Annotated in this window: 40 protein-coding genes, 1 pseudogene and 1 riboswitch; of the genes and pseudogenes, 23 read left to right on the top strand and 18 right to left on the bottom strand. The window is 77.1% G+C overall.

Going from position 1 to position 47835, the window contains the following annotated elements; translation table 11 throughout:
- Positions 1-229 precede the first annotated feature (229 nt).
- The 10 genes and pseudogenes from rpsO (at position 230) to WDZ17_RS11295 (ending at position 10232) form a co-directional block, all read left to right on the top strand.
- Positions 230-499: a 30S ribosomal protein S15 gene (rpsO, locus tag WDZ17_RS11340; protein ID WP_339575269.1), complete on the top strand. Its 270-nt coding sequence runs from the start codon at positions 230-232 to the stop codon at positions 497-499.
- 7 nt (positions 500-506) lie between these two features.
- Positions 507-638 (top strand): annotated as a pseudogene (locus WDZ17_RS11335) (30S ribosomal protein S15); the annotation flags it as partial.
- 368 nt (positions 639-1006) lie between these two features.
- A complete protein-coding gene (locus WDZ17_RS11330; protein ID WP_339575268.1) occupies positions 1007-3268 on the top strand; it encodes a polyribonucleotide nucleotidyltransferase in 2262 nt (753 codons plus the stop codon).
- A gap of 61 nt (positions 3269-3329) precedes the next feature.
- Positions 3330-4691 (top strand): M16 family metallopeptidase, encoded by a 1362-nt coding sequence (locus WDZ17_RS11325; RefSeq protein ID WP_339575267.1) that lies wholly within the window; start codon positions 3330-3332, stop codon positions 4689-4691.
- A gap of 355 nt (positions 4692-5046) precedes the next feature.
- Positions 5047-5196, top strand: a riboswitch (FMN riboswitch).
- Positions 5197-5373: 177 nt separating this feature from the next.
- Complete coding sequence (locus tag WDZ17_RS11320) at positions 5374-6048, top strand: riboflavin synthase (RefSeq protein ID WP_339575266.1); 675 nt, start codon at positions 5374-5376, stop codon at positions 6046-6048.
- The gene (gene ribB, locus WDZ17_RS11315) at positions 6045-7385 is read left to right on the top strand and encodes a 3,4-dihydroxy-2-butanone-4-phosphate synthase (RefSeq protein WP_339575265.1); all 1341 of its coding nucleotides are present in this window, start codon (positions 6045-6047) and stop codon (positions 7383-7385) included. The genes WDZ17_RS11320 and ribB overlap by 4 nt, the downstream gene beginning before the upstream one ends.
- Complete coding sequence (ribH, locus tag WDZ17_RS11310) at positions 7382-7921, top strand: 6,7-dimethyl-8-ribityllumazine synthase (RefSeq protein ID WP_339575264.1); 540 nt, start codon at positions 7382-7384, stop codon at positions 7919-7921. Before ribB ends, ribH begins: the two co-directional genes overlap by 4 nt.
- On the top strand, positions 7918-8691 hold the full coding sequence (dapB, locus tag WDZ17_RS11305; RefSeq protein ID WP_339575263.1) for a 4-hydroxy-tetrahydrodipicolinate reductase: 774 nt from the start codon (positions 7918-7920) through the stop codon (positions 8689-8691). Before ribH ends, dapB begins: the two co-directional genes overlap by 4 nt.
- 86 nt (positions 8692-8777) lie before the next feature.
- Entirely contained in the window at positions 8778-9197 is a 420-nt protein-coding gene (locus tag WDZ17_RS11300; protein WP_339575262.1) for a hypothetical protein, read from the top strand.
- Between the two features lie 114 nt (positions 9198-9311).
- Entirely contained in the window at positions 9312-10232 is a 921-nt protein-coding gene (locus tag WDZ17_RS11295) for a putative endonuclease domain-containing protein (RefSeq protein WP_339575261.1), read from the top strand.
- Positions 10233-10284: 52 nt separating this feature from the next.
- Here WDZ17_RS11295 and WDZ17_RS11290 read toward each other — a convergent pair whose 3' ends face one another.
- Positions 10285-11514 carry a heparan-alpha-glucosaminide N-acetyltransferase domain-containing protein gene (locus WDZ17_RS11290; RefSeq protein ID WP_339575260.1) on the bottom strand — a complete coding sequence of 410 codons (1230 nt, stop codon included), beginning with the start codon at positions 11512-11514 and terminating at the stop codon, positions 10285-10287.
- Positions 11515-11725: 211 nt separating this feature from the next.
- Between WDZ17_RS11290 and WDZ17_RS11285 the strand changes: the two genes are divergently transcribed.
- The 5 genes from WDZ17_RS11285 (at position 11726) to WDZ17_RS11265 (ending at position 16734) form a co-directional block, all read left to right on the top strand.
- Positions 11726-12493 (top strand): HAD-IA family hydrolase, encoded by a 768-nt coding sequence (locus tag WDZ17_RS11285; protein ID WP_339575259.1) that lies wholly within the window; start codon positions 11726-11728, stop codon positions 12491-12493.
- Positions 12490-13347: an FAD-dependent thymidylate synthase gene (gene thyX / locus WDZ17_RS11280; protein ID WP_339575258.1), complete on the top strand. Its 858-nt coding sequence runs from the start codon at positions 12490-12492 to the stop codon at positions 13345-13347. The genes WDZ17_RS11285 and thyX overlap by 4 nt, the downstream gene beginning before the upstream one ends.
- A 174-nt stretch (positions 13348-13521) precedes the next feature.
- Entirely contained in the window at positions 13522-14847 is a 1326-nt protein-coding gene (locus WDZ17_RS11275) for a class II 3-deoxy-7-phosphoheptulonate synthase (RefSeq protein WP_422631963.1), read from the top strand.
- A 103-nt stretch (positions 14848-14950) separates the two neighbouring features.
- A complete protein-coding gene (locus WDZ17_RS11270; protein WP_422631962.1) occupies positions 14951-16021 on the top strand; it encodes a threonine aldolase family protein in 1071 nt (356 codons plus the stop codon).
- 80 nt (positions 16022-16101) lie between these two features.
- On the top strand, positions 16102-16734 hold the full coding sequence (locus tag WDZ17_RS11265) for a molybdopterin-dependent oxidoreductase (RefSeq protein ID WP_422631961.1): 633 nt from the start codon (positions 16102-16104) through the stop codon (positions 16732-16734).
- A gap of 56 nt (positions 16735-16790) precedes the next feature.
- Here the strand turns inward: WDZ17_RS11265 and pknB are convergent, their stop codons facing one another.
- Both pknB and WDZ17_RS11255 read right to left on the bottom strand, forming a co-directional pair.
- Positions 16791-18914, bottom strand: a complete 2124-nt coding sequence (gene pknB / locus WDZ17_RS11260) for a Stk1 family PASTA domain-containing Ser/Thr kinase (RefSeq protein ID WP_339575254.1) — start codon at positions 18912-18914, stop codon at positions 16791-16793.
- 77 nt (positions 18915-18991) lie between these two features.
- Complete coding sequence (locus WDZ17_RS11255; RefSeq protein ID WP_339575253.1) at positions 18992-20881, bottom strand: LysM peptidoglycan-binding domain-containing protein; 1890 nt, start codon at positions 20879-20881, stop codon at positions 18992-18994.
- 341 nt (positions 20882-21222) lie between these two features.
- Between WDZ17_RS11255 and WDZ17_RS11250 the strand changes: the two genes are divergently transcribed.
- Positions 21223-21648: an Rv2175c family DNA-binding protein gene (locus tag WDZ17_RS11250; protein WP_339575252.1), complete on the top strand. Its 426-nt coding sequence runs from the start codon at positions 21223-21225 to the stop codon at positions 21646-21648.
- Positions 21649-21831: 183 nt separating this feature from the next.
- Here WDZ17_RS11250 and WDZ17_RS11245 read toward each other — a convergent pair whose 3' ends face one another.
- From WDZ17_RS11245 to WDZ17_RS11235, 3 genes are all read right to left on the bottom strand, one after another.
- Complete coding sequence (locus tag WDZ17_RS11245; protein ID WP_339575251.1) at positions 21832-22848, bottom strand: phytoene/squalene synthase family protein; 1017 nt, start codon at positions 22846-22848, stop codon at positions 21832-21834.
- Positions 22845-24482, bottom strand: coding sequence for a phytoene desaturase family protein (gene crtI, locus WDZ17_RS11240; RefSeq protein WP_339575250.1), 1638 nt, complete (start codon positions 24480-24482; stop codon positions 22845-22847). The genes WDZ17_RS11245 and crtI overlap by 4 nt, the downstream gene beginning before the upstream one ends.
- Before the next feature lie 140 nt (positions 24483-24622).
- Positions 24623-25762: a polyprenyl synthetase family protein gene (locus WDZ17_RS11235; protein WP_339575249.1), complete on the bottom strand. Its 1140-nt coding sequence runs from the start codon at positions 25760-25762 to the stop codon at positions 24623-24625.
- Between the two features lie 233 nt (positions 25763-25995).
- Between WDZ17_RS11235 and WDZ17_RS11230 the strand changes: the two genes are divergently transcribed.
- The 3 genes from WDZ17_RS11230 to WDZ17_RS11220 all read left to right on the top strand — a co-directional run bounded on the left by WDZ17_RS11230 (position 25996) and on the right by WDZ17_RS11220 (position 29651).
- Entirely contained in the window at positions 25996-26955 is a 960-nt protein-coding gene (locus WDZ17_RS11230; protein ID WP_339575248.1) for a methylenetetrahydrofolate reductase, read from the top strand.
- A gap of 8 nt (positions 26956-26963) precedes the next feature.
- On the top strand, positions 26964-27683 hold the full coding sequence (locus tag WDZ17_RS11225) for a CDP-alcohol phosphatidyltransferase family protein (protein WP_339575247.1): 720 nt from the start codon (positions 26964-26966) through the stop codon (positions 27681-27683).
- 420 nt (positions 27684-28103) lie between these two features.
- Positions 28104-29651 carry a DEAD/DEAH box helicase gene (locus WDZ17_RS11220; RefSeq protein WP_422631960.1) on the top strand — a complete coding sequence of 516 codons (1548 nt, stop codon included), beginning with the start codon at positions 28104-28106 and terminating at the stop codon, positions 29649-29651.
- Positions 29652-29733: 82 nt separating this feature from the next.
- Here the strand turns inward: WDZ17_RS11220 and WDZ17_RS11215 are convergent, their stop codons facing one another.
- The 5 genes from WDZ17_RS11215 to WDZ17_RS11195 are packed head-to-tail and all read right to left on the bottom strand — an operon-like array spanning position 29734 to position 34858.
- Positions 29734-31284 (bottom strand): phytoene desaturase family protein, encoded by a 1551-nt coding sequence (locus tag WDZ17_RS11215; RefSeq protein ID WP_339575245.1) that lies wholly within the window; start codon positions 31282-31284, stop codon positions 29734-29736.
- 25 nt (positions 31285-31309) lie between these two features.
- Positions 31310-31891 (bottom strand): hypothetical protein, encoded by a 582-nt coding sequence (locus WDZ17_RS11210; RefSeq protein WP_339575244.1) that lies wholly within the window; start codon positions 31889-31891, stop codon positions 31310-31312.
- Between the two features lie 14 nt (positions 31892-31905).
- Positions 31906-33060, bottom strand: coding sequence for a glycosyltransferase family 2 protein (locus tag WDZ17_RS11205; protein WP_494516971.1), 1155 nt, complete (start codon positions 33058-33060; stop codon positions 31906-31908).
- Between the two features lie 44 nt (positions 33061-33104).
- Positions 33105-34085, bottom strand: coding sequence for a carotenoid biosynthesis protein (locus WDZ17_RS11200; RefSeq protein WP_339575242.1), 981 nt, complete (start codon positions 34083-34085; stop codon positions 33105-33107).
- A 44-nt stretch (positions 34086-34129) separates the two neighbouring features.
- The gene (locus WDZ17_RS11195) at positions 34130-34858 is read right to left on the bottom strand and encodes a monooxygenase (RefSeq protein ID WP_339575241.1); all 729 of its coding nucleotides are present in this window, start codon (positions 34856-34858) and stop codon (positions 34130-34132) included.
- Between the two features lie 98 nt (positions 34859-34956).
- Between WDZ17_RS11195 and deoC the strand changes: the two genes are divergently transcribed.
- From deoC to WDZ17_RS11180, 3 genes are read left to right on the top strand one after another with little or no spacing between them, the layout of a single operon-like run.
- Positions 34957-35631, top strand: a complete 675-nt coding sequence (deoC, locus tag WDZ17_RS11190; protein ID WP_339575240.1) for a deoxyribose-phosphate aldolase — start codon at positions 34957-34959, stop codon at positions 35629-35631.
- On the top strand, positions 35628-36752 hold the full coding sequence (locus WDZ17_RS11185; protein ID WP_339575239.1) for an adenosine deaminase: 1125 nt from the start codon (positions 35628-35630) through the stop codon (positions 36750-36752). The genes deoC and WDZ17_RS11185 overlap by 4 nt, the downstream gene beginning before the upstream one ends.
- Before the next feature lie 58 nt (positions 36753-36810).
- On the top strand, positions 36811-37275 hold the full coding sequence (locus WDZ17_RS11180; protein ID WP_339575238.1) for a hypothetical protein: 465 nt from the start codon (positions 36811-36813) through the stop codon (positions 37273-37275).
- Positions 37276-37341: 66 nt separating this feature from the next.
- Here WDZ17_RS11180 and WDZ17_RS11175 read toward each other — a convergent pair whose 3' ends face one another.
- From WDZ17_RS11175 to WDZ17_RS11160, 4 genes are all read right to left on the bottom strand, one after another.
- Positions 37342-37989 (bottom strand): uridine kinase family protein, encoded by a 648-nt coding sequence (locus WDZ17_RS11175; protein WP_339575237.1) that lies wholly within the window; start codon positions 37987-37989, stop codon positions 37342-37344.
- Positions 37986-39782, bottom strand: a complete 1797-nt coding sequence (locus tag WDZ17_RS11170) for a phospho-sugar mutase (RefSeq protein WP_339575236.1) — start codon at positions 39780-39782, stop codon at positions 37986-37988. The genes WDZ17_RS11175 and WDZ17_RS11170 overlap by 4 nt, the downstream gene beginning before the upstream one ends.
- On the bottom strand, positions 39779-40645 hold the full coding sequence (locus WDZ17_RS11165; protein WP_339575235.1) for a purine-nucleoside phosphorylase: 867 nt from the start codon (positions 40643-40645) through the stop codon (positions 39779-39781). The genes WDZ17_RS11170 and WDZ17_RS11165 overlap by 4 nt, the downstream gene beginning before the upstream one ends.
- Positions 40646-40767: 122 nt before the next feature.
- The gene (locus WDZ17_RS11160) at positions 40768-41259 is read right to left on the bottom strand and encodes a gamma-glutamylcyclotransferase family protein (protein WP_339575234.1); all 492 of its coding nucleotides are present in this window, start codon (positions 41257-41259) and stop codon (positions 40768-40770) included.
- A gap of 161 nt (positions 41260-41420) precedes the next feature.
- Here WDZ17_RS11160 and WDZ17_RS11155 point away from each other — a divergent pair, with 161 nt between their 5' ends.
- The gene (locus tag WDZ17_RS11155) at positions 41421-42956 is read left to right on the top strand and encodes an NAD(P)H-quinone dehydrogenase (protein ID WP_422631959.1); all 1536 of its coding nucleotides are present in this window, start codon (positions 41421-41423) and stop codon (positions 42954-42956) included.
- A gap of 443 nt (positions 42957-43399) precedes the next feature.
- On the opposite strand, the gene WDZ17_RS11150 is transcribed toward WDZ17_RS11155, so the two are convergent.
- The 3 genes from WDZ17_RS11150 to WDZ17_RS11140 form a co-directional block, all read right to left on the bottom strand.
- A complete protein-coding gene (locus WDZ17_RS11150; protein WP_339575232.1) occupies positions 43400-44290 on the bottom strand; it encodes an endonuclease domain-containing protein in 891 nt (296 codons plus the stop codon).
- 583 nt (positions 44291-44873) lie between these two features.
- Positions 44874-46640 carry an acetyl/propionyl/methylcrotonyl-CoA carboxylase subunit alpha gene (locus tag WDZ17_RS11145; protein WP_422631958.1) on the bottom strand — a complete coding sequence of 589 codons (1767 nt, stop codon included), beginning with the start codon at positions 46638-46640 and terminating at the stop codon, positions 44874-44876.
- Between the two features lie 437 nt (positions 46641-47077).
- Complete coding sequence (locus tag WDZ17_RS11140) at positions 47078-47725, bottom strand: Maf family protein (RefSeq protein ID WP_339575230.1); 648 nt, start codon at positions 47723-47725, stop codon at positions 47078-47080.
- Positions 47726-47835: the final 110 nt, after the last annotated feature.

The following is a 47835-nucleotide window of genomic DNA, read 5'->3' as shown; positions in this document are numbered from 1 at the left end:
CGCGGCCGCCGCTTGACATCCCCAGCCCCTGGGATGTCTGACCTGCCGGCTGCGCCGCAGCCGTGGGCGTGGACATGGGACGCCGCCACCCCGACGGGAGCCGGGCCGGCCGGTCGAGGAGGGGTGGGCCCGGCGCTGCTAACGTAAGAGAGCCGTCCGATCGGCCGCGGAGCCAGAGTGCCCGGGTGGACCAGCCCCGGAGCGCCGCGCAACGACCCCAAGGAGAGCAGTGCCCCTCGACGCCGCCACGAAGCAGAAGATCATGACCGAGTACGCGACGCACGAGGGCGACACCGGCTCGCCCGAGGTCCAGGTCGCCATGCTCAGCCGTCGCATCAGCGACCTGACCGAGCACCTGCGCGAGCACAAGCACGACCACCACAGCCGCCGCGGGCTGCTGCTGCTGGTCGGCCAGCGCCGCCGGCTCCTCAAGTACGTGGCCAAGACCGACGTCAACCGCTACCGCGAGCTGATCGGTCGCCTCGGCCTCCGACGCTGACCCCNACAAGCACGACCACCACAGCCGCCGCGGGCTGCTGCTGCTGGTCGGCCAGCGCCGCCGGCTCCTCAAGTACGTGGCCAAGACCGACGTCAACCGCTACCGCGAGCTGATCGGTCGCCTCGGCCTCCGACGCTGACCCCCCGACGCCGCCCCCTCGCCCGAGGGGGCGGCGTCGGTGCGTCCGGGGGCGGCGCCGTCAGGCCGCCGCCCGCGGGCGCCTCCCGCAGCCGCCCGTGGGACGTCGCCGTCCCGTGCGGAACACGCCGCCCCCCGTGGCTGCTGCACCACCAGAACCACCCCGCCCCCCCGCCCCGGCTCGCGCCGCACGGCGGGCGAAGGCGCCGACGAGCCGTCAGCCGGTCCTCGGTGGTGGCCCCCGGGCGGCGCGCGACCAGCGCGCCTCCCCGTGGGCCTCGATCGGGAACTGGCCGAGGACGGCCGTCGTCGCGGGGCGCGGCGGGCTCCCGACCGGGACCCCGCCCCCCGACGAACGGAGACCTCCTCGTGGAGACCCAGACCGACGAGCCCACTGCTGTCGAGACCGTCATCGACAACGGCGCGCACGGCTCGCGCACCATCCGCTTCGAGACCGGCCGCCTCGCCAAGCAGGCCGCCGGCTCGGTGGCCGCCTACCTCGACGGCGAGTCGATGCTCCTGTCGGCCACGACGGCCGGCAAGAACCCCAAGGACCACTTCGACTTCTTCCCGCTGACGGTGGACGTCGAGGAGCGCATGTACGCCGCCGGGCGCATCCCCGGCTCCTTCTTCCGTCGCGAGGGCCGACCGGGCACCGACGCGATCCTCACCTGCCGCCTCATCGACCGGCCCCTGCGCCCGTCCTTCGTCTCGGGGCTGCGCAACGAGGTCCAGGTCGTCATCACGGTGCTGGCCCTGCACCCGGACGACGCCTACGACGTCCTGGCCATCAACGCCGCGTCGCTGTCCACGCAGCTCTCGGGACTGCCGTTCTCAGGCCCGATCGGCGGCGTCCGCGTGGCGCTCGTCGACGGCCAGTGGGTGGCCTTCCCCAAGCACAGCCAGATGGAGCGCGCGGTCTTCGACATGGTCGTGGCCGGCCGCGTCGTCGGTTCCGGCGACGACGCCGACGTCGCGATCATGATGGTCGAGGCCGAGGCGACCGAGGGCTCCTGGACGCTGGTCTCCGAGGGCGCGCAGAAGCCGACCGAGGAGGTCGTGGCCGCCGGCCTCGACGCCGCCAAGCCGGTCATCGCCCAGCTCTGCGCCGCGCAGCAGCAGGTCGCCGACGCCGCCGCCAAGGAGGTGCGCGAGTACCCGCGCTTCCTGGACTACTCCGACGACGCGTACGCGGCGGTCGAGCAGGCCGGCTCCGAGCGCCTCGCGCAGGCCCTGACCATCGCGGGCAAGCAGGAGCGGGAGTCCGCGGTCGACGAGGTCAAGGACTTCGTGCGCGGAGAGCTCGCCGACTCCTTCGCGGGCCGCGAGAAGGAGGTCTCCGGGGCCTTCCGGTCGCTGACGAAGGCGCTCGTGCGCCAGCGGGTGCTGCGCGACGGCGTCCGCATCGACGGGCGCGGCCTCGCCGACATCCGCACGCTGGGCGCCGAGGTCGAGGTGCTGCCGCGCGTGCACGGCTCGGCGCTGTTCGAGCGCGGCGAGACGCAGATCCTCGGCGTCACCACGCTGAACATGCTGCGCATGGAGCAGCAGATCGACTCGCTCGGCCCGGTGACGCGCAAGCGCTACATGCACAACTACAACTTCCCGCCGTTCTCCACCGGGGAGACCGGGCGCGTGGGCTCGCCCAAGCGTCGCGAGATCGGCCACGGCGCGCTCGCCGAGCGGGCGCTCATGCCGGTGCTGCCGAGCCGTGAGGAGTTCCCCTACGCGATCCGCCAGGTCTCCGAGGCGCTGGGCTCCAACGGGTCCACCTCGATGGGCTCGGTCTGCGCCTCGACGCTGTCGCTGCTGAACGCCGGTGTGCCGCTGCGCGCGCCGGTCGCGGGCATCGCCATGGGCCTCATCACCGACACCGTGGACGGCGAGACGCGCTACGCGGCGCTCACCGACATCCTCGGTGCGGAGGACGCCTTCGGGGACATGGACTTCAAGGTCGCCGGCACCCGGGAGTTCGTCACCGCGATCCAGCTCGACACCAAGCTCGACGGCATCCCCGCCTCGGTGCTGGCGTCCGCGCTGACGCAGGCCCGGGACGCGCGGCTGCACATCCTCGACGTCATGGCCGAGGCCATCGACGCCCCCGACGAGATGAGCCCGCACGCGCCGCGCGTCATCACCGTCCAGGTCCCGGTCGACAAGATCGGCGAGGTCATCGGCCCGAAGGGCAAGATGATCAACCAGATCCAGGACGAGACCGGCGCGGACATCTCCATCGAGGACGACGGCACGGTCTACATCGGTGCGACGGACGGCCCGTCCGCCGAGGCGGCGCGGTCGATGGTCAACGCCATCGCCAACCCGCAGATGCCGGAGGTCGGCGAGCGCTTCGTCGGCACCGTCGTCAAGACGACGACGTTCGGCGCCTTCATCTCGCTGACGCCGGGCAAGGACGGGCTGCTGCACATCTCCCAGATCCGGAAGATGGTCGGCGGCAAGCGGATCGACTCGGTCGACGACGTCATGGGCGTCGGCAGCAAGGTCCAGGTCCAGATCGCCGAGATCGACTCGCGCGGCAAGCTGTCGCTGGAGCCGGTCCTCGCCGAGGGCGCCGACGGGTCCGACGACTCGGGCGACGCCCAGGGCCGGCAGGCGGAGGCCGCCAACATCTGATGGCGGCTCCCACCTCCCGCACGACCAGCACGACAGGAGCCCGAGGGGAGGCCGGGGCCTGATGGCCCCGGTCGACCTCGGCTCCCTCGAGGGCCCGCAGGGCTGGCTCGAGACCGACGCCGCCGGGCAGGCGGGTGCGCGCGTGCGCCGCACCGTCCTGCCCGGCGGCGTCCGGGTCCTCACCGAGGCGGTGCCGGGCATGCGCTCGGCCACCCTCGGCGCCTGGGTGGGCGTCGGCAGCCGGGACGAGGGCGACCACGAGCGCGGCGCGACGCACTTCCTCGAGCACCTGCTCTTCAAGGGCACGCGCCGGCGCTCGGCCATGGACATCGCGGCGGCGCTCGACGAGGTCGGCGGCGACGCCAACGCGGCGACGGGCAAGGAGTCGACCTCCTACTACGCCCGCGTCCTGGACGCCGACCTGCCCGTCGCCGTCGACGTCGTCGCGGACATGGTCACGTCCGCGACTCTGCGCGGCGAGGACGTCGACGCCGAGCGCTCGGTGATCCTCGAGGAGCTCGCGGCGGCGGAGGACGACGACGACGACGTCGCGCACGAGCGCTTCTCGACGCTGGTCCACGGCGACACGCCGCTCGGGCGACCCATCGGCGGCACGCCCGCGGACATCGAGGCGACCACCCGTGACGCCATCACGGCGCACTACGGCGAGCACTACGTGCCCGAGGGCCTCGTCGTGACCGCCGCCGGCGGGCTCGAGCACGACGCCGTCTGCGCGCTCGTGGAGCGCTCCCTGACGACCGCGGGCTGGCCCTCGGCCGGGGCGACGGAGCCGTTGCCGCGCCGGAGCACCACCGCGGGGGTGCCCGTGCCGAGCGCGACGCTGCCCGGCGGCGTCCTCACGGTGGAGCGGGACACCGAGCAGGCGCACGTGCTGCTCGGCGGGCCGGCGCTCACCGCCACCGACGAGCGTCGGTGGGCCCTCGGCGTCATGGTCGCCGTCCTGGGCGGCGGCATGAGCTCGCGGCTGTTCCAGGAGGTCCGGGAGAAGCGCGGCCTCGCCTACTCCACCTACGCCTTCGACACCGGCTACGCCGACGACGGCCTGTTCGGCGTCTACGCCGGCTGCACGCCGTCACGGGTCCCGCAGGTCGTGGAGCTCATGGCCCAGCAGTGGGCGCTGCTGGCGCGGGACGGCCTCGGGGACGACGAGCTGCGCCGCGGCCGAGGCCAGCTGTCCGGCGCGCTGGCCCTCGGCATGGAGGACTCCGGCGCCCGGATGACGCGCCTCGGGCGCGCCGAGCTCGTCCACGGCCGCTTCACCGGCCTGGACGAGGCGCTCGCGAGGATCGCCGCGGTGACGGCGGACGACGTCGTCGCCATGGCCCAGCACCTGCTCGACCAGCCGCGCTCCCTCGTCGTCGTCGGCCCCTTCGACGCCGACCCGGTGCCCGTCGCCCCCTGACGACGGCCCCGCCCCTTCCCTCCCTCCGCCCCTCCTCACACGTCGACGACTTCTCGCGGGCAGGAGGCGTCGTTCTTCGCACTTCGACGACTTCTCGCGAGTAGGAGGCGTCGTTCTTCGCACTTCGACGACTTCCCGCGGGTAGGAGGTGTCGTTCTTCGCACTTCGACGACTTCTCGCGGGTAGGAGGTGTCGTTCTTCGCACGTCGACGACTTCGTGCGGTTGGGGGGCGTCGTGCCTCGCACGTCGCCGACGTCGTGCGGTGCGCACGGCCACCCGGGTGGGCACGTCGACGGGGTCTCGTCCGGGGGTGGCACGATGGGGCCTGCTCGACGTGGCCATCGCCCGTCCAGCGCGTGCTCCCGGGGTCGGTGGGATTCCGAACCGGCGGTGACAGTCCGCGAACCGCGGCGACGCGCGCACCTGCCAGGTGCGCCGCGCGCCCCGGCCGACCCGGTGGAACTCCGGGACCGACGGTGACAGTCCGGAGGGGAGGCAGCACGCGGTGGTGCGGGGGCGTGCTCCGTCGTCGACCGCCGGGCGCCCGCCCGCCGCGGGCCGACGTCGTCGCCGTCCCCCGCCCGCCGACCGCCGCAGGCCGCGGCGGGCTGCCCCCGCACGTCCTCGTGGCACCGCGCCGGTGCGGCGTCCGGCCCGTCGGCCGAGGCGAGGAGGAGCCAGATGTTCACGGGGATCGTGGAGGAGCGCGGCGAGGTCGTCGCGCTCGAGGGGAGCGGTGAGGACGCGCGCCTGCACGTGCGCGGCCCGCTGGTCGTCGCGGACGCGCGCGAGGGGGACTCGATCGCCGTGGACGGCGTGTGCCTGACCGTCACCGGTGAGGTCGTCGACGGCGTCTTCGCCGTGGACGTCATGGGGGAGACGTTGCGCCGCACCGGTCTCGGGGCCCGTCGTCCCGGTGACCCGGTGAACCTGGAACGCGCGCTGCGCGCCGACGCGCGGCTCGGCGGGCACGTCGTCCAGGGCCACGTCGACGGCGTGGGGCACGTCGTGGCGCGCACGTCGTCGCAGCGCTGGGAGCGCGTCCGCTTCTCCGTGCCGGACGCCCTGGCCCGCTACGTCGCCGAGAAGGGCTCCATCACCGTCGACGGCGTGTCGCTCACCGTCACGGGCGTCGGCGACGACGGCCCCGACGGGCTCGACGTCGACGGTCGCACCCTCGACCTGTCGGCCGAGCGCTCCTGGCTGGAGGTCGGGCTCATCCCGACGACGCTGTCCGCGACCACCCTCGGCGAGCGCGCCGTCGGCGACGCCGTGAACCTCGAGGTCGACGTCCTCGCCAAGCACGTCGAGCGCCTGCTCGGCGCGGCCGGCGTCCTCCCGGGCTCCACCCGGTGAGCACCGCCCCTGACCGTCCGGGCATCCGCGTCGACCCGGTCGAGGAGGCCGTCGCCGCGCTCGCCGCGGGTCGGCACGTCGTCGTCCTCGACGGCCCGGACCGCGAGGACGAGGGCGACCTCGTGCTCGCCGCCGAGCTCGCGACGCCGGCCGCCGTCGCCCTCGTCGTCCGGCGGACGAGCGGGCTGCTGTGCGCCCCGCTCGCGCCGGAGGTCGCCGACCGCCTCGAGCTGCCCCTCATGGGGGCCGGGACCCGGCGCGCCGCCGGCGACGCCCAGGGCACGGCGTACACGGTGACCGTCGACGCCGTCGCGGGGACCACGACCGGCATCAGCGCCGCCGACCGGGCGCGGACCCTGCGGGTGCTCTCCGACCCCGCCGCGACCCCGGACGACCTGCGCCGACCCGGTCACGTCCTGCCGCTGCGGGCCCGCGCGGGCGGCGTCCGCGAGCGCCCCGGGCACACCGAGGCGGCCGTCGACCTCTGCCGCCTCGCCGGCCTCGCCCCCGCGGCGCTCATCGCCGAGCTCGTCGACGACGACGACCCCGACGGCGGCATGCTCCGCGGGCAGGGCTGCCGCGACTTCGCGGACGCCCACGGCCTCCCGCTCGTGACGATCGCGCAGCTCGCGGAGCACCTCGCCGCCGTCGGTGCCCCGCAGGCGGTCCCCACGGAGCGGGGCGCCGTCGTCGCCGGAGCGGTGGCGAGCCTGCCGACGGCGTCGGGGCGCTTCACGGCGCGCGTCTTCGTCGAGCCGGCGACCGGCCTCGAGCACCTCGCCCTCGTCCCGGAGGGCCCGGACGGCGAGGTGCGGGAGCTGCCCGCCGAGGACGTCCTCGTCCGGGTGCACTCCGAGTGCCTGACCGGTGACGCGCTCGGCTCGCGGCGCTGCGACTGCGGGCCGCAGCTGCGAGCGTCGCTCGCCGCCGTGGCCGCCGAGGGCGCCGGTGTGGTCGTCTACGTCCGCGGCCACGAGGGCCGCGGCATCGGGCTCGCCGCGAAGGTGGCGGCCTACGCCGAGCAGGACGCGGGCGCCGACACCGTGGAGGCCAACCTGCGCCTCGGGCTGCCGGTGGACGCACGCCGCTACGGCGCGCCCGCCGCGGTCCTGCGGGCCCTGGGCGTCCGCAGCGCACGGCTGCTCACCAACAACCCGGAGAAGGAGGAGGGCGTGGCCGAGCACGGCGTCGTCGTCAGCGGCAGGGTGCCCCTCGTGGTGCCCGCGGGCCCGGAGGCCCGCCGCTACCTGGAGGTCAAGCGCGACCGGATGGGGCACCTGCTGCCCCTCGGAGCCGGGAAGGGCACGGCGGAGGGCACGTCGGGGGACGCCGCGTGAGCGGCGAGGGCGCGCCCCGGGCCGGCGCGCTCGAGGGCGCCGCGCGCCTGCGCGTCGCCGTCGTCGCCGCGAGCTGGCACGTCGAGGTGATGGACGGGCTCGTCGAGGGCGCCCGGGCCGCGCTGGCCGACGCCGGCGTCCGCGACGTCACCGAGGTCCGCGTCCCCGGCACCGTCGAGCTCGGCGTCGCCGCGGCGCGCCTCGCGCCGCGCGTCGACGCCGTCGTGGCGCTCGGCGTCGTCGTCCGGGGCGGGACGCCGCACTTCGAGTACGTCTGCCAGTCGGCGACGCAGGCCCTGACCGAGGTCGCGGTGCGGACGGGCACGCCCGTCGGCTTCGGCGTCCTCACCGTCGACACGGTCGAGCAGGCGCTGGACCGCGCCGGCCTCCCCGGCAGCCGCGAGGACAAGGGCCGCGAGGCCGTCGAGGCGGCGCTCGCCACCGCGCTCGTGCTCGACGACGTCGCGCCGTCCTCGGGCGCGGGGGCCGCGCACCGCAGCACCCCGTCGGCCACCGTCGCCGGGGCGCACGCGTGAGCGGCGGCGCCGAGCCCGGGCGGGCGCCCCTGCGCGTCGCCGTCGTTGGCGCGGGAGGGCGGATGGGGACGGCGGCGTGCCGCGCGGTCGAGGCCGCGGACGACCTCGAGCTCGTCGCCCGCGTGCACCGCGACGACCCGGTGGACGCCGTCGCGGGCGCGGACGTCGCCGTCGTGCTGTCGGTGCCGGACGCCGCCCCGGCGCAGGTGGACTGGTGCGTGCGCCACGGGGTGCACGCCGTCGTCGGGACGACGGGCTGGACCGACGAACGGCTCGACGTCGTGCGCGAGGCCCTGGGGGCGCAGCCGCGGGTGGGCGTGCTCGTCGCGCCGAACTTCGCCGTGGGCGCCGTCCTGGCGATGCGGTTCGCCGCCCAGGCGGCGCGGTTCTACGAGTCCGTCGAGGTCGTCGAGCTGCACCACCCCGACAAGGTCGACGCGCCGTCGGGGACGGCCGTGCGCACGGCGCGCGGGATCGCCGAGGCGCGCCGGGCCGCCGGTCTGGGTGCGGCGCCGGACGCGACGTCCACCGGTCTCGACGGCGCACGGGGCGCCGACGTCGACGGCGTCCGGGTGCACAGCGTCCGGCTGCGCGGGCTCGTCGCGCACGAGGAGGTCCTGCTCGGCGGGCCGGGGGAGCAGCTCACCATCCGGCACGACTCCTTCGACCGGGAGTCCTTCATGCCCGGCGTCCTGCTCGCCGTGCGGCGCGTCGCCGAGCGCCCGGGCCTGCTCGTGGGCCTGGAGCACCTGCTGGACCTGGACGGCTGATGGCGCCGTCAGGTGACGGAGCGGGTGAGGACGGTCGCGCGCCCGAGCGCGGGGCGCGTCGCCGCGGGAGCGGGCGGACGAGGGCCGTGCTCGCCGTGCTGCTGCTGCTCTCGGCGCTCTACCTCGGACTTCTCGTCCAGCAGGGCGTCCGCCTGCTCGCCACCGGTGAGGTCGTCGGCGTCCTGCTCGGCGTCGCCGTCCTCCTCGTCCCGCTGCTCGTCGGCTGGGCCGTCGTGCGGGAGATCCTCTTCGGCGCCGCGACGCAGCGCCTGGCCGACGAGCTCGCCGCGAGCGGCGGCCTGCCCGTCGACGACCTGCAGCGGCACCCGTCCGGCCGGGTGGTCCGCGAGGACGCCGAGCGCCTGTTCACCCGCTACCGGGCCGAGGTCGAGCAGGACGACGGCGACTGGGCCCGATGGTTCCGGCTCTCCCTCGCCTACGACGCCGCCGGCGACCGCCGCCGCGCCCGCGCCGCCGCGCGCCACGCGATCTCCCTGCACCCCTGACGTACGAGCCGGCGACCTGTTCGCAGGAGATGACCGTCTGCGGTCACCTCCTGCGAACAGGTCGTCGTCCACAGGGCTCCGGCGCTCCTCGGACGTCCGCGCCACCCTCGACCCGTGCGGCGGACGGAGATTTCGACGGAGCTGGCGTGCCTCGCGGAGGACCAGGCCGGCGTGGTCTCCCGTGCGCAGCTGAGGGCCGCGGGGCTCGGGCCCGACGTCGTCCGGCGCCGTGTCGGGTCCGGGCGGTGGCGGACGGTGGGGCCGACTGCGGTGGTGCTCCACGGCGGTCCCGTGGACGCGGCGGCACGACGGTGGGTCGCCCTCGTGGACGGAGGCCCGGCGGCTGCCCTCGCCGCGTGGTCGGCACTCGCCGTGCAGGGGCTCGAGGGCTGGGAGCGCCCCCGCGTCCACGTCGTCCTCCCGGCCGGCCGCAGTCGTCCCTCCCCGGACGGCGTCGTCCACCACGTCTCACGGCGGTGCCGGGAGGAGGACGTCGTCCTGCGGTCGTCGATGCGGGTCCACCGCGTGGAGCGAGCGGCCGTCGACGCCGCGAGCTGGACGACCGCGCCACGGGCGGCCGGGGGTCTGCTGGCGGCGGTCGTGCAGCAGCGGCTCAGCACGCCGGCGCGTCTGCAGACCGCGCTCGACGGGGCCGGAGCGGTCCGGCACCGCCGCGAGCTGGCCTCCGTGCTGGCGGAGCTGGCCGGCGGGTCGCAGGCGATGTCCGAGGTCGACCTCGTGCGTCTCTGCCGCCGGAACGGTCTTCCCGTGCCGGTGCGGCAGGCGGTCCGGGAGGACGGGACGGGGAGGCGGCGGTACCTGGACGCCGAGTGGGCCCTGGAGGGCGGGCGCCGGCTCGTGCTGGAGGTGGACGGCACCGGGCACCTCGACCCCTCCCGCTGGTACGACGACCTGCTGCGGGCCGCCGAGACCGGCGACCGGGGCGACCTCCTCCTCCGCATCCCGGCCCGCGCCCTGCGCCTCGATGAGGCGAGGGTGGTGGCGGTGCTGCGCCGTCACCTGAGCACGAGGTGAAGACCTGTTCGCAGGAGACGACCGTCTGCGGTCACCTCCTGCGAACAGCTTCTCAGCGGTCGGGGCCGCGGGCGGCGCGGGAGGCCGCGGCGGCGAGGCCCTCGAGCGGGCCGCGGCGGCCGGTGAGCTGCCAGAGGCCGCCGACGAGGAGCAGTCCGACGACCTGCACCGTGTAGAGCACGGAGGGGTCCGGGCCGGGGGAGGCGGTGGCCACCTCGTAGCCGACGAGGACGCCCAGGGACAGGACGTGGAGGGAGTACAGCGTCAGCGTCATCGAGCCCATGGCCGCGAACGGCCACACCACCGGGCGGGCGACACGGGCCAGCAGCAGGACGGCGCCGAGCACGGCGAGGGCGCTGCCCGCGACGCCGACCATGTCCGGCGGGGTCCCCGAGTGCGGGGCGTCGACCACCAGCCACCACCACGACGTCGTGGGGGTCGTGCCGTAGAAGCCGGTCTGCAGCGCGGTCCCGAGCGTCTCCGCGGGGGTGGGGAAGCCGGCGGGGACCTCGAGCGAGGGAGCGGCGAGGGGCAGCAGCGCCGCGGAGGACGCCCAGGCGACGAGCGCCGCCGCGAGACCACCCAGCGCGACCACGACGACGGTGCCCGCGCGCCGCAGGTCGAGGCGGCCGACGCCGAGGCCGAGCACGAGGAAGCCTGCCCACGAGAGCACCGGGTAGTACCCCGTGAGCAGGAGGTGGCCGACGAGCTCGACGGGGTCCGCGAGGGACAGCGGCGTGGGGCTGCTGCCGGGCCGCAGCGAGAGCAGGCCCGCCCCCTGCAGGGCGCCCCGCAGCGGGTGCAGCAGCACCGGCACGACGACGAGCCAGGCGGCGCCCAGCGGCACGAGCCGGCGAGGCCCCCAGCCGAGGAAGGGCAGGGCCACGAGGAACAGCAGCCCGTAGTTGACGAGGATGACGGCGACCGGGGCCCCGAAGGAGCCCACGAGGAGCCCGACGGCCGCGACGACGCCCGCCCGGGCGGCCACGCCGCGGCGGGCCCGCGCGAGGCCGCGGCCGACGGGCGGCCGGGTGCCCCCGCCCGCCAGCGCGAGCGAGACCCCGGCGAGGACGGCGAAGAGCGCCGACGCGCGACCGGCGGCCAGCACCGCCGTGAGGCTCGCGCCCGTCTCGAAGCCGTCCGCGTCGTAGGTCTCGAGCGGCAGGACGTGCGTGGCGACCATCCCGAGCAGCGCGACCCCCCGCGCGGCGTCCACCCCCACCAGTCGCGACGGCGCGCGCAGCCGGGCGCCACGGGCGGGCGGGGCGGAGGGGGCGCTCACGCGCGCGATGCTCGCACGGGGCCCAGGCACAGGGCCCAGGCACGCGGCCCGGGTACGGGGCCCAGGCACAGGGCCCGGGCACGGGGCCTGGGCACGGGGCCGTGCCCGCCGCGGGGCGGCCTCGCGGCCCGGCGGAGGCCGTCGCCCGCGCCGGGCCGCGGGTCTGGCAGGGCGGGGAGCGCGTCACCGCGCGCCCGTAGGGTGCGGGGCCATGCCCCCCCGCGCCACGACGCAGCAGCCGGCCCCGGCCGGAGCCCCCGACGGCACGGCTCCGGAGCCCGTCGAGGCGGCGGCGCCCCCGGACGAGGTCTCGCCGTCGGCGGGCGAGCTGCTGCACCCCGGCCGCGTCCCCTTCGCCGCCGTCCTGTTCGACATGGACGGCACGCTCGTCGACTCGACGCCGTCGGTGGAGCGCTGCTGGGCCCGGTGGGCGCAGGAGATGGGCATCGACGCGGAGCAGCTCCTCGGGTGGCACGGGGTGCCCGCTCGGGCCATCGCGCAGGCGCTCCTGCCGGCCGACCGCGTCGAGGAGGGCGTGGCCCGCATCACCGAGCTGGAGACGCAGGACACCGAGGGCATCCGCGCCCTGCCCGGCGCCCTGGCCGCGCTGGCCGCCCTCCCGGCGGCGCGCGCGGCCATCGCGACGTCGTGCACCCGCCCGCTGGCCCTCGCCCGCCTGGGGGCCGCCGGCGTCGAGGCGCCCGCCGTCCTCGTCACGGCCGACGACGTCGTCCGCGGCAAGCCGGACCCCGAGCCCTTCCTCCTCGCGGCGCAGCGGCTCGGCGTCGACCCGGCGCGCTGCCTCGTCGTCGAGGACGCGCCCGCCGGCGTCGCGGCCGCCCGTGCGGCCGGCTGCGCGACGCTCGGCGTGACGACGACGACCGCCGCGGACGGGCTCGCGGCCGACGTCGTCGTCCGTGACCTGGGCCGGGTCCGCGTCCTCGTGGCCGAGGACGGCGTCCGCGTGGTGGGCGCGTGAGCGCCGGGAGCGGCGGCCCGGAGCAGGAGGTCGCCCGCCAGGAGGCGGTCCAGGGGGCGACTCCTGGGGGCACCGCCGAGCCGGGCCCGCCGGGCAGCGGTGCGGGCGGCGACGCCGCGCCCGAGCCCGTCTTCCGCAGCGACGTCGTCGTCGAGCTCGTCCGCGCGAGCGCCAGCGACGCCGACGTCCTGTTCGCGGCGCGGGTGTCCACGAAGGGCGAGGCCAGCCGCGACGACGTCGGCGCCGACCTCACCGCCGACGGCGACGCCCAGCGGCGCAGCGCCGGGCTCGTGAACTACCTCATGCGCGACCGGCACGGCAGCCCCTTCGAGCACACGTCGATGACCTTCTACGTGCAGGCGCCGATCTTCGTCTTCCGCGAGTTCATGCGGCACCGGATCGCCTCCTACAACGAGGAGAGCGGGCGCTACCGCGAGCTGCGGCCGGTCTTCTACGTCCCGGGCCGCGACCGGCGGCTCGTGCAGGAGGGCAAGCCCGGCGCCTACCGCTTCACGGCGGGCACGCCCGACCAGCACGCCCTCGTCGAGAGCGAGGTCCGTGCGGCCAGCACCCGGGCGTACGAGGCCTACCGCGCGATGCTCGACGCCGGCGTCGCCCGCGAGGTCGCTCGTGTCGTCCTGCCCGTGACGACGTACTCCTCGATGTACGTGACGATGAACGCGCGGGCGCTGATGAACTTCCTGTCCCTGCGCACGCAGCGGGAGGGCTCGACCTTCCCCTCCTTCCCCCAGCGCGAGATCGAGATGTGCGCCGAGGTGATGGAGGAGGTCTGGCGCGGGCTCATGCCCGTCACGTACGCCGCCTTCGAGCGCAACGGACGGGTGGCCCCCTGAGCGGGGCGTCGGCGTGACCCGGCGCGCGTCCGGCGCGGGGACCACCGGTCGGACGGGCGGACGGGGCCGTCGGACGCGGCGCCTACCCTGGCGGCCGTGAGCACCGCGCCCGCACCGCCCGCCGACCTCCTCGACGACGACCTCGGCGGGGGCTCCGCCCCCGCGCCGGCGAGCGTGGGCGGCCTCGACGCCCACCGCGACCTGCCACGCGTGCAGCAGCCGGCGTGGCCGGACGCCGAGGCGCTGGAGCGTGCGACCGCGGAGCTCTCCGCGCTGCCGCCGCTCGTCTTCGCGGGCGAGGTCGACCGGCTCCGCAGCCGTCTCGCCGAGGCGGCGCAGGGCCGTGCGTTCGTCCTGCAGGGCGGGGACTGCGCCGAGACCTTCGCCGACGCGACGGCCGACGCCATCCGCCGGCGTGTGAAGACGGTCCTGCAGATGGCCGTCGTGCTCACCTACGGGGCGAGCCTGCCCGTCGTGAAGATGGGCCGGATGGCGGGGCAGTTCGCCAAGCCGCGCAGCAGCGACGCCGAGACCCGCGACGGCGTCACGCTCCCCGCCTACCGCGGGGACGCCGTCAACGGCTTCGCCTTCACCCCGGAGGCGCGCACCCCCGACCCGCAGCGGCTCGTGAAGGCGTACCACACGGCCGCGAGCACGCTGAACCTCATCCGCGCCTTCACCTCCGGCGGCTTCGCCGACCTGCGGCAGGTGCACGAGTGGAACCGCGGGTTCGTCGCCAACAGCGCGACGACGGCGTACGCCGACCTCGCCGGCGAGATCGACCGGGCCATGGCGTTCATGGCCGCGTGCGGCGCCGACTTCGACGCCCTGCGCAGCACGGAGATGTTCGCCAGCCACGAGGCGCTGCTGCTGGACTACGAGCGCGCCCTGACCCGCATCGACTCGCGCACCCGGCTGCCCTACGACGTGTCGGCGCACTTCCTGTGGATCGGCGAGCGCACCCGGGACGTGGACGGCGCGCACGTCGACCTCCTCTCGCGCGTGCGCAACCCCCTGGGCGTCAAGCTCGGGCCGACGACGACGCCGGAGCAGGCCCTCGCGCTCGCCGACCGGCTCGACCCCGAGCGCGAGCCGGGCCGTCTGACCTTCGTCACGCGGATGGGGGCGGGGCGCATCCGGGACGTGCTCCCCGAGCTCGTGCGCGCGGTCGACGACGCCGGCCGCACGCCGCTGTGGGTCTGCGACCCCATGCACGGCAACACCTTCACCTCGTCCTCCGGGTACAAGACCCGGCGCTTCGACGAGGTCGTCGACGAGGTCCGCGGCTTCTTCGAGGTGCACCGTGCCGCCGGCACCGTCCCCGGCGGCCTGCACATCGAGCTGACGGGCGACGACGTCACCGAGGTGCTCGGCGGGTCGCTGGACATCGACGACGCCGCCCTCGCCTCCCGCTACGAGACCCTCTGCGACCCCCGGCTCAACCACCAGCAGTCCCTCGAGCTGGCCTTCCTCGCGGCGGACATGCTCCGTGGTCGTTGAGGCGCCGGTGACGACCCGTCGAGGTGCCGGTACCGCGTCGTCGCCCGCCTCCGCCCCGTCCTCCTCGGGCACCGCCCCCGCGGCGGGGCGCCGGGGGGTCGACCTGCGCTCGGACACCGTGTCCCGACCGACGGCGGCCATGCGGGCGGCCATGGCGGCGGCGGAGGTCGGCGACGACGTCTACGGCGAGGACCCGACGACGACGGCGCTCGAGGAGCGGGTGGCGGCGCTGCTCGGCCACGAGGCCGCCGTCTTCGCCCCCAGCGGCTCGATGACCAACGTCCTCGGCGTCCGGACGCTCGTCGAGCCGGGGCAGGAGCTGATCTGCGACAGCCTCGCCCACGTCGTGCGCGCGGAGCTCGGCGCGCACGCCGCCCTCGGGGGGGTCACGACCCGCACGTGGCCGTCCGTGCCGCGGCCCGGAGCACCCGCCGGGCTGGTCGACCCGGACGTCGTCGAGGCCATGCTCACGCCGGACGCGGGGCCCTACCTCGTCTCCACGGCTGCGGTCGCCGTCGAGAACACCCACAACTTCGGCGGGGGCACCATCACGCCGCTCGCCGCCCTGGCGGACCTGCGCGAGCGCACGCGCGCCGCCGGCGTCGCCGTGCACCTCGACGGCGCCCGGCTCTGGAACGCCGCCGTCGCCGACGGCGTCGACCTCGCGGACTACGGCGCCTGCGCCGACACCGTCTCGGTGTGCCTGTCCAAGGGCCTCGGCGCGCCGGTGGGCTCGCTGCTCGCGGGCAGCGCCGAGCGCGTCGCCCGCGCGCGGACGCTGCGCAAGCGGCTCGGCGGCGGGATGCGGCAGACCGGCGTGCTGGCGGCGGCGGGCCTCCACGCCCTCGACCACCACGTCGACCGTCTCGCCGACGACCACCGCCGCGCCGCCGCGCTGGCGCGGACCTGCGCCGACGCCCGGCCGGGCTGCGTCGACCCGGCGGCCGTCCGCAGCAACATCGTCGTGCTCGACGTGCCCGACGCCGCCGGCGTCGCGGCGCGGGCCGCGGGCCGCGGCGTGCGGGTCTCCTCGCTCGGGCCCCGGATCCTACGGCTGGTCACCCACCTCGACGTGGACGACGACGACGCGGCCCGGGCCGGGGAGGTCCTCGCCGAGCTGCTCGCCGGCCTCCCGGACGAGCCCGACGGGCCGGGGAGGCGTCAGCAGCCGTGAGGCACGGGGGAGGGGGCTCCTCGCACGAGGACCACCGCGGCCCGGACCACGACGCGGACCCGCCGGGCGCGGGGCGCGGCGTGGACGCGGGCGCCGCGGCGCCGCTGGGGGCCTTCACGCCCCCGCGGACGCTCCCCCCCGGTCAGCGGCAGCTGCCCGACCTGCCGGTCATGCACTACGGGAGGGTGCCCCGGTTCCGTCCGGAGCGGTGGACCCTCGTCGTCGAGGGCGCGACCCGCGACGGCGGCCGGCACGTCCTGGACCACGAGGCCTTCAGCGCCCTGCCGAGGAGGCGCGTGCGGGCCGACCTGCACTGCGCCGCGCGGTGGAGCGTGCTCGACAACGAGTGGGAGGGCGTCCCCACCCGGGACCTCGTCGACCGGCACCCGCCGGCCGACGACGTCACCGCGGTCCTCGTCTACGCCGAGTACGGCTACTCCGCCACCGTCCGGCTCGAGGACCTCACCTCGCCGCGGACCCTCCTGGCGACGCACCGCGGGGGAGAGCCGCTCACGCCCGAGCACGGCTACCCCGTGCGACTCGTCCTGCCGCACCTCTACTCGTGGAAGGGCCCGAAGTGGTTCCGCGGGTGGGAGTACCTCACGGAGGTGAAGCGGGGCTTCTGGGAGGACCGCGGCTACCACGCGGTGGGCGACTGCTGGCGCCAGGAGCGGTACGCCTACCAGGAGGACGAGGAGCCCGGCCTGGGCTGACCCCGGCCCGGGCTGACGGGGCCGCCCGGGGGCGCGGTGGCCACCCCGGCTGTCCTCTAGACGACCGTGAGCGTGATCGTCGTGCCGGGCTCCGCCTCCGTGCCACCGGTGACGCTCTGCTCGCGCACCGTGCCGAAGAAGCCGCCGAGGACGCTCTCCTCCTCGACGGCGAAGCCCGCGCCCTCCAGCTGCGCGCGGGCGTCGTCCAGCTGGAGCCCGACGACGTCCGGCACCGTCACGAGGTCGGGACCGAGCGAGACGACGAGCCGGACGTCGTCCCCGGCGAAGAGCGTCCCGTCCTCGGGGCTCTGCGCGACGACGTCGCCCTCCTGGACGTCGTCGCTGTTCTCCTCGGTGACGACCGCGTCCAGCCCGGCCCCCTGCACCGCGGCGACGGCCTCCCCGCGGGAGCGCCCGACGACGTCGGGGACGTCGACCGGCTCCCGCCCGAGGGAGACGACGACGTCGACGGCCTCGCCGCGGCGCAGCTCGTCGCCGCTCGTCGGGTCCTGGCTGACGACGGAGCCCTCGGGCACCTGCTCGTCGTAGGCGGGCTCGGCCTCCTCGAGCGTGAGGCCGACCTGCTCGACGGCGTCGCGCGCCGCGGACAGGCCCGAGCCCACGACGTCCGGGACCAGGGAGAACTCCGAGCCGCGGGAGACAAAGACCTGCACCACCTCGTCGCGGCCCGCGTCGGCGCCCTCGGCCGGGTTCGTGCCGATGACCGTGCCCGACGGCGCCTCCTCGTCGAAGCGCTCGGAGACCTCCGAGCTCAGCCCCGCGTCACCCAGCGCCTGCTGGGCCGCGGCCCGGTCGAGCCCGGAGGTGGGGGGCACGGGGACGTCGGACCCGGGCCCGAGCAGCGCCCACCAGGCGGCGCCGGCGGCGAGCAGGACGACGGCGACGCCGACGACCGCGGCGGCCGCGCGCCGGCCCCGGCGGCGCGGGCGCGGTGCGGCGACCGCGCCGCCCGACGTCCCGCGGCGGTCGTGCCGGCCCTGACGCTCCTGCCGGCCCTGACGCTCCTGCCGGCCCTGACGCTCCTGCCGGCCCTGACGCTCCTGCCTGCGGGGCCGGGGCAGGGCGGCGGTGGCCGTGGGCGGGCCCGACGCGTCCTCGACCGCGCCGGCCTCGCCGACGGGCAGGGCGGCGACGTGCTCGTGGCGCACGGGCAGGGCGGTGGTCGAGCTCGACGCCCGGGTCGTCCCCCGGTCCGGTCCTCCCCGTGCGTCGCCGGCTCCTGCCCCCCGTGCGGGGGCGCGACCGGTCCGCCGGGGGGCCGCGTCCTGCACCGCGTCGGGCAGGTCCCGCCGCAGGGCGCGCACCTCGTGGACGAGCTCGCGCGCGTCGGTGGGGCGCTCGTCGGGGTCGCGCGCGGTCATCCACAGGACGAGGTCGTCGAGCTCGGGCGGCACGGTCGCCACGAGCTCGCTCGGCGCGGGGACGTCGCGCGTCACGTGCTGGTGCGCCACGTGGATGGGGACGTCGCCGGTGAACGGCTGCGAGCCCGTCAGCATCTCGAAGAGCGTGATGCCGGCCGCGTAGACGTCGCTGCGCGCGTCGGCGCTCCCGTGCTCGACGAGCTCGGGGGAGAGGTAGGCGACGGTCCCCATGAGCACGCCGCTCGTGTGCGCCGACGTGTGCGAGCTCGCGGCGCGCGCCAGGCCGAAGTCGGCGACCTTGACGCGCCCGTCGTCGGTCAGCAGCACGTTCTCGGGCTTGACGTCGCGGTGGACGACGCCGGCGCGGTGCGCCGCGGCGAGGGCGTCGAGCACGGGCTCCAGGACGGCGAGCGTCGTCCCCACCGGCAGGGCCCCCTCCTCGGCGAGGAGGTCGCGCAGCGTGGAGCCGGGGACGTGCTCCAGGACGAGGTAGACGACCCCCGCCCCCACCCCGTGCCGGGCGTCGTCGTCGCGGCCCTGGTCGTAGACGGCGACGACGCCGGGGTGCGCGACCCGGGCCGCGGCCACGGCCTCGCGGTGGAAGCGGGCCACGAACTCCGGGTCCTGCGCGAGGTGCGCGTGCATCACCTTGAGCGCGACGTCCCGGTCCAGGCGGGTGTCCGTGGCCAGGTACACCGTCGCCATCCCGCCCCGGGCGATGCGTCGGGAGACGCGGTAGCGGCCGTCGACGACCGCGCCCACGAGCGGGTCGCCGCCCGCGGTCGCCCCGGCTGCCATGGCGCGGAGTCTAGGGATCGGCGTCCCGCCGCCCGAGGCGCCGCGCGCGGGCCCCCCGGACGCGCGGGGCCGCCCGCTCAGCGGTACTGGCGCTGGAGCGTCTGCACGCTCGCGACGTAGCGGCGCGTGTCGGGGTACATGCCGCGGCTGCGGACCGAGCCGAGCCCCTGGTAGTAGCCAGCGATCGCCGTGGCCTGGTCCGGCGCGCTGCGCACGAGCGAGCGGAGGATCACGACGCCCGCCGTCACGTTGTCCTGGGGGTCGAGCAGGTCGATGTCCTCGCCGGCGAGGTCGGCGGCCCACCGCCCGGACGAGGGGATGACCTGCATGACGCCGACGGCGTTGGCGGGCGAGACGGCGCGCATGTTGAAGCCGGACTCCTGGAACGCCACGGCCTGGGCCAGCGACGGGTCCACGCCCCACCGCCGGGCGGTGGCCACGACGAGGGCGCGCATCTCCTCCCGGCTCGGGACCGGGCGTGCGCGCAGCGCGTCCCGGTTGGCGGTCGCCGAGCCCGTCGTCGACGGCGGGTAGGTGCGGCCGAGGAAGGTAGAGGGCACGGGCGCGCCCGCGGGCGCGGCCGACGTGGACCCACCGGGCACGGACAGCCGCTGCCCGACGCGGATCAGCCCGTCGGCGCCGACCCCGGGGTTGACCTGGCGCAGCGCGGCGACGGTCGTGCCCTGGCGGCGCGCGATGGTGCTGAGCGTGTCCCCGGGGCGCACGACGTAGCTGCCCGGCTGCGCCGGCGCAGCCGGCGTCGGGGCCGCGGCGGGGACCGGGCCGCCGGTCAGGCGCAGGACCTGTCCCTCGCGGATGCTGGCGCGGGCGTCGAGGCCGTTGGCCTCGACGATGGCGCGCTGGCTGGTGCCGGTGCGGGCGGCGATGCCGGAGACGGTGTCGCCGCGGCGGACGGTGTAGGTCGTGGTGGCGCGCGTCGGGGCGGGGGTGCTGCGGGTCGGGGCCGGCGCGCCGCCGGCGAGGCGCAGGACCTGTCCCTCGCGGATGCTGGCGCGGGCGTCGAGGCCGTTGGCCTCGACGATGGCGCGCTGGCTGGTGCCGGTGCGGGCGGCGATGCCGGAGACGGTGTCGCCGCGGCGGACGGTGTAGGTCGTGGTGGCGCGCGTCGGGGCGGGGGTGCTGCGGGTCGGTGCCGGCGCGCCGCCGGTCAGGCGCAGGACCTGTCCCTCGCGGATGCTGGCGCGGGCGTCGAGGCCGTTGGCCTCGACGATGGCGCGCTGGCTGGTGCCGGTGCGGGCGGCGATGCCGGAGACGGTGTCGCCGCGGCGGACGGTGTAGGTCGTGGTGGCGCGCGTCGGGGCGGGGGTGCTGCGGGTCGGGGCCGGCGCGCCGCCGGCGAGGCGCAGGACCTGTCCCTCGCGGATGCTGGCGCGGGCGTCGAGGCCGTTGGCCTCGACGACGGCGCGCTGGCTGGTGCCGGTGCGGGCCGCGATGCCGGACACGGTGTCCCCGGCCCGCACCACGTAGGTGCCGCCCGGCGTCGCCGCCGCCGCGGCCGCCCGGTCGAGCACGAGGACCTGCCCGGCGCGGATCGCGCCGCTCGCGTCCAGCCCGTTGGCGGCCACGACGTCGCGCTGCGAGAGGCCGCTGCGCGCGGCGATGCCGCTCACGGTGTCGCCCGGCTGCACGACGTAGCGGCGGGCGGCCGCGGCGGCGAGCGCCACGGGGGCGGCGAGCTGCACCGCGGGGCCGGGGGCCGTGCGCCGGGCCTGCCCCGCGCCCTCGCGGTGGTCCTGGGCCGGGCGCCGCTCGGGGGCGTCGTCCGCGCTCGCGGCCGTGGTGGCCGGGAGCAGGCCGCCCGCACCGAGCGCGGCGGCGAGCACCAGGGACAGCGGACGTCGACGGGTCGGCCCGACGGGGTGGGACGACGCCCGACCCCGGTCGTCGTCGCGTCGGGGGGCGGCCTCGGCCGGGATGGTCGCCGCAGCGGCGGGGGGCGTCGTCATGGCGTCCTCGTCGTGTCCTCCGGGCGCGCGGCCCGGTGCGGTCCCGCAGGCGGCCTCCCGTCCTGTCGGGGGGTGCGGCGCGGGTCCGGGGTCGGTGGTCGTGGTGTGACAGACGTGCTCGATGGGGCTCGTGATGCTGCTGTGACGGAACGTACCCCACACCTGCTGAGAGGCAGCGACTTACAGGCGTGCAACTCCATCTCCCGGGGGACCTCGGGGAGCCCGTCACGGCGGGGTCCGGCACGGCGCCACCGGCACGGCGCGGTTCGTCAGGACGGGTCGGCACGGGCCACGTCCGACTGCAGGCGTCGCCGCCGCCCGGGGCGTGGCACGCTCGGAGGGTGAGCACGCCCGACCAGGAGCCCCAGCAGGACAGCCGGCAGGGAGGGGACGGCACCCGCGGGGACGTGCCGCTCGCCGACCTCGAGCAGCTCGTCGACGGGTGGATGACCGTCCAGGAGGTCGCCGAGCACCTCGGGCTGGCCCTGTCCCAGGTGCGGCGGATGGTCTCCGACCGCGACCTCGTCGCCGTGCGACGAGGTCGCCCCCGGGCCGACTGCGTGCCCACGGCCCTCGTCGTCCCCGTGCCGCTGCCGCGGCTGCGCGGCACGGCCGTCGTCCTCGCCGACGCCGGCTACTCCGACGCGGAGACCCTCCGCTGGCTCTTCACCCCCGACCCCTCGCTGCCGGGCACGCCCGTCGAGGCGCTGCGGGCCGAGCACCGGACCACGGAGGTCCGGCGCCGCGCGCAGGCGCTGGCCTTCTGACCGACCGACCGACCGAGAGGTCCGACCGACCGACCGACCGAGAGGTCCGACCGACCGACCGACCGAGAGGTCCGACCGACCGACCGACCGAGAGGTCCGACCGACCGACCGACCGAGAGGTCCGACCGACCGACCGACCGAGAGGTCCGTCCGTCCGGCCGACCGGGCCGACCCGGCCGGCGCTCAGGCGCGGCGCCAGGCCCTCTCGTCGCGGCGGGCCCGCCGGGCCCGGGCCAGGGCGGGCAGCGCCACCCGCAGCCGTCGGGGCGTCGGCACGGAGACCCTCCGGTGCAGCACCCTGAGGTCGGCGTCCTCGACGGCGCGCAGGATGCCGCCGTACAGCTCGTCGGCGCAGGCGATGGCGTCCCGGCTGGTGGGCGCCAGCATCCCGACGCCGGGGCGCGCGCGGGCGTAGAGCTCGCGGGTGCGCGCCACCTCGAGCTCCAGCAGCGTGCGGACGCCCGGCGTCAGGGACGCCGACCGGCGGCAGTGCCACAGCTCGTCCCGGTCGACGCCGCAGGCGTCCAGGTCCTCCTGGGGCAGGTAGACGCGCCCGCGCTCCAGGTCCTCGCCGACGTCCCTGATGAAGTTCGACATCTGGAACGCCTCGCCGAGGGTCCGGGCGCAGCGCGCCGCCGGCTCCTCCAGGCCCTCGAGCGGCTCCAGGACGGGCAGCATCTGCAGGCCGATGACCGCGGCGGAGCCGTGCATGTAGTGGACGAGGTCGGCCCAGGTCGCGTAGCCCGTCTCGGTGATGTCCATCCGCATGGACGCCAGGAAGGCCCGGACGTGCTCGCGGGGGATGTCCCACCGCTGCGTGGTCAGGGCCATCGCCCGGCTCACGGCGTCCGGGGCGGTCCCGCCGGCGCGCGCCCCGTCGAGCCCGCGCCAGAACTCCTCCTCGAAGGTCACGAGCGCGTCGGGGTCGGGCGAGGTCAGGCTGTCGACGAACTCGTCGGCGTACCGGGCGAAGCCGTAGAGCGCCCAGACCCACGGCCGCTTCGCCGGCGGCAGCAGCGCCGTCGCGAGGTAGTAGGTGCGGCCGTGCTCGGCGTGCAGCCGTCGGCACTCCTGGAAGTCGGCCCGCAGCGCCGGGTCGGTGATGCCGGCGGCGTCGAGCGACCGCTCGCCGATCCGGTACCTCTGCGGCGCAGGCGTCCTCGCGGGCGGCGCCGGCGCCGGCGTCGGGGCCGGGGTCACCGGTAGGCCCTCGACCGGTAGCCCGGCACCCGGCCGGTGATCCGCTCGGCGGCCAGGCGGCCGGAGACCAGGACCATCGGGACCCCGACGCCGGGCTGGGTGCCCGAGCCGGTGAGGACGACGTTCTCGCCCCAGAGGTTGCCCGGGCGGAAGGGACCCGTCTGGCTGAAGGCGTGGGAGGCCGCGAAGGGCGCCCCCGCCTCCATCCCGCGCCGCTGCCAGTCCAGCGGCGTCGTCACGTCCTCGACCTCGATCCCGTCGGCGAAGCCGGGGAAGCCACGGGACTCCAGCGTCCGCAGCACGTGCTCGCGGTAGTGCGGGGCGACCCGCTCCCAGTCCAGGTCGGGCGCGCTCTGCAGGTTCGGCGTCGGGAAGAGGACGTAGTAGGTGTGCCGCCCCTCCGGCGCGGCGGTGGGGTCCGACAGCGACGGCGTCGAGACGAGCACGCTCGGGTCGCTCATGAGCCGTCCGCCGGTGAGCTCGGCGAAGACCTCCTCCCAGGCGTGGCCGAACGAGATCGTGTGGTGCGCCGAGCCGGGGTAGTGCGCGGTCGAGCCGGCGAGCATGAGGTAGCACGACGGCGAGTACGTGATGCGCCGGGTCGAGCGGTGCTCGACCCCGAGCAGCTCGCGGAACGCCACCGGCAGGTCCGGGTTGAGGACGACGGCGTCGCAGGCGATCCGCTCGCCGTCGGCCGTGACGACGGCGCTCGCCCGGCCGCCGGAGTGCTCGACCGAGGCGACCTCGGTCGAGCACCGCACGTCGACGCCGTGCGCCTCGAGCGCCGCGGCCATCGCCTCGGGGACGGCCGCGACGCCGCCGCGGGGGAAGAACACGCCGGCGACGGAGTCCATGTAGGCGATGACGGCGTAGAGCGCGAGGGCGTCGTAGGGGGACAGGCCCGCGTAGAGCGCCTGGAAGGAGAAGGCCCGCTGCGTCCGGGTGTCCTTGAGGTACCGCTCGACGCGGGGGGCCAGCCGGCCGAAGCCGCCCAGCGCGGCCAGCCGGGCGAGGTCCGGCGTCACCAGGTCCAGCGGCGTGTCGATGTTCGTGTCGATGAAGTCCCGCATCTCGGCGCGGTAGAGCCTCGAGACGTAGTCGACGTACCGCAGGTACCCCTGCGCCTCGTCCGGGCCGATGACGCGCTCGACCTCGGCGGCCATCGCCCCCGGGTCGGCGTGCACGTCCATCGACGAGCCGTCGGCGTACTGCGCGCGGTACAGCGGCGAGACCGGGTCGAGGGTCAGCCAGTCCGTCATCTCCTCGCCGAGGGCGTCGAAGCAGTCGGCGATGAGGTCGGGCATCGTCAGCACGGTGGGCCCCGGGTCGAACCGGTACGTCCCGGTGGGGCCCTGCAGCTCGAGCCGCGCGGCGCGGCCCCCGGGCGTGGCCCCGCGCTCGAGCAGGGTGACGCGGCGGCCGGCGCCCGCGAGGTGCATGGCGGCCGACAGGCCCGCCAGGCCGGCGCCGACCACGACGACGTGGTCGCTGGGCCCGGACGTCGTGCGCAGGCGCCCCGGCACGGCGGCCTGCGCGGCCCACCGGGCCCAGCGGCGCGCGGTGGCGGCGCCGGTCGGACGACCGCCGGTCGGGCTGCCGGGCATCCGGCCGCGGCCGGTGAGGAGCGGGCTCATGGGGTTCCCCGAACTGTCGCGTGTGGTCTGCGGCGTGGGTCGTCCGTCGCGTCGTGCTCTCGCGCCGGTCGGTGGTCGTACGTCGGGCGGGCGCGTCGGGGGCGGGGACGCGCGCGGGTGCTGCGGTCGTGGGCGCAGGCTCAGGCCGTGCGGGCGGTGGCGATGGACACGAGGTCGCCGAGCGCGGCGCGGGCCGCCTCCGTCACGGGGGCCTCCGCGAGCGCCGCCCGGGAGCGGGTGACGAGGTCGTCGATCAGCTGCTCGACGGCGGCGAGGGCGCCGGTGCGGCGGATGAGGTCCTGCAGGACGGCGACGCCGTCGTCGTCGAGGTCGGGAGAACCCAGGAGCGCCGACAGCTCTGAGGCGTCCTCGGCGCTGCCGCGCCGGGCGGCCAGGGCGACGAGCATCGTCCGCTTGCCCTCGCGCAGGTCGTCCCCGGTCGGCTTCCCGGTGACGACCGCGTCGCCGTAGACCCCGAGGACGTCGTCACGGAGCTGGAAGGCCTCGCCGAGGGGCAGCCCGTAGGCGGACAGGGCGGCCCGCTGCCCGGCGGACGCCCCCGCGAGCGCCGCACCGATGAGCAGCGGGTGCTCCACCGTGTACTTGGCGCTCTTCCAGCGCAGGACGCGCAGCGCCCGCTCGTCGGCGCCCTCGGGGGCCGACGCGCCGGAGGCCTGCTCGAGGACGTCGAGGTACTGGCCCGCCATCAGCTGGGTGCGCATCCGGTCGAAGACGAGGCTGGCGGCGGCCAGGCGCTCCGGGGCGGCGCCGCAGGCGGCGAGGACCTCGTCGCTCCACGAGAGGCAGAGGTCGCCGGCCAGGACGGCCGCGGCCTCGCCGAAGCGCTCGCACGAGCCGGTCCAGCCGCTGCGCGCGTGGAGGTCGGAGAACTGCTGGTGCACCGACGGCATGCCCCGACGGGTGTCGGAGCCGTCCATGACGTCGTCGTGGATGAGCGCGGCGGCCTGGAAGAGCTCCAGCGCGGCGCCCGCGCGGGCCTCGACCGCGGTGTCCTGGCCCCCGGCGGACCGGTAGCCCCACGCGCAGAAGGCCGCCCGCAGACGCTTGCCCCCGGCGACGAGCGCCGCGACGGCGTCGAGCAGGGGCTCGCTGCGCGGGGAGACCTCCGCGAGCACCGGCCGCTGGCGCGCCAGCACCGCGTCCAGCTCCGCCTGGACGCGCGAGCGCAGGACCTCGCCGTCGTCCGCCGCCCGTCGGTCGCCGGCACGGCTGCCCGCGCCCGCGGCGCTGCCGGACGCGGTGGTCGTGAGCACCTCCACGTCGGGACCTCCACCCTCCGCTCGACCCGCGTCCGTGACGGCCGCCGACGCCTCGGCGACCACGGGTGCGGCCTGCCGCCGCGCCGCACGGGTGCCGCCGACGGCGACCGGCGCAGCCTAGGCGCGCACGTCCCGGGAGTCCTGCCGGGGCGCCCGCGGCGGGGGCGGCCGTCCAGCTCCTGCCCGCCGGCGCCGACCGTGGCGACGTCGGTCGTCCGGGCTAGCCTCGAGCCATGGCGACGCGCGCGGCCCCGCTGCAGGACGTGCTCGCGGCGCTGCGCGCCGACGGCCGCCCGTCCCTGTCCTTCGAGTTCTTCCCGCCCCGCGACGACGCGGGCGAGCAGGTGCTCTGGCGCTCGCTGCGCCGGGTGGAGCCCCTCGAGCCCACCTTCGTGTCCGTGACCTACGGGGCCGGCGGGTCCACCCGGGACCGGACGGTGCGCGCCACCCGGGCGCTGGCGGAGCAGACGACGATGTCGCCCGTCGCGCACCTCACGTGCGTCAGCGCCTCGCGGGCCGAGCTGCGCCGTGTGGTCGGCGAGTACGTCGACGCGGGCGTCTCCTCCGTCCTCGCCCTGCGCGGCGACCCGCCGGGCGGCCCGGGCACCCCCTTCGAACGGCACCCCGAGGGTCTCGGGACGGCCCTGGAGCTGGTGGAGCTCCTGCGCACGCTGGGCGGCTTCACGGTCGGCGTCGCCGCCTTCCCGCAGCCGCACCCCGAGTCCGCCGACGCCGACGCGGACGCGCGCGTGCTGGCGCTCAAGGCCCGCGCCGGCGCCTCCTTCGCCGTCACGCAGCTCTTCTTCGAGGCGCGCCTGTACACCGACCTCGTGCAGCGCTCGCTCGACCACGGCTGCGACATCCCGGTGCTGCCCGGCCTCATGCCGATGACCTCGCTGAAGCAGGCGGGGACGGTGGCCAAGCTCTCGGGCAGCCCCGTGCCCGAGCGGCTGGCCGAGCGGCTGGCCGAGGCGGAGCGGACCGGGGGCCCGGAGGCCGTGCGCCGCGCGGGCGTGCAGGCGACCGTGGAGCTCGGCGCGGAGCTGCTCGAGGCGGGGGCGCCCGGGCTGCACCTGTACACGCTCAACCGCTCCAGCGCCTCGCTCGAGGTGGCCCGGTCGCTCGGGCTGGGCTCCCCGGCCTCCGCCCCCGTCGCGGCGGACGCCGGGGCGGCCCTGGCCGCCGTCCGCTGAGCGACGGCGTGGACCGCGCGGACCGGGGCGGCCCGCGCCGCGGGGCGGTGCCCGGCCGTGAGGAGCACCTGCGGCGCTGGGCGTCCCTGCACGGCTCGCCGCCGCCCACGGGTCTCGTGCGCGGCTGGTTGTCGCTCGTCCACCTGCTCTCCCGTCCCCTGGCGCGGGCGGGGGTGGCGCCGACCGCGCTCACCGCGGCCGGGCTGCTCGTGCCGCTCGCGGCCCTGCCCGCGGCGGCCGCGGGCGGCCGGTGGGTGCTCGCCGTCCCGGTGCTCGTCCTGCTCTCCGGCGTCCTCGACAGCCTGGACGGCGGCGTCGCCGTCCTCACCGGCCGCACGAGCGCCTGGGGGGCCGTGGCCGACGCCGTCGCGGACCGCGTGGCGGACGCCCTCGCCCTGGTGGTGCTGTGGCTGCTCGGGGCGCCCGGCCCGCTCGTCGTCGCCGCCGGCGCGCTCGCCGCGCTCGCCGAGTACAGCCGTGCCCGGGCCGGCGCCTCCGGCGTGCACGAGGTCGGCGTCGTCACGGTGGGGGAGCGGCCCACGCGCGTGCTCGTCGTGGCCGCCACCGCGCTGGTGGCGGGGCTGCGGCCCGAGCAGGCGGCGACCTGGGCGCTCGTCGGCGCCCTCGCCGCGCTCGTCGTCGCGCTGGTCTCCCTCGCCCAGCTCCTGCCCGTGCTGCGGCGGGCGCTGCTCGCCGTCGACGACGACGCCGGCCGTCCGCGCCGGTGACCGGACCCGGCGGCGGACCCCGGCGCGGCGTTGGTGGTGCACACTGGGGACGTACCGCGGCGCCTCCGGCGCCCCGCCGAGCCGTCCCGCGCAGCTCACGGCAGCGGCCCGGCCCCGGCAGGTCCTCGCAGGACCCCGGCTCGCCCGCAGGCCGATGACCTCGTCCGCGCGAGGAGCGCCCCTCGGCGCCCCCACCGCCCCGAGAGGCCACCTGTGCCCACGCACCCCAGCACCAGCTCCCGCCCGTCCGGCGACGGCGCCGCCCGCGCGCCCCGTCGCCGCCCCGCCGGCGGGCCCCGCCGCGACGGCGGCCAGGGGCGGCCCGGCGGGCAGTCCCGTCCCGGCGGCCAGCCCGGCGCCCGCAGCGGCGCCGGCCGTCCCGCCCCCGCGGCGCCGACGGACGAGCTCGCCGGCGCCGTCCTGGTCTCCGAGGACGCGGTCGTCGACCAGTCCTTCGCCGAGCTCGGTGTGCCGCAGGCGCTCGCGAGCTCCCTCGCCGGCCGCGGCTTCGAGCGCCCGTTCCCGATCCAGGCCGTCACGCTCCCGGACACGCTCGCCGGCCGCGACGTCCTCGGCCGGGGCCGCACCGGCTCGGGCAAGACGCTCGCCTTCGCGCTGCCCCTCGCGGCGCGTCTCGCCGCCTCCGCCCCCGGTCGCCGCGGCCGCGGACGTCCCCGCGGCCTCGTGCTGGCCCCCACCCGCGAGCTCGCCACGCAGATCACCGCGACGCTCGAGCCGCTCGCGACCGCGGTCGGCCTCAAGGTCACGACGATCTTCGGCGGCGTGCCGCAGGGCCGGCAGGTCACGGCCCTCGAGGGCGGGGTCGACGTCGTCGTCGCCTGCCCCGGCCGGCTGGAGGACCTCCTCGGCCAGGGGCACGTGCACCTGGACGACGTCGAGGTGACGGTCCTCGACGAGGCCGACCACATGGCCGACCTCGGCTTCCTGCCGGGGGTCAAGCGCATCCTCGACCGCACGCCCGCCGGCGGCCAGCGCCTGCTCTTCTCGGCGACGCTGGACAACGGCGTGGACGTCCTCGTGCGGCGCTACCTCTCGCAGCCCCTGACCTTCGCGATCGACCCCGCGACGTCGCCCGTCGTGGAGATGACGCACCACTGGCTCGGCGTGCGCGACGCCGCCGCGAAGGCGGACGTCGTGCGCACCCTCGCCTCCGGGCGGGGCCGCCGGATGATGTTCCTGCGCACCAAGCACCAGGCGAAGAAGCTGGCGAAGCAGCTGACGGCGCAGGGCATCCCGGCGGTCGACCTGCAGGGCAACCTCTCCCAGAACAAGCGTCAGGAGCACCTGGCGGCCTTCTCCTCCGGCGACGTCAAGGTGCTCGTCGCCACGGACATCGCCGCACGCGGCATCCACGTCGACGACGTCGAGCTCGTCGTCCACGTGGACCCGCCCACCGAGCACAAGGCCTACCTGCACCGCTCGGGCCGCACCGCCCGCGCCGGCTCCGGGGGCGACGTCGTCACCCTCGTGCTGCCCGAGCAGGACCGCGACGTCCGCACGCTCGTCCGCCTCGCGGGCATCTCCCCGGCCCGGCACGACGTCGACGCCGCGTCGCCGGTCGTGGCCGACCTCACCGGCCCGGTGGCCGAGCACGTCGAGCCCGCCCCCCCGGCGCCCGCGCAGCAGCAGCCCACGGGCGGTGGACGTCGTCGCGGTGGCGGTGGTGGTGGCGCCGCCGGCGGTGCGGGTCGCGCCGGTGGGGGTGCTCGCGGCGGCAGCGGTGCGCGCGGCGGCAGCGGTGGCGGCGGTGGTCGTCGCTCCGGCTCCGGCGGTGGCGCCCCGACCAGCTGGTCCAGCTCCTCCGAGGGCTGGGGCGGCGGCTCCTCGTCCGGTGGCTCGTCCGGTGGCCCGTCCGGCTCGTCGTCGGTGCGGCCCCCGGCGCAGCGCCGGTCGGTCGTCGACGTCTCCCGCGCCGGCGGCGGCGGTCGTCGCCGCGGGGGTCGCTGACCGGCGACCGACGCCGTACCGGGGAGCCCGCAGCACGGCGGTGCGGGCCCCCGGGGCCGTGTCCGTCGTCGGTCGGTGGGGCTCAGGCGTCGCCGACCATGCCCGCGACGACCTCGGCGGAGAGCCCGACCAGGGGGAGGCCGCCCCCGGGGTGGCTGGAGCCGCCGACGCAGTACAGGCCCGGCAGGGCGGTCGCGTTGGGCGGGCGCAGGAAGGCGGCGCGGGCCCCGTTGCTCGAGCTGCCGTAGATGGAGCCGCCCACGCTGCCGGTGAGCCGCTCGAGGTCGGCGGGTGTGCGCAGGCCCCGCCAGCGCACGCGGTCCCGCACATCGAGGCCGCGGTCGGCCATCACGTCGAGGACGTGGTCGGCGTAGGACTCGGCCAGCGGTCGGCCGTCCGCGCCGGCCGCGTCCCAGTCGACGCCCTCGGACGGCGCGCCCGGGCGGTGGCGCGGGGCGTTGACGAGGACGAACCACGCCTCGGCGTCCTCGTGCGGCCGGGTGGCGGGGTCGTCCGGCGCGCTCACGTAGACGGTCGGGTCCTCGACCGGGACCGGTGCCCCGCGGTGGCGGCCCGTGCCGGCGAGGGCGTCGAACTCGGCGTCGTAGTCGGCGGGGAACAGCACGGTGTGGTGCTGCAGGTCCGGCGTGCGCCCCTCGAGCGCGAGCAGCAGCACGAAGCCGCTCGCGGACGGCTCGGCGCGCCGCAGCCGTGCGGCCCCGCGCCGGCGCGCCGGGCCCTCGGGCAGCAGGGCGCGCCCGCCGGTCGTCCCGACGCCGTACAGGGACGCCGCGTCGCCGGCCATGACGACGACGTCGGCGGGCACCTCCTCGCCGCCTCGCAGCCGGACGCCGGCGGCACGGCCGTCGTGCACGAGCACCTCGTCCACCGCCGCGCCGCAGCGGACCCGCCCGCCGAGGGCCTCGACCCGGCCGGCCATGGCCACCGCGAGGCGTCGGAGCCCGCCGCGGACGTACCAGGACCCGAAGGCGTGCTCGACGTAGGCGGTGGAGGCCAGCGCGGCCGGGGCGCGCCGGGGGTCGGACCCGGAGTAGGTGGCGTAGCGGTCGAGCATCGTCCGAAGGTGCGGGTGGACGAGCAGCTGCTCGCCGAGCCCGCGCAGCGACGTCAGCGGCGCGATCGTCCGCAGGTCGCCGCGCCGGCGCGCGAGCGGCAGCAGCGTGCGGACGCCGCGCAGCGGTGACGACAGGAAGGGGCCCCGCGAGAGGTCCCAGATGCGGGACCCCCGCTCCAGCAGGGCGAGCCACTGGGCGCCGGCGCCGTCGCCGAGGGTGGCGTCGAGGGCACGCGCCAGCGCCCCCCGGGAGCCGGTGGGGACGTCGACGGTGGTGCCGTCGGCGAAGCGGTAGCGCGCCGCCACGTCCAGCGGCACCAGGTCCACGCAGTCCTCGAGCCGGCGCCCGGTCTTGAGGAACAGGTCCCGGTAGACGGCGGGCAGCGTCACGAGGCTGGGGCCGGTGTCGAAGCCGAACCCCTCGTGCTCGACCCAGCCGAGCTTGCCGCCGACCTCGTCGGCCGCCTCCAGGACGACGAGGTCGTGCCCGCGACGGGCCAGGCGCATGGCCACGGCGAGCCCGGCGGCCCCCGCCCCGACGACGACGACCCTGGCCATCAGCGCGCGCCCGTCCGCAGCCCGGTCACGGGGCGAGCGTGCCGCCGATCGAGAAGTCCTGCGCCCCGTCGGTGCTCGTGACCGAGAGGGTGAGCAGGTCCGCGGCCCCGTCCCGGGTGAAGGTGGTGACGACGGCGCCCTCGACGGCGGGCGGCGTCGTGGCCGTGAAGCCCCGGCCGGCGAGCGCGCCGGTGTAGAAGGCCACGAGGTCCTCCGCGCTGGTCGCCGTGCGGCCGGCGAGGGCGACCGTGCGCCCCCCGCCCTCGGCGTCGACGACGTTGGACAGGGTCACCTCCGCGCCCTCGGGGACGGGCACGACGTCGGTCGGGAAGCCCTCGACCATACCGCCCACCGCCACCCCCGTGGGCGAGGCGCTGGGGGTGGGCGACGGCGCGGCGGTCGTCGGCGACGAGGACGACGGCGGCACGGACGACGGGGCGCTCGTCGTGGGGCTGCTCGTCGGCGACGCCGGCGTGAGGGAGTCCGACGCCGAGGGCAGCGGCTCCTCGGTCGAGCAGCCCGTCAGGGCCAGCAGACCCGCGGCCGCGAGGGCGACGAGGGGTGCCGCGGTGCGGCCGACGGGGCGGTGACGACGGTCGCTGCGCACGCGCGCACGGTACGTCAGCCGTCGCCGCCCCACGTCCGCCGGCGGCGCTCGACGTCCGCCGGCGGCGCCTGACCTCGGCCCGCGGGGGGCAGCGAGCGCCCCTTCCACGCCAGCCCCCCGCGCCGGTGCCCGCGCACCGACCGGGCGGTCAGCCCGGCGAGGACGACGAGCGAGGCGGGGTGGGCCAGCGCGTCGGGCCAGGCCCGCCCGCCGGTCCGCCGGGCCGCGAGCACCCGGGAGCCGACGCCCGCCGCGAGGCCCACCGCCCCGGCCCGCGACCCGAGCAGCGCCCCCACGGCGGGTGCGGCGCCGAGGAGGGCCAGCCCGGCGGCGAGCGCGAGGGAGCCCGCCGGCGAGCCCCCCGCGGTCCACAGGGACTTGCCGTACCCGTCGCGCACCCCGGCCCAGCCGTCGTACATGCGGCAGGTGGCGAGCGCGGTCCCGTCGGTGACGCCGCCACGCCCGCCGGCGGCCTTCACGGCGCGCACGAGCGCGACGTCGTCGAGGACCTCGCCGCGGACCGCCCCGTGCCCGCCGACCGCCCGGTAGCGCGCGGCGTCGACGACGAGCAGCTGACCGCCTGCCGCCGACAGGGACGGCCGCGGGGAGCGCTCCGCGACCCGCAGCGGCAGCGTGGCGAGCCAGGACCACTGCAGCAGCGGCTGGACGAGCCGCTCCGACGGCGTCAGCGCCACCTGCCGTGGGTAGGGCGAGACCAGGTCGAGGCCGGTGCGGCGCAGCTGGTCCACGGCGGCCGACACCGCCTGCGGGGCCAGGCGGACGTCGGCGTCGCAGAAGACGAGCACGTCGCCCGTCGCGGCGCGGGCCAGCTGGGCGCACGCCCAGGGCTTCCCGAGCCAGCCGGCCGGCAGCGGCTCGCCGTCCAGGACGCGCACGCGGGGGTCCCCGGCGGCGGCGGCCCGCGCGGCCCGGCCCGTGCCGTCGGTGCTGGCGTCGTCGAGGACGAGCACCTCGAGGTGCGGTACGTCCGCCTGCGCCAGGACGGCGATAACGCACGCGGCGACCTGGTGGGCCTCGTCGCGCACGGGCAGCAGGACGCTCACGCGCTCGGACGTGCGAGGAGGCCGCCGTGAGGGCCGCCGCAGGAGGACGGCGTTGACCGCGGTGTGCGCGAGGAGGCCGACGGAGACGGCGGCGGTCCCCCGCACCAGACCGCGTCCGACCCGGCGGGGTGCGCAGGTGCGGTGGTGCGTCACGGGCGACGCGTCGGGTGCGGTGCCGAGGGACGACCTGCCCGAGCCCCCGGACGTGCCCCCGGACGTGCCCCCGGACGTGCCCCCGGACGTGCCTGCGGGCGCGACCGGAGCGAGGAGGACGCCCACAGCCAGTGCGCCAGCGTCGGGGCGACGACGGCGCCCATGACGACGAAGCCCCACAGCGCCACCCACGGGCGGCCGGCGAAGACGAGGGCCTCGACCGTCGAGCCGAGCCACGTCCACCCGAGCAGGAGCGCCGGGACGGCGAGCTCGGCGGCGCCGCGGGCTCGCTCGGTGCCGTGGACCCGCGCCCCCGCGACCGCGCCGCCGCGGCGCCGGGGTCGGGGTCGGCGGGGGTCGGGGACGAGGCGGTGCAGCACGGCGCTGATGACGAGCGCCACGAGCAGCCAGCCGGCGTAGTTGGTCAGCGGGATGCCCGGCACCCCCGGGAGCGCCGGCGACGGGTCGGCCCAGGTCCAGTGCCCGGCGCCGACCATCATCGGGTCGAGGAACAGGTCCCAGGAGGCCAGCCCGAGCGCGGCCACCGGCACGGCGACCCAGCTGCCGGGCGGCGCGAGCGAGCGGCCGGCGAGCAGCATGGGGTAGGCCATCATCGTCCACGCCAGCGGGACGACGAGGGGCACGCCGAGGACCTCGGGCTGCAGCGAGCCCGTGTAGGAGTAGTCGCCGAAGGGCAGGCCGGTCCGGGTCCCCACCGCCTCCGCGAGCAGGCCGAGGCCGCCCGCGGCGGCGAGGACGCCGGCCGCCGTGGCCGGGGAGAAGCGGCGGGCCGCGTCGGCGAGGGCGGCGGCGCAGAAGAGGACGACGGCCAGGCTCGTCGCGGTGGTCAGGGCGCCGCCCGACAGGAGCGGGTGGACGACCTGGACCAGGACCGCGGCGGCCGCGAGGGCCAGGGCGACGACCGCGAGCGGTGGGCGGCGACCGGTCGCGGGAGCGGGAGGGGTCGTCGTCACCACCCGAGGGAGGGTAGGCGTCACCTCCCGCCCGCGCGCCGCCCGGCTCACGGCGCCCGGCCGTGCAGCGTGCCCTCCACGGAGACGACGGCCAGGCGTGCGAAGAGCTCCTCGGCGTACCAGTCCTCGCGCGGGGTCCGCTCGACGACCGCGCGGTGCGCCGCGCGGCCGTGGGCGAAGGACGTCAGCGCCGCGGCGTCGCGCCACAGGCTCACGGTGCCCTGGAGCCCGACGGGGGCCTCGCCCACGCCGATCGCGGCGCGCAGCCCGTCGACCTCGGCGAGGTCCGCCGAGACGGGCGGGACGGCGCCGGCGAAGGTGCGCCAGGACCGCGTCCGGACCCGCGCGCGCGTGATGCTCACCAGCGGCGTCCCCGCCGCCGGGCGCCGGGGCGCGGGGTCGCCGAAGGGTTCCTCGCCGCCCCAGCGGCCGCGGCTGGCCACGGGGGTCATCGCGACCCGCAGGCGCTCGCGGGCGAGGCGGTCCCAGCCGCGCACGGTCACGGACCGCTCGAACCACGCCGCGTCGCCGGGGTCGTCCCAGGTCGCCAGCAGCGCCCAGTGGAGGGGGTCGGCGTCGCGGACGGTGAAGGTGCGTCCCGTGCCCGTCCCGAGGAGCTTCGTCCACCGGGCGCCGCTGCCGCGCAGCAGCGCCCGGTCCAGCGCCATCCGCCCCAGCGCCGGGGGCACGGCGGGGGCGGGCACCCCCCACACGTGCAGCGTGACGAGCGCCGGCGCGTCCCCGCCGCCGGCGCCGGTCCCGCCGCCCCTGCGCACCCCGCGAGCGTAGGCGGGCCCCCGCCGCGCGAGCCGTCCCCCCGCGGCCCGGACCTCGACCTGCGCCGCCGACGCGGGCGGCTGCCAGGATGCGGGGCATGACAGCCACCTCGGAGCGACCGCGCCGCGCGGAGATCGCGGCTCTGGTCGACCACACCCTGCTGAAGCCCGAGGCCACGGCCGACGACGTCGCCGCGCTCGTCGCCGAGGCGCGCGACCTCGGCGTCCTCGCCGTGTGCGTCTCGCCGTCGGCGCTGCCGCTGCGGGACACGGGCGACCTCGTCGTCGCGACCGTCTGCGGGTTCCCCTCCGGCAAGCACACCAGCGAGGTGAAGGCGGCCGAGGCGGCGCGCGCGGTGCGCGACGGCGCGGACGAGGTCGACATGGTCATCGACGTCGGCGCCGCCCGGGCGGGGGCGTGGGAGGCGGTCCGGGCGGACGTGGCCGCCGTCCGCGAGGCCGTGCCGTCCCCGACCGTGCTCAAGGTGATCATCGAGGCGGCCGCGCTGGACGACGACGCCGTCGTGGGCGCGTGCCGCGCCGCGGAGGCGGCGGGCGCCGACCTCGTCAAGACCTCGACCGGCTTCCACCCCAGCGGCGGCGCCACGGAGCACGCGGTGCGGCTCATGGCGGAGACGGTCGGGGGGCGCCTGGGCGTGAAGGCGAGCGGCGGCATCCGCACCGCCGAGCAGGCGGCCGCGATGGTCGCGGCCGGCGCCACGCGCCTCGGGCTGTCCTCCTCGGCGGCCGTCCTCGACGGGACCCCGGCGTGAGCGCCCGTCCCGCCCCGCGCGGCGACGTCGACGAGCGCGCGCTGCGGGCGGTGCGGTCCCTGCCGAAGGTCGTCCTGCACGACCACCTCGACGGAGGGCTGCGCCCGCAGACGGTGCTCGACCTCGCCGCCGAGGTCGGCCACGAGCTGCCCGCCGCGACCGCGGACGCCCTCGGCCGGTGGTTCGAGCAGTCCGCGAGCTCGGGGACGCTCGTGCGCTACCTCGAGACGTTCGACCACACGACGGCCGTCATGCAGACCGCGGACGCCCTGCGCCGGGTGGCGCGCGAGAGCGCGCTCGACCTCGCCGCCGACGGCGTCGTGTACGCCGAGCAGCGGTACGCGCCGGAGCAGCACCTCGCGGGCGGGCTGAGCCTCGACGAGGTCGTCGTCGCGGTGCAGGAGGGCTTCGCCGAGGGCGAGCGGGCCGCCGCCGAGCGCGGCACGCCCATCCGCACCGGCACGCTGCTGACCGCGATGCGGCACGCCGACCGCGGCGTGGAGATCGCCGAGCTGACGCTCGCGCACCTCGGGTCCGCGTCCGGCGGCTCGGTCGTCGGCTTCGACATCGCGGGTGCCGAGGACGGCTTCCCGCCGGAGCGCCAGCTCGAGGCGTTCCGCCTCCTGCACGACGCCGGCGTTCCGGTGACGATCCACGCGGGTGAGGCGGCAGGCCTGGCCTCGGTCCACGGCGCCGTCCACGCGTGCTCGGCGCAGCGCATCGGCCACGGCGTGCGGCTCCTGGAGGACGTCGAGCACGCCGGCACGCCGCAGGCGCAGCCGGGGCCCCTCGCCGCCTGGGTCCGCGACCGGCGGATCCCCCTGGAGCTGTGCCCCAGCTCGAACGTGCAGACGGGCGCCGCGACGTCGGTCGCCGCGCACGGCATCAGCGCCCTGCGCGACCTCGGGGTCGTGGTCACCGTCAACACCGACAACCGCCTGCAGTCGGCGACGTCGATGAGCCGCGAGATGGAGCTCCTCGTCCGCGAGGCCGGGTGGACGCTTGACGACCTCGAGGCGGCCACGGTCGCCGCGGCCCGCGCCGCCTTCCTGCCGCACCCGGTGCGCGAGGTGCTCGTCGAGGAGGTCGTCCTGCCCGGCTACGCCGCGGCCCGCGGGTGAGGCCGGGCCGGGCGCGGGGCGTCGCGCCACGTCCGGGTCCGGGTCCGGCTCCGGGCCGATGAGCAGCCTGGCGTCGGTCGACGCGGCGACGGCGGTGCACCTGGCCGCGGCGGCCGCCTACCTGGGCTTCCAGCTCACGGTGCGGCTCGTCGTCTACCCGCAGCTGGCGACCGCTGCCCGCGCGCCCGGGGGAGCGGCGTCGTTCCGCGAGCTCGAGGCGTCGCACTCCCGACGGGTGCAGCGCCTCGTCGGGCCGCTCTTCCTCGCCCTGGTCGCCGCCTCGGCCTGGCTGGTGGTCGCGACCCGCGGGTCCACGGACGCCTGGACGGCCGTCGGCGCCGCGGCGTGCACCGCCGTCGTGCTCGTCGTCACGGGCCTGGGCGCCGTCCCGGAGCACCGCGCCCTGGGGCGCGGCTGGGACCCGGCGGCCCACCGCCGCCTCCTGCGCTGGGACGACGTGCGCGTCGTCGCGTCCTCGCTCCAGGTCGTCCTCGCGGTCGTGCTCGTCCTGCCCGGTCTCTGACGGGCGGCGCTCCGCCCACCCGGACGGACCGCCGCGGGGCGGCGCGGGGGCGCGCCGTCGTGGCCCTCACACGAGGGCGCGGACGGCCTCCTCGGCGGCGGCGGGGGAGAGCGGACGGCAGCCGAGGTCGGTCCAGCGGCGCAGCAGGGCCGGCTCCGAGCGCGCGAGGCCCAGGCCGCGTCGGACGAGCGTGTGCGGGGGCTTGCGCGACTCGGCGAGGTCGCGCAGCAGCCGGAAGGTGAAGGTCACGGCGACGGGGCGCTGGAGGCAGATGGCATCGGCCAGCAGCGCGCGGTCGCGGCAGGCGGCGACGAGGTCGGCGGCGAAGATGCCCTCGGCGACCACGACGGGGGCCGTCCCCACCGACAGGTGCACGGTCCCCGTGCGGCGGCTGGTCGGGATGTCGTAGACGGGCACCTCCGCCTCGCCCTCGCGGCACAGGCGCTCCACCGCGGCGAGAGCGCGCCCGGCGTCCCAGCTGCCCGGGTCGTCCCAGTCGACGATGCCGAAGCGGTGCGGCAGCCCGGGCTCGTCGCCGTCGCGGTAGAAGTCGTCCAGCGCGAGCACCGGCAGGCCCAGCCGGCGCACCATGGACGTCTTGCCCGAGCCGCTCGGGCCCGTCAGCAGCACCACGCGCCGGGCCGGTGGCCGGCGTGCGCCGCGCGGCTCGGCGAACAGCGCCTCCTGCCCGGCCGGGCGGGACCGCTCGCTCACGCCGGCAGGTCGAGGACGCGCCGGAGGTCCGCGCGGAGGGCGTCGAGGCGCTCGGCGGCGTCCCGGCGTGCCCCCGCGACGGCCGCGGCGTCGGCGTCCACGGCGACGGGCACGACGACCTCGCAGTAGCACTTGAGCTTCGGCTCGGTGCCGGACGGACGGACGACGACGCGGGCGCCGTCGGCGGTGCGGTAGACCAGCCCGTCCGTCGGCGGGAGCTCGACGCCGTCCTGCGCGCCGCCCGCCGAGAGGTCCTGCGTGCTGGTGACGTCGTTGCCCGCCAGCGACGTCGGCGGCTCGGCGCGCAGCCGGGCCATCGCGTCGGCGATGAGCGAGAGGTCCTCGACGCGCAGGGTCAGCGGCGCCGTCGCGTGCAGCCCGTGGGCCCGCGCCAGGTCGTCGAGGACGTCGAGGAGACCTCTGCCGCGGGCCTTCTCGGCGGCGGCCAGCTCGCAGACGAGCACGGCGGCGCTGATGCCGTCCTTGTCGCGCACGGCCGCGGGGTCGACGCAGTAGCCCAGCGCCTCCTCGTAGCCGAACGCGAGCCCGGGCACCCGGCTGATCCACTTGAAGCCCGTGAGGGCGACGGCGCTCTCGAGCCCGTGCGCCTGCGCCACCTTCGCGAGCAGGTCCGAGGAGACGACCGAACGGGCGAGGACCGACCCGGGCGGCAGGCCCCGCTCGGCGAGGTGGTGGCCCAGCAGCGCGCCGACCTCGTCGCCCGTGAGCGCCCGCCACCCCGGTCCGTCCTCGCCGTCGCCGACCCCTGGGCCGGCCTCCGGGTCGTCGCCGGGCCGCAGCGGCACGGCGACGGCGCACCGGTCGGCGTCCGGGTCGTTGGCCACGACGACGTCGGCGCTCACCCGGCGCGCGAGGGCCAGGGCGAGATCGAGGGCGCCGTCCTCCTCCGGGTTCGGGAACGGCGTCGTCGGGAAGTCCGGGTCCGGCTCGGACTGCTCGGCGACCGTCCGCAGGTGCGTGAACCCGGCGGCGCGCAGGGCGGTCTCGACGAGAGGACCGCCGACGCCGTGCAGCGGGGTGAGGACGACCGAGAGGTCCCGCGGGCCCCCCGCCCCGGCGACCTCGGCGGCGGCCGCGACGTAGGCGTCCACGAGCGCCTCGTCCGCGACGTCCCACCCGTCGACGGCCATCGGTACGGCCGCCGGGTCGGTCACGTCGCCGACCTGCGCGATCTGCGCGGCGATGTCCGCGTCGGCGGGCGGGACGATCTGCGCGCCGTCCTCGCCCGGGCCGCCGAGGTAGACCTTGTACCCGTTGTCCTGCGGGGGGTTGTGGCTCGCCGTGACCATGACGCCGGCGTCCGCCCCCAGGTGGCGGACGGCGAAGGCGAGCACCGGGGTCGGCAGGGCGCGGGGCAGCAGCGTCGCCGACAGGCCCGCCCCGACCGCGACGGCCACGGTGTCGAGGGCGAAGCGGTGCGACCCGTGGCGGGCGTCGTAGCCGACGACCACGTGCGGCGGGGAGTCCGGGCCGCCCTCGCGGTCGAGGAGGTACCGCACCAGGCCGGCGGCCGCGCGGGCGACGACCACCCGGTTCATCCGGTTCGGGCCCGGGCCGAGCCGCCCCCGCAGGCCCGCCGTCCCGAAGGCGAGCGTGCCGTCGAAGGCGTCGTCGAGCTCGGCGCGCGCGTCGTCCTCGCCGTCGTCGGCGCGGCGCACCAGCTCCCGCAGGGCGTCGGCGGTCGCCGGGTCGGGGTCGGACGCGGCCCAGGCGAGCGCCCGGTCGCGGCGCTCGCGTCGCTCGACGGCGAGGGCGTCGTCGCGCGCGCTCACAGCCGCTCCACGACGTCCGCGAGCAGGGCCCCGATCCGCGGGCCGGCGGCACGACCGGCCTCGACGACCTCGGCGTGGCTGAGCGGCTCGGTCCCGACGCCGGCCGCGAGGTTGGTCACGAGCGAGAGGCCCAGGACCTCGAGGCCGGCGGCCCGGGCGGCGATCGCCTCCAGCGCCGTCGACATCCCGACGAGCGAGGCGCCGAGGACGCCGGCCATCCGCACCTCGGCGGGCGTCTCGTAGTGGGGGCCGGGGAACTGCGCGTACACCCCCTCGGCGAGCGACGGGTCGACCTCGCGGGCGACGTCGCGCCAGCGGCGGCTGTAGAGGTCGGTGAGGTCGACGAAGGTCGCGCCCTCGAGCGGCGAGCGCCCCGTGAGGTTGAGGTGGTCGCTGATGAGCACGGGCTGCCCGGGCGAGAAGGACGGGTCCAGGCCGCCGCACCCGTTGGTGAGGACGACGCCCCGGCACCCGGCGGCGGCCGCGGTCCGCACCCCGTGGGCCACGGCGCGCACGCCGCGGCCCTCGTACAGGTGGGTGCGGCTGCCGAGGACGAGGGCCCGCCGGTCGCCGACGCGGACCGAGCGGAAGACGGGCACGTGCCCGGCGACGGCGGGGGCCGTGAAGCCGGGCACCTCGTCGGCCGGGACCTCGGCGACGACGTCCATCGCGTCCAGGGCCGTGCCCCAGCCGGAGCCCAGCACCAGCGCGAGGTCGTGGCGCTCGGCGCCGGTGCGCTCCGCGAGGACCTCGGCGGCGCGGCGGGCGGCGTCCTCCGGGTCGGCCAGCGGGTCGGCCAGCGGGTCGGTATGGGGGGCGGCGGCGTCGCCGCCGGGGGCTGCGGTGCGGGGCGGGACGGCCATGGCGGCACGCTACCGGCGGTCCAGCCGTCGGGTGCCGGGGTCGCGCGCGGGGGTCGGGCGCCGGGGTCGGGCGCCGTCGACCGGGCCCGGCGGGGGAGCGCTCGCGGTGGGGGTGGAGGGGCTCAGGAGGTCCCGGCGAAGCCGGGCGGCGCCTCGCCGCCGGCGGACGCCCGGCACGGGCGGGCGCGCAGGGCGGTGACGTAGTCGTCCGGCGCGCCGGCCGCCTCGGCGGCGTCCGCGACCATGCCGAGGTAGCGCGCCGACGGGAGACCGCCCTCGTAGCCGTCGAGCACGTACAGCCACGCGACGACCTGCCCGGTGAGCGTGTCGATCCTGACCCGGAGCCTCCGGTAGAGGCCCATGTCCGCCCCCTCGACCTCGTCGAGCGCGCGGGCGTCGGGCTCGGTGAGGTCGTAGAGGCCGACGTAGACCGCGGCGTCGGGGGAGGGGTCCTGCACGACCGTCGCGAGGGCGCCGTCCCACCCGAGGTCCTCACCGCCGAAGGTCAGGCGCCAGCCGTGCAGCCAGCCGGTCTCCGCGAGCGGGGAGTGGGGCGCCCGCTCCGCCATCCGCGCCGGGTGCAGGTTGCTGCCGTAGGCGGCGTACTGGGGCATGGCCAGGACGATATCCAGGCGGCGCGGGTGCGGGCGCTCGTCCCGGGGCGGGCGGGCAGAATGGCCGGGTGCCTCCAGCGACGCCCGACCAGCAGCCCGACGCCGACGCCGACGCCGAGGTCGGCCGGGCGGGGGCGCAGGGCGGGGACGACGCCGAGGGGATGGGCGCCCCCGCGGAGCGAGCCCCCGAGGGCGAGGGGGGCGAGGCCCGGTCGAGCAGCGCGACGGAGCAGCGGGCGGCGGAGGCCGCGCTGCCGGTGCGCTCCGCGGTGACGGACGTCGCGAGCACCCGCGTCGTCGTCCTCGGGGGCGGGCCCGGCGGCTACGAGGCGGCGCTCGTCGCCGCGCAGTTGGGCGCGCGGGTGAGCGTCGTGGAGAGCCACGGGCTGGGCGGGTCGACCGTCCTCACCGACGTCGTCCCCTCGAAGACGCTCATCGCGACCGCCGAGGTGATGGCGACCGTCACCGAGTCCGTCGAGCTGGGGCTGCGCTTCCCCGGCTCCGGCGGCGGCGACACGGACGCCGAGGGGGCCGTGACGATCGACCTGGACCGGGTCAACGCCCGCGTCCGCGGGCTGGCGCGGGCCCAGTCGCAGGACATCCGCGAGCGGCTGGAGCGCGAGGGCGTCGACGTCCTGAGCGGTCGCGGCTGCGTGCTGGCGCCGGACCGCGTCGCCGTCGACCTCGACGACGGCGGGACGCGCGAGCTGCGCGCCGACGTGCTGCTGCTGGCCACGGGCTCGCACCCCCGGGAGCTGCCCGACGCGATGCCCGACGGCGAGCGCATCCTCACGTGGAAGCAGCTGTACGACCTCACCGAGCTGCCCGAACGGCTCGTCGTGGTGGGCTCCGGCGTCACGGGGGCCGAGTTCGCCAACGCCTACGAGGCGCTCGGCTCCGACGTCGTCCTCGTCTCCAGCCGCGACCGCGTCCTGCCGGGCGAGGACGCCGACGCCGCCCAGGTCATCGACGACGTGTTCCGGCGCCGCGGGATGACCGTCATGGCCCGCTCCCGGGCGCAGTCGGTGGTGCGGGACGGGGACGGCGTCCTCGTGACGCTCGCGGACGGCCGCGAGGTGCGGGGCTCGCACTGCCTCATGGCCGTCGGGTCCATCCCCAACACGGACGGGCTCGGCTGCGAGGAGGCCGGGATCACGCTCTCCGAGTCGGGGCACGTCGTCGTCGACCGGGTCTCGCGGACGTCGATCCGCGGCGTGTACGCGGCCGGCGACTGCACGGGCGTCCTGCCGCTCGCCTCCGTCGCCGCCATGCAGGGACGGATCGCCATGTGGCACGCGCTCGGCGACGCCGTCTCGCCGCTCAAGCTGCGGACGGTGGCCGCCAACGTCTTCACCGCCCCGGAGATCGCCACGGTCGGCTGGACCCAGGAGCAGATCGAGTCGGGCGAGGCCCAGGGCCAGGTCGTCAAGCTGCCCCTGGCCGGCAACGCCCGCGCCAAGATGCAGGGCATCCACGACGGTTTCGTGAAGCTGTTCTGCCGCACCGGTTCCGGGACCGTCATCGGCGGCGTCGTCGTCAGCCCGCGGGCGAGCGAGCTCGTCTTCCCGCTGACCCTCGCCGTCGAGCACCGGCTCACCGTCGACCAGGTCGCGCACGCCTTCAGCGTCTACCCCTCCCTGTCCGGCTCCCTCGCCGAGGCCGCCCGCCGGCTGCACACCGCCCCCGAGGTCGACTGACCCTCGGCGCACCTCGACGACGTCTCGTCATCTCGTGGGCCCCTGTGGCGCACTTCGACGACTTCTCGTCATCTCGTGGACCCCTGTGGCGCACTTCGACGACGTCTCGTCATCTCTTGGGCCCCTTTGGCGCACTTCTGCGACGTCTCGTCATCGCGGGGGCCCCTGTGGCGCACTTCGACGACTTCTCGTCATCTCGTGGACCCCTGTGGCGCACTTCGACGACGTCTCGTCATCTCTTGGGCCCCTTTGGCGCACTTCTGCGACGTCTCGTCATCGCGGGGGCCCCTGTGGCGCACTTCGACGACTTCTCGTCATCTCGTGGCCCCCTGTGGCGCACTTCGATGACTTCTCGCGGCAGGGGGCTCCCGTAGGGCGCACCTCGACGACGTCGGGCTGCCCTCGGCGCCCGACGCCGGCACGTCCGTCCTGTTCGACCCTCCTCAGCGCCGCGCGATGGCGGCGCGGACGAGCGCCACGGCGCGTCCGGGTTCCGCGAGGTCGGCCGCCGTGACGTGCACGACCACCCACCCGGCGTCCCTGAGGCGGTTCAGGCGCTCGCGGTCCTTCTCGAGCTGCTCCCGGAGCGCGTGCCAGGCCCCGTCGTACTCGACGGCGATGCGCAGGGACTCCAGGGCCAGGTCCACCCGCGCGACAGCTCGGCCTCGGTCCCGCACGACGACCTGGGGCACGACGTCGATGCCGGCCAGGTGCAGCAGCACGCGCAGGGCTGACTCCGGCAGCGACTCAGCGCGGGGATCGACCAGGCTAACCGCCTCGCGGACGGCCACGACGTCGTTGTCGCGCCGTCCGTCGAGCCACCCCCACATCTGCTCGACCGAGACGTGCTCGGTCCGCACCAGTGCGTCGAGGCGACCGACCCCCACGGTGAGGGGGACGCGGGCGCTCGCGTCGAACGCGATGCGCTCGGGGGAGGCGAGCAGGGTGGTCCGCCACGGCGTCCCGCTCCCGACGGGTGCCGTCGACCGTCGGACGGCCACCCCTCGGACGGTCGGGTGCAGGCCGACGTCGGGCACCACCGCCTCGACGACGTCTCGAGGTCGTAGCCACGTGTGCCCGAGCACCGCGGCCGCCGACGCCCCGGTGATCTGGGCGGTCGGCGGGAGGAGCAGACCTGCCGCCTCGCAGACCAGCGCGTGGGTGACCTCGACGTCGCGGCGCGTGTAGACGCCGCGGAGCAGACGCGTCCACGCGCCGCTCCGGAGGTCGGCCGGGGAGAGCTCTCCGGCCGCGACGGCGTCGGCGCCCCGGAAGACCAGCGGGAGGTCGACGTCCTCGGGCGATCTCCGCGACCCTCTGGGACTCCTCGGCACGGGAGGGACGGTGCTCCATCGCGCGGCTCGGCGCCGGCGTCATCCACAGCCACACGCAGCGGCAGCGTGGCGAGGTGTCGCCGGACCCGGACGCAGTCGAGGCGCGGAGTGCGGCTACGTCCGTGGCGTGACGTCGTCGAAGTGCGGGGATCGGTGGCGCGTGGGCGCAGGAAGTCGTCGAAGTGCGGGGGATCGGTGGCGCGTGGGCACGAGAAGTCGTCGAAGTGCGGGGGATCGGTGGCGCGTGGGCACGAGAAGTCGTCGAAGTGCGGGGGATCGGTGGCGCGTGGGCACGAGAAGTCGTCGAAGTGCGGGGGATCGGTGGCGCGTGGGCACGAGAAGTCGTCGAAGTGCGGGGATCGGTGGCACGTGGGCGCGAGAAGTCGTCGAAGTGCGGGGAGCGGTGGCGCGTGGGCGCAGGAAGTCGTCGAAGTGCGGGGATCGGTGGCGCGTGGGCGCAGGACGTCGTCGAAGTGCGGGCATTGGTGGCCCGTGGGCGTAGGACGTCGTCGAAGTGCGGGGATCGCTGGCCTGTGGGCGCGAGAAGTCGTCGAAGTGCCAGTAGGCAGAGGGGCCGCCGTCGTCAGGACGGGTCGACGACCTCGCAGACGACGGCACCGGAGGAGACGGTCTGACCGACCTCGGCCGCCAGGCCCTTCACCACGCCGGCGCGGTGGGCCGTCAACGGCTGCTCCATCTTCATCGCCTCGAGGACCACGACGACGTCACCCGCCTCGACGGCGTCGCCCTCGGCCACCGCGACGGTGACGATCGTCCCCTGCATGGGCGAGGTGAGGGACTCGCTGCTCACGGCGGCACCGCTGCTGCGGCCGCGCCGGCTCTTCGCCCTCGTCGGTGCCGCGGCAGGAGCGACGGCACCGAGCCCGGCCGGCAGGACGACCTCGAGCCGGCGCCCGTCGACCTCCACCACGACGCCCTCGCGGGGTGCGGTCTCGGGTGCGTCGGCCACCGGGCCGGCGTAGGGCTCGACCTGGTTGTCGTACTCGGTCTCGATCCACCGCGTGTGCACCGTGAACGGGCCCTCGTCGCCGGTCAGCTCGGGCGCGAAGGCGGGGTCGACGACGACGGCGCGGTGGAAGGGCAGCACCGTCGGCATCCCGTCGACGACGAACTCGGCGAGCGCTCGCCGCGAGCGCTCGAGGGCCTGGCGGCGCGTGGCGCCCGAGACGACGAGCTTGGCGAGCATCGAGTCGAAGGCGCCGGCGACGGCGTCGCCCGCCACGACGCCGGAGTCCAGACGGACGCCCGGTCCGCTCGGCGCCTCGAAGCGCGTCGCCGTGCCGGGAGCCGGCAGGAAGCCGCGGCCGGCGTCCTCGGCGTTCACGCGGAACTCGAAGGAGTGCCCGCGCACCGGCGGGTCGTCGTACCCGAGGGGTTCGCCGGCGGCCACGCGCAGCTGCTCGCGGACGAGGTCGAGGCCCGTGACCTCCTCCGAGACAGGGTGCTCGACCTGCAGGCGTGTGTTCACCTCGAGGAAGGAGATCGCGCCGTCCTGCGCGACGAGGAACTCGCACGTGCCGGCGCCGACGTAGCCGGCGGCGCTCAGGATCGCCTTCGACGCGCGGTAGAGCTCGGCCTCCTGCGCGTCCGACAGGTACGGCGCGGGAGCCTCCTCGACGAGCTTCTGGTTGCGCCGCTGCAGGGAGCAGTCGCGCGTCGAGACGACCACGACGCCGCCGTGGGCGTCCGCCAGGCACTGCGTCTCGACGTGGCGCGGACGGTCGAGGAAGCGCTCGACGAAGCACTCGCCGCGGCCGAAGGCGCCGACCGCCTCGCGGACGGCCGAGTCGTAGGCGGCCACGACCTCGTCGCGCTCGCGGACGACACGCAGGCCGCGGCCGCCACCGCCGTGCGCCGCCTTGATGGCGACGGGGAGGCCGTGCTCGTCGACGAAGGCGAGCACCTCGTCGGCGCCGGAGACGGGGTCCTTGGTCCCGGCGACGAGCGGTGCCCCGACCTGCTCGGCGATCTTGCGCGCGGCCACCTTGTCCCCGAGCGAACGGATCGCCTCCGGCGGCGGCCCGACCCAGACGAGGCCGGCGTCCAGGACGGCCTGGGCGAAGTCGGCGTTCTCGGAGAGGAAGCCGTAGCCCGGGTGCACGGCGTCCGCGCCGGCGCGACGGGCGACGTCGAGCAGGAGGTCGGCGCGCAGGTAGGACTCGCCGGGCGTCGTCCCGCCGAGGGCGAAGGCCTCGTCGGCGCTCCGGACGTGCAGGGAGTCCCGGTCGGGCTCGGCGTAGACGGCCACGGACGCGAGCCCCTCGTCGGCGCAGGCGCGGGCGACCCGGACGGCGATCTCCCCGCGGTTCGCGATGAGGACCTTCGTGATGGTCCGCCTGCTCGGGCCCGCCGTCGTCATGCCGCGCTCCGCCTCCTGCTGCCTCTGGTCACCGCTCGCGGCGCACCACGCCGCGCCCGCCGGGTAGCGGGCCGCCGGGGAGCCTAGTCCCGCTCTCGGCGGCCGCCCGTCCGCCACGGCTAACGGCGGCGGGGCGCAGGGCGGTGAGTCCCCGACGTGCCGACCAGGGGTACGTCAGCGTGGGGAGACGTCGTCGACCTGCGAGGAAGGGGGGCCGGGGAGGGCGAAAAGTCGTCGAAGTGCGAGGAAGGGGGGCCTGGGACGGCGAGAAGTCGTCGACGTGCGAGGAAGGGGGGCCTGGGACGGCGAGAAGTCGTCGAAGTGCGAGGAGGGGAGGGCCGGGAAGGGCGAGAAGTCGTCGAAGTGCGGGGAGGGTCAGACGTCGTCGACGGGCGAGGAGCGACGGGTCAGGTGGGGCGGGAGCGCAGGTCGGACCAGCGGACGCCGGCGTCGTCGAGCAGGCCCCGCAGGGTCGCCAGGCCGAGGCCGACGACGGCGGAGGGCTCGCCCTCGACGCCCGTGACGTAGGCGCCGCCGAGGCCGTCGAGGGTGAAGGCGCCCGCGACGCGCAGCGGCTCGCCCGTGGCGACGTAGGCCTCGACCTCGGCGTCGTCGAGGTCGGCGAAGCGCACGGTCGTCGACGAGACGGCGCCGAGCGTCGCGCCCGAGCCGCCGTCCTCGGCGTCGCGCTCGTCCACGAGCCAGTGGCCCGTGTGCAGGACGCCCGAGCGCCCGCGCATGCGGCGCCACCGCGCCGTCGCCTCCGCGGCGTCGACGGGCTTGCCGTGCACCTCGCCGTCGAGCTCGAGCACCGAGTCGCAGCCGACGACGAGGGCACCCGCGGCGTCGAGCCCCGTGACCTCGTCGAGCCGCCCGGCGACGTCCTCCGCCTTGGCGCGGGCCAGCACCAGGCAGACGTCCTCGGCGTCGGTGACCCCGTAGCGCTCGACGACCGCGGGCTCGTCCACCCCGCTGACGAGGACGAGCGGGTCGACGCCCGCCGAGCGCAGCAGGGCGAGGCGGGCGGGGGACGCGGAGGCGAGGACGAGGCGCACGGGCGCCGACGCTAGCCCGGCTGCGCTCTCCGGTGGCGGGGCTCTCCGGTGGCTGGGCTGTCCGGTGGCTGCGCCCGCCGGTGACGGCGCCCGGGCGTCGGGGCACCGCG

The organism is Pseudokineococcus basanitobsidens (assembly GCF_037482545.1).
Classification (GTDB): Bacteria; Actinomycetota; Actinomycetes; order Actinomycetales; family Quadrisphaeraceae; genus Pseudokineococcus; species Pseudokineococcus basanitobsidens.
Note: the sequence above shows the minus strand (reverse complement) of the source record. Positions and strands in the feature narration are given on the sequence as shown.

Bases quoted from the DNA above. Each gene is read 5' to 3' on its own strand.
- WDZ17_RS11230 (WP_339575248.1), top strand. From the start codon at position 25,996: ATGGCGACGCGCGCGGCCCCGCTGCAGGACGTGCTCGCGGCGCTGCGC.
- WDZ17_RS11320 (WP_339575266.1), top strand. From the start codon at position 5,374: ATGTTCACGGGGATCGTGGAGGAGCGCGGCGAGGTCGTCGCGCTCGAG.
- WDZ17_RS11285 (WP_339575259.1), top strand. From the start codon at position 11,726: ATGCCCCCCCGCGCCACGACGCAGCAGCCGGCCCCGGCCGGAGCCCCC.
- WDZ17_RS11160 (WP_339575234.1), bottom strand. From the start codon at position 41,259: ATGCCCCAGTACGCCGCCTACGGCAGCAACCTGCACCCGGCGCGGATG.
- deoC (WP_339575240.1), top strand. From the start codon at position 34,957: ATGACAGCCACCTCGGAGCGACCGCGCCGCGCGGAGATCGCGGCTCTG.
- WDZ17_RS11165 (WP_339575235.1), bottom strand. From the start codon at position 40,645: ATGGCCGTCCCGCCCCGCACCGCAGCCCCCGGCGGCGACGCCGCCGCC.
- crtI (WP_339575250.1), bottom strand. From the start codon at position 24,482: ATGAGCCCGCTCCTCACCGGCCGCGGCCGGATGCCCGGCAGCCCGACC.
- WDZ17_RS11325 (WP_339575267.1), top strand. From the start codon at position 3,330: ATGGCCCCGGTCGACCTCGGCTCCCTCGAGGGCCCGCAGGGCTGGCTC.
- pknB (WP_339575254.1), bottom strand. From the start codon at position 18,914: ATGGCAGCCGGGGCGACCGCGGGCGGCGACCCGCTCGTGGGCGCGGTC.
- WDZ17_RS11215 (WP_339575245.1), bottom strand. From the start codon at position 31,284: ATGGCCAGGGTCGTCGTCGTCGGGGCGGGGGCCGCCGGGCTCGCCGTG.
- WDZ17_RS11155 (WP_422631959.1), top strand. From the start codon at position 41,421: ATGGGCGCCCCCGCGGAGCGAGCCCCCGAGGGCGAGGGGGGCGAGGCC.
- WDZ17_RS11180 (WP_339575238.1), top strand. From the start codon at position 36,811: ATGAGCAGCCTGGCGTCGGTCGACGCGGCGACGGCGGTGCACCTGGCC.
- WDZ17_RS11255 (WP_339575253.1), bottom strand. From the start codon at position 20,881: ATGACGACGCCCCCCGCCGCTGCGGCGACCATCCCGGCCGAGGCCGCC.